General features: G+C 37.3%; 49 protein-coding genes, 7 pseudogenes and 1 other annotated feature (1 of these 57 cut by a window edge). Of the genes and pseudogenes, 52 read left to right on the top strand and 4 right to left on the bottom strand.

What is annotated here, in order from left to right:
* The 37 genes and pseudogenes from STRIC_RS07040 to STRIC_RS06875 all read left to right on the top strand — a co-directional run.
* Positions 1-315, top strand: a pseudogene (locus STRIC_RS07040) (IS30 family transposase); its annotated part reaches 498 nt to the left of the window's first position; the annotation flags it as partial.
* 275 nt (positions 316-590) lie between these two features.
* Complete coding sequence (gene pyrR / locus STRIC_RS07035) at positions 591-1,112, top strand: bifunctional pyr operon transcriptional regulator/uracil phosphoribosyltransferase PyrR (RefSeq protein ID WP_008088854.1); 522 nt, start codon at positions 591-593, stop codon at positions 1,110-1,112.
* A gap of 14 nt (positions 1,113-1,126) precedes the next feature.
* Positions 1,127-2,386 (top strand): uracil-xanthine permease family protein, encoded by a 1,260-nt coding sequence (locus tag STRIC_RS07030; RefSeq protein WP_008089462.1) that lies wholly within the window; start codon positions 1,127-1,129, stop codon positions 2,384-2,386.
* Positions 2,387-2,449: 63 nt separating this feature from the next.
* Positions 2,450-3,382 (top strand): aspartate carbamoyltransferase catalytic subunit, encoded by a 933-nt coding sequence (locus STRIC_RS07025; protein WP_008089123.1) that lies wholly within the window; start codon positions 2,450-2,452, stop codon positions 3,380-3,382.
* Between the two features lie 36 nt (positions 3,383-3,418).
* Complete coding sequence (locus tag STRIC_RS07020) at positions 3,419-4,510, top strand: carbamoyl phosphate synthase small subunit (protein WP_008089237.1); 1,092 nt, start codon at positions 3,419-3,421, stop codon at positions 4,508-4,510.
* A gap of 105 nt (positions 4,511-4,615) precedes the next feature.
* Positions 4,616-7,792, top strand: a complete 3,177-nt coding sequence (carB, locus tag STRIC_RS07015) for a carbamoyl-phosphate synthase large subunit (RefSeq protein ID WP_040832122.1) — start codon at positions 4,616-4,618, stop codon at positions 7,790-7,792.
* A 206-nt stretch (positions 7,793-7,998) separates the two neighbouring features.
* Positions 7,999-9,264 carry an efflux RND transporter periplasmic adaptor subunit gene (locus STRIC_RS07010; protein ID WP_008089208.1) on the top strand — a complete coding sequence of 422 codons (1,266 nt, stop codon included), beginning with the start codon at positions 7,999-8,001 and terminating at the stop codon, positions 9,262-9,264.
* The gene (locus tag STRIC_RS07005; protein ID WP_008089546.1) at positions 9,264-9,974 is read left to right on the top strand and encodes an ABC transporter ATP-binding protein; all 711 of its coding nucleotides are present in this window, start codon (positions 9,264-9,266) and stop codon (positions 9,972-9,974) included. The genes STRIC_RS07010 and STRIC_RS07005 overlap by 1 nt, the downstream gene beginning before the upstream one ends.
* 11 nt (positions 9,975-9,985) lie before the next feature.
* Positions 9,986-11,194, top strand: coding sequence for an ABC transporter permease (locus STRIC_RS07000; RefSeq protein WP_008089417.1), 1,209 nt, complete (start codon positions 9,986-9,988; stop codon positions 11,192-11,194).
* The gene (locus STRIC_RS06995) at positions 11,187-11,804 is read left to right on the top strand and encodes a TVP38/TMEM64 family protein (RefSeq protein ID WP_008088700.1); all 618 of its coding nucleotides are present in this window, start codon (positions 11,187-11,189) and stop codon (positions 11,802-11,804) included. Before STRIC_RS07000 ends, STRIC_RS06995 begins: the two co-directional genes overlap by 8 nt.
* 62 nt (positions 11,805-11,866) lie before the next feature.
* Positions 11,867-12,523, top strand: a complete 657-nt coding sequence (locus STRIC_RS12680; RefSeq protein WP_008089124.1) for a glycerophosphoryl diester phosphodiesterase membrane domain-containing protein — start codon at positions 11,867-11,869, stop codon at positions 12,521-12,523.
* Between the two features lie 29 nt (positions 12,524-12,552).
* Complete coding sequence (locus STRIC_RS12675; RefSeq protein ID WP_234944200.1) at positions 12,553-13,605, top strand: glycerophosphodiester phosphodiesterase; 1,053 nt, start codon at positions 12,553-12,555, stop codon at positions 13,603-13,605.
* 114 nt (positions 13,606-13,719) lie between these two features.
* Positions 13,720-13,992 (top strand): 30S ribosomal protein S16, encoded by a 273-nt coding sequence (rpsP, locus tag STRIC_RS06985; protein WP_008089077.1) that lies wholly within the window; start codon positions 13,720-13,722, stop codon positions 13,990-13,992.
* A gap of 9 nt (positions 13,993-14,001) precedes the next feature.
* A complete protein-coding gene (locus tag STRIC_RS06980; RefSeq protein ID WP_008089218.1) occupies positions 14,002-14,241 on the top strand; it encodes a KH domain-containing protein in 240 nt (79 codons plus the stop codon).
* Between the two features lie 185 nt (positions 14,242-14,426).
* Positions 14,427-15,935, top strand: a complete 1,509-nt coding sequence (locus STRIC_RS06975; protein ID WP_008089095.1) for an LPXTG cell wall anchor domain-containing protein — start codon at positions 14,427-14,429, stop codon at positions 15,933-15,935.
* Between the two features lie 234 nt (positions 15,936-16,169).
* Positions 16,170-16,688, top strand: coding sequence for a ribosome maturation factor RimM (gene rimM / locus STRIC_RS06970; RefSeq protein WP_008088925.1), 519 nt, complete (start codon positions 16,170-16,172; stop codon positions 16,686-16,688).
* On the top strand, positions 16,678-17,409 hold the full coding sequence (gene trmD, locus STRIC_RS06965; protein ID WP_008088890.1) for a tRNA (guanosine(37)-N1)-methyltransferase TrmD: 732 nt from the start codon (positions 16,678-16,680) through the stop codon (positions 17,407-17,409). The genes rimM and trmD overlap by 11 nt, the downstream gene beginning before the upstream one ends.
* Positions 17,409-18,404, top strand: coding sequence for an NAD(P)/FAD-dependent oxidoreductase (locus STRIC_RS06960; RefSeq protein WP_008088837.1), 996 nt, complete (start codon positions 17,409-17,411; stop codon positions 18,402-18,404). The genes trmD and STRIC_RS06960 overlap by 1 nt, the downstream gene beginning before the upstream one ends.
* A gap of 151 nt (positions 18,405-18,555) precedes the next feature.
* Entirely contained in the window at positions 18,556-19,614 is a 1,059-nt protein-coding gene (locus tag STRIC_RS06955; protein ID WP_008088708.1) for a PTS transporter subunit IIC, read from the top strand.
* Between the two features lie 12 nt (positions 19,615-19,626).
* A complete protein-coding gene (locus tag STRIC_RS06950) occupies positions 19,627-20,550 on the top strand; it encodes a 2-dehydropantoate 2-reductase (protein WP_008089152.1) in 924 nt (307 codons plus the stop codon).
* Between the two features lie 160 nt (positions 20,551-20,710).
* The gene (locus STRIC_RS06945; protein WP_268741222.1) at positions 20,711-21,427 is read left to right on the top strand and encodes a DeoR/GlpR family DNA-binding transcription regulator; all 717 of its coding nucleotides are present in this window, start codon (positions 20,711-20,713) and stop codon (positions 21,425-21,427) included.
* Complete coding sequence (locus tag STRIC_RS12965) at positions 21,424-21,561, top strand: hypothetical protein (RefSeq protein WP_008089193.1); 138 nt, start codon at positions 21,424-21,426, stop codon at positions 21,559-21,561. The genes STRIC_RS06945 and STRIC_RS12965 overlap by 4 nt, the downstream gene beginning before the upstream one ends.
* Positions 21,522-21,980, top strand: coding sequence for a PfkB family carbohydrate kinase (locus STRIC_RS12960; protein ID WP_327083083.1), 459 nt, complete (start codon positions 21,522-21,524; stop codon positions 21,978-21,980). Before STRIC_RS12965 ends, STRIC_RS12960 begins: the two co-directional genes overlap by 40 nt.
* Before the next feature lie 129 nt (positions 21,981-22,109).
* Positions 22,110-23,815, top strand: a pseudogene (locus STRIC_RS06935) (PTS fructose transporter subunit IIABC); the annotation flags it as partial.
* A 91-nt stretch (positions 23,816-23,906) separates the two neighbouring features.
* The gene (locus STRIC_RS06930; protein WP_008089470.1) at positions 23,907-24,509 is read left to right on the top strand and encodes a glycoside hydrolase family 73 protein; all 603 of its coding nucleotides are present in this window, start codon (positions 23,907-23,909) and stop codon (positions 24,507-24,509) included.
* A 151-nt stretch (positions 24,510-24,660) separates the two neighbouring features.
* Positions 24,661-25,374: a glycoside hydrolase family 73 protein gene (locus tag STRIC_RS06925; RefSeq protein WP_008089415.1), complete on the top strand. Its 714-nt coding sequence runs from the start codon at positions 24,661-24,663 to the stop codon at positions 25,372-25,374.
* Positions 25,375-25,419: 45 nt separating this feature from the next.
* On the top strand, positions 25,420-25,941 hold the full coding sequence (locus STRIC_RS06920) for a hypothetical protein (RefSeq protein ID WP_008089068.1): 522 nt from the start codon (positions 25,420-25,422) through the stop codon (positions 25,939-25,941).
* Positions 25,942-26,012: 71 nt separating this feature from the next.
* The gene (locus tag STRIC_RS06915; protein ID WP_008088982.1) at positions 26,013-26,393 is read left to right on the top strand and encodes a DUF1149 family protein; all 381 of its coding nucleotides are present in this window, start codon (positions 26,013-26,015) and stop codon (positions 26,391-26,393) included.
* Positions 26,393-27,244, top strand: coding sequence for a DegV family protein (locus STRIC_RS06910; RefSeq protein ID WP_008088906.1), 852 nt, complete (start codon positions 26,393-26,395; stop codon positions 27,242-27,244). The genes STRIC_RS06915 and STRIC_RS06910 overlap by 1 nt, the downstream gene beginning before the upstream one ends.
* A 90-nt stretch (positions 27,245-27,334) precedes the next feature.
* Complete coding sequence (locus tag STRIC_RS06905; protein WP_008088751.1) at positions 27,335-28,546, top strand: CCA tRNA nucleotidyltransferase; 1,212 nt, start codon at positions 27,335-27,337, stop codon at positions 28,544-28,546.
* Positions 28,539-30,407, top strand: coding sequence for an ABC-F family ATP-binding cassette domain-containing protein (locus tag STRIC_RS06900; RefSeq protein ID WP_008089235.1), 1,869 nt, complete (start codon positions 28,539-28,541; stop codon positions 30,405-30,407). Before STRIC_RS06905 ends, STRIC_RS06900 begins: the two co-directional genes overlap by 8 nt.
* Before the next feature lie 101 nt (positions 30,408-30,508).
* Positions 30,509-32,256: pseudogene (locus STRIC_RS06895) on the top strand (ABC transporter ATP-binding protein).
* A pseudogene (locus tag STRIC_RS13075) lies at positions 32,253-32,531 on the top strand (ABC transporter ATP-binding protein); the annotation flags it as partial. The pseudogenes STRIC_RS06895 and STRIC_RS13075, both read left to right, overlap by 4 nt.
* Positions 32,532-32,533: 2 nt before the next feature.
* A pseudogene (locus STRIC_RS06890) lies at positions 32,534-33,934 on the top strand (ABC transporter ATP-binding protein); the annotation flags it as partial.
* A gap of 141 nt (positions 33,935-34,075) precedes the next feature.
* Positions 34,076-35,422: an NADP-specific glutamate dehydrogenase gene (gdhA, locus tag STRIC_RS06885; RefSeq protein WP_008089560.1), complete on the top strand. Its 1,347-nt coding sequence runs from the start codon at positions 34,076-34,078 to the stop codon at positions 35,420-35,422.
* A gap of 56 nt (positions 35,423-35,478) precedes the next feature.
* Positions 35,479-35,883 carry a GNAT family N-acetyltransferase gene (locus STRIC_RS06880; protein ID WP_008089071.1) on the top strand — a complete coding sequence of 135 codons (405 nt, stop codon included), beginning with the start codon at positions 35,479-35,481 and terminating at the stop codon, positions 35,881-35,883.
* 4 nt (positions 35,884-35,887) lie between these two features.
* Positions 35,888-36,223: pseudogene (locus STRIC_RS06875) on the top strand (peptide deformylase); the annotation flags it as partial.
* 42 nt (positions 36,224-36,265) lie between these two features.
* Here STRIC_RS06875 and STRIC_RS06870 read toward each other — a convergent pair.
* Positions 36,266-38,288, bottom strand: a pseudogene (locus STRIC_RS06870) (surface-anchored 5'-nucleotidase).
* 447 nt (positions 38,289-38,735) lie between these two features.
* Here STRIC_RS06870 and STRIC_RS06865 point away from each other — a divergent pair.
* The 6 genes from STRIC_RS06865 (at position 38,736) to fni (ending at position 46,194) form a co-directional block, all read left to right on the top strand.
* The gene (locus tag STRIC_RS06865) at positions 38,736-40,457 is read left to right on the top strand and encodes an ABC transporter ATP-binding protein (RefSeq protein WP_008088678.1); all 1,722 of its coding nucleotides are present in this window, start codon (positions 38,736-38,738) and stop codon (positions 40,455-40,457) included.
* 1 nt (position 40,458) lies between these two features.
* A complete protein-coding gene (locus tag STRIC_RS06860; RefSeq protein WP_008089092.1) occupies positions 40,459-42,204 on the top strand; it encodes an ABC transporter ATP-binding protein in 1,746 nt (581 codons plus the stop codon).
* Positions 42,205-42,404: 200 nt separating this feature from the next.
* Positions 42,405-43,283, top strand: a complete 879-nt coding sequence (mvk, locus tag STRIC_RS06855; protein ID WP_008088747.1) for a mevalonate kinase — start codon at positions 42,405-42,407, stop codon at positions 43,281-43,283.
* Positions 43,265-44,209: a diphosphomevalonate decarboxylase gene (mvaD, locus tag STRIC_RS06850; protein WP_040832118.1), complete on the top strand. Its 945-nt coding sequence runs from the start codon at positions 43,265-43,267 to the stop codon at positions 44,207-44,209. Before mvk ends, mvaD begins: the two co-directional genes overlap by 19 nt.
* Positions 44,202-45,221 carry a phosphomevalonate kinase gene (locus tag STRIC_RS06845; protein ID WP_008089455.1) on the top strand — a complete coding sequence of 340 codons (1,020 nt, stop codon included), beginning with the start codon at positions 44,202-44,204 and terminating at the stop codon, positions 45,219-45,221. Before mvaD ends, STRIC_RS06845 begins: the two co-directional genes overlap by 8 nt.
* Positions 45,202-46,194, top strand: coding sequence for a type 2 isopentenyl-diphosphate Delta-isomerase (gene fni / locus STRIC_RS06840; RefSeq protein ID WP_008089564.1), 993 nt, complete (start codon positions 45,202-45,204; stop codon positions 46,192-46,194). The genes STRIC_RS06845 and fni overlap by 20 nt, the downstream gene beginning before the upstream one ends.
* Before the next feature lie 74 nt (positions 46,195-46,268).
* On the opposite strand, the gene STRIC_RS06835 is transcribed toward fni, so the two are convergent.
* Positions 46,269-47,549: a hydroxymethylglutaryl-CoA reductase, degradative gene (locus STRIC_RS06835; protein ID WP_008089216.1), complete on the bottom strand. Its 1,281-nt coding sequence runs from the start codon at positions 47,547-47,549 to the stop codon at positions 46,269-46,271.
* Positions 47,536-48,717, bottom strand: coding sequence for a hydroxymethylglutaryl-CoA synthase (locus STRIC_RS06830; RefSeq protein ID WP_008088942.1), 1,182 nt, complete (start codon positions 48,715-48,717; stop codon positions 47,536-47,538). Before STRIC_RS06830 ends, STRIC_RS06835 begins: the two co-directional genes overlap by 14 nt.
* 202 nt (positions 48,718-48,919) lie before the next feature.
* Here STRIC_RS06830 and STRIC_RS06825 point away from each other — a divergent pair, with 202 nt between their 5' ends.
* From STRIC_RS06825 to STRIC_RS06805, 5 genes are all read left to right on the top strand, one after another.
* Positions 48,920-49,759: a thymidylate synthase gene (locus STRIC_RS06825; protein ID WP_008088771.1), complete on the top strand. Its 840-nt coding sequence runs from the start codon at positions 48,920-48,922 to the stop codon at positions 49,757-49,759.
* Between the two features lie 80 nt (positions 49,760-49,839).
* Entirely contained in the window at positions 49,840-50,337 is a 498-nt protein-coding gene (locus tag STRIC_RS06820; RefSeq protein WP_008088788.1) for a dihydrofolate reductase, read from the top strand.
* A 220-nt stretch (positions 50,338-50,557) separates the two neighbouring features.
* Positions 50,558-51,784 carry an ATP-dependent Clp protease ATP-binding subunit ClpX gene (gene clpX / locus STRIC_RS06815; protein ID WP_008089266.1) on the top strand — a complete coding sequence of 409 codons (1,227 nt, stop codon included), beginning with the start codon at positions 50,558-50,560 and terminating at the stop codon, positions 51,782-51,784.
* Positions 51,785-51,793: 9 nt separating this feature from the next.
* The gene (gene yihA / locus STRIC_RS06810; RefSeq protein ID WP_008088926.1) at positions 51,794-52,393 is read left to right on the top strand and encodes a ribosome biogenesis GTP-binding protein YihA/YsxC; all 600 of its coding nucleotides are present in this window, start codon (positions 51,794-51,796) and stop codon (positions 52,391-52,393) included.
* 123 nt (positions 52,394-52,516) lie between these two features.
* On the top strand, positions 52,517-53,254 hold the full coding sequence (locus STRIC_RS06805) for a hypothetical protein (RefSeq protein ID WP_008089474.1): 738 nt from the start codon (positions 52,517-52,519) through the stop codon (positions 53,252-53,254).
* Between the two features lie 51 nt (positions 53,255-53,305).
* Here STRIC_RS06805 and STRIC_RS06800 read toward each other — a convergent pair whose 3' ends face one another.
* Positions 53,306-55,405 (bottom strand): AAA family ATPase, encoded by a 2,100-nt coding sequence (locus STRIC_RS06800; RefSeq protein ID WP_008088895.1) that lies wholly within the window; start codon positions 55,403-55,405, stop codon positions 53,306-53,308.
* 86 nt (positions 55,406-55,491) lie between these two features.
* Here STRIC_RS06800 and STRIC_RS12895 point away from each other — a divergent pair, with 86 nt between their 5' ends.
* The 4 genes from STRIC_RS12895 to STRIC_RS06785 all read left to right on the top strand — a co-directional run bounded on the left by STRIC_RS12895 (position 55,492) and on the right by STRIC_RS06785 (position 57,425).
* Complete coding sequence (locus STRIC_RS12895; RefSeq protein ID WP_008089019.1) at positions 55,492-55,614, top strand: hypothetical protein; 123 nt, start codon at positions 55,492-55,494, stop codon at positions 55,612-55,614.
* Positions 55,615-55,634: 20 nt separating this feature from the next.
* Positions 55,635-55,769 (top strand) — a sequence feature (ribosomal protein L10 leader region).
* Between the two features lie 28 nt (positions 55,770-55,797).
* Positions 55,798-56,301: a 50S ribosomal protein L10 gene (rplJ, locus tag STRIC_RS06795; protein ID WP_008088956.1), complete on the top strand. Its 504-nt coding sequence runs from the start codon at positions 55,798-55,800 to the stop codon at positions 56,299-56,301.
* Between the two features lie 67 nt (positions 56,302-56,368).
* Positions 56,369-56,734 carry a 50S ribosomal protein L7/L12 gene (gene rplL / locus STRIC_RS06790; protein ID WP_008089303.1) on the top strand — a complete coding sequence of 122 codons (366 nt, stop codon included), beginning with the start codon at positions 56,369-56,371 and terminating at the stop codon, positions 56,732-56,734.
* Between the two features lie 220 nt (positions 56,735-56,954).
* Positions 56,955-57,425, top strand: a complete 471-nt coding sequence (locus tag STRIC_RS06785) for a DUF1697 domain-containing protein (RefSeq protein ID WP_008088995.1) — start codon at positions 56,955-56,957, stop codon at positions 57,423-57,425.
* Positions 57,426-57,671: the final 246 nt, after the last annotated feature.

The following is a 57,671-nucleotide window of genomic DNA, read 5'->3' as shown; positions in this document are numbered from 1 at the left end:
ACCGTGCTGTCACGCATCTCATCAGTCAGTATCCTAATGCATCCATCACAGCGGATAATGGTTCTGAGTTTAGTTTACTCTCAAACTTAGAAGCTGTTGAAGTTTACTTTGCACATCCCTATTCTTCACATGAGAGAGGAACAAACGAGAAACTTCAATGGCCTCCTCAGAGAATATGTCCCTAAAGGAGTCTCACTTAATCCACTAACCTCTGAAGAACTTGACAATTATATTACTGCCATCAATGAGCGCCCAAGACGACTTCTTCAATATCAATCCTCAAAATTCCTGTTTGAGCTATCCCGAACAGCTTAACATCTGGAACTCTAGTTATCTATGAACTGGTTGCACTTGACTTGACAACTTGCGGAAAAATAGTTCATTAAAAAATTTTTTGAAAGACCTTGTTCTTTTATTTTTTTTTTGCTATACTATTGAAAATAAAATATTCCTTTAATCTAGTCCCGTGAGACTGGCAAGGAGAATGAACGGATCAAAAGTGCGCCATTAGGTTTTGTGGTGCCCATATTTTGTGAAATCTCCTTGCATTCAAGGAGATTTTTTATGTGAATTTTTGGAGGAGGTTTCAAATGAAATCGAAGGAAATTGTTGATCAAATGACCATGAAGCGTGCCATTACACGTATTACTTATGAAATTATTGAGCGTAACAAGGATTTGGATAATGTCGTTTTAGCAGGAATTAAAACACGAGGTGTTTACTTGGCTCGTCGTATTCAAGAACGGTTATTACAACTTGAAGGTCTGGACTTACCAATTGGTGAACTAGATATCAAACCGTTTAGAGATGACACAAAAAGTCAAGAAGATACAACAACTATGCCAGTTGATATCACTGGAAAAGATGTCATTTTAGTAGATGATGTTCTTTATACAGGCCGTACGATACGAGCAGCTATTGATAATCTGGTTAGTTTGGGCCGTCCAGGTCGTGTGAGCCTTGCTGTCCTAGTAGATAGAGGGCATCGTGAACTACCTATTCGAGCAGCTTATGTTGGCAAAAATATTCCAACTAGCAGTAGTAAAGAAATTGTTGTTGAAGTCGTTGAAGTTGACGGCCAAGACCGTGTTAGTATTGTGGATCCAAGCTAAGAAAGAGGTAAATTGTGAAAGACGTTATTTATGATGTAGAAGAAGTTCCAAAAGCCGGTGTTCTGATTGGCTTATCTTTCCAACATTTATTTGCCATGTTTGGAGCGACTGTTTTAGTCCCTATTCTTGTTGGCATTGATCCTTCTGTGGCCTTGCTTTCCAGTGGTTTAGGAACATTAGCGCACCTATCGGTTACTAAATTTAAAATTCCTGCTTATATGGGATCTAGTTTTGCCTATATTGCGGCCATTCAAATGCTGATGAAGACAGATGGTATTGGGGCAGTAGCACAAGGAGCAATTACAGGTGGTTTAGTTTATTTACTTGTGGCACTTGTGGTTAAAGCTATTGGTAATGACTGGATTGATAAGATTTTACCACCAATTGTGGTAGGACCGATTGTCATGGTCATTGGACTTAGCCTTGCTACTACAGCCGTTAGTGATGTCATGCTAAAAGATGGTAAGTATAATCTCCTCTATTTTATTATCGGGCTCTTAACCCTACTAGCAGTCATCTTCTTTAATATCTACGGAAAAGGAATTGTAGGTATTATCCCTATCTTGCTAGGACTTTTAGTAGGTTACCTCTTTGCCATTCTACTTGGTTTTATGACTGGACAAGAAATTGTCGATTTTACAGAAGTAGCTAAAGCACAGTGGCTTAGCCTACCATCAGTTGAGATTCCCTTCCTAACTTATGGGGTAAGGTTTTACCCAAGTGCTATTCTTACTATGGCTCCCATTGCTTTTGTCACAATGACTGAGCATTTCGGACATATTATGGTTTTAAATAGTTTGACTAAAAGAGATTACTTTAAAGATCCAGGCTTGGAAAAAACCTTAACCGGAGATGGTTTGGCTCAAATGATTGCTGGTTTTCTGGGAGCCCCACCGGTTACTTCCTATGGTGAAAACATCGGTGTTATGGCCTTAAACAAGATTTTCTCAGTCTATGTGATTGCTGGAGCCGCTGTGATTGCTGCTTTGCTAAGTTTTGTTGGAAAGGTTTCAGTATTGATTCAATCTATTCCGAGTCCAGTTATTGGAGGAATCTCTGTAGCCTTGTTTGGTGTCATTGCTTCTAGTGGTTTGAAGATTTTAATTGAGTCAAAAGTAGACATGGATAATAAGAAAAACCTCTTGATTGCAAGTGTTATCTTGGTATCAGGTATCGGTGGCTTAATGCTTCAAGTTAATGGCCTTCAAATCTCAGGAGTTGCCTTTTCAACCTTATTAGGTATTCTTTTGTATCAAATTCTTCCAGAAAAATAAAGTCTTTTAAGAAGTCTACTGATTTTGATATCTACATTAATTAGAATTAAAGAGGGGATAAATATGCCAGTTATTGATAATCGTGTTGCACTAAAAAATCTTGTGTCAATGGAAGAGTTAAGTAATGAAGAAGTATTAGGGCTCTTAAGTAGAGGCTCTGAATACAAGTCTGGTGAAGCTAGAATGGCTAACCAAAACTTGTATTTTGCGGCTAATTTATTCTTTGAAAATTCAACTAGAACCCACAAATCGTTTGAAGTGGCAGAAAAAAAGCTAGGGGTCAATGTCCTTGATTTTAATGCAGATACCAGTGCTGTTAATAAAGGAGAGACACTTTACGATACAGTACTAACCATGAGTGCTTTAGGTGCAGACATTTGTGTTATTCGTCATCCTCAAGATGAATATTACAAAGAATTGGTAGAAAGTCCTACCATTACGACAGCTATCGTCAATGGTGGAGATGGATCTGGTCAACACCCTAGTCAATGTTTACTCGATTTGCTGACAATTTATGAAGAGTTCGGACGTTTTGAAGGGTTAAAGATTGCGATCGCTGGTGATTTAAGCCATTCACGTGTTGCTAAATCTAATATGCAGATTCTAAAGAGATTAGGAGCGGAGCTTTACTTTTATGGTCCGCAACAATGGTACTCAAGTGAGTTTGATGCCTATGGCACTTATATTGATATCGATAAGATTATTGACCAACTAGATGTTTTGATGCTTCTTCGTGTGCAACATGAACGTCATGATGGCAGTCAAAGCTTTTCGAAAGAGGACTATCATCAGCAATTTGGGTTAACGAAAGCGCGTTATCAGTCTTTAAAATCATCTGCCATTATTATGCATCCAGCACCTGTCAACCGAGATGTGGAAATTGCAGATAGTTTAGTAGAAGCACCTAAAGCTAGAATTGTGGCACAGATGGCAAATGGGGTTTTTGTACGAATGGCTATCATCGAAGCTATTCTAAATGGTAGAAAAGTTCTCTAGTATTCCTCAAAAAATTAGAGTGGAGTAAGCAATTAAATGACAAAACGATTACTGATTTTAGAAGATGGAACGATTTTTGAAGGGAAGGCCTTTGGGGCTGATATTGATGTCACAGGTGAAATCGTCTTTAATACTGGGATGACTGGTTATCAAGAGTCAATAACAGACCAATCCTATAATGGTCAGATTCTGACTTTTACCTATCCCTTGATTGGCAATTATGGCATTAATAGAGACGATTATGAGTCCATTAGTCCAACTTGTAAGGGAGTGGTTGTTTCAGAGGTAAGCAGGTTAGCCAGTAATTGGCGTCAGCAAATGACCTTAGATGAGTTTCTAAAAGCAAAAGGAATTCCTGGCATAAGTGGTATTGATACGCGAGCATTGACCAAATTGATTCGAAAAGAAGGAACAATGAAAGCGACGATGGCTGATGACGGAGATAGTATAGAGCATTTAAAGGATCAATTAAGGGCAACCGTTTTAGCGACAAATAATATTGAACAGGTTTCCACTAAAGCGGCTTATCCTGCTCCAGGAACTGGAAAAAATATTGTGATAGTGGATTTTGGACTCAAACATTCTATTTTGAGAGAATTTTCAAAACGCCGATGCAATGTGACTGTAGTTCCTTTTGATATAAGTGCAGAAGACATTTTACAATTGAATCCAGACGGCTTGATGTTATCAAATGGGCCAGGAAATCCAGAAGATTTACCAGGTGCTTTAGCAATGATTCGAGGAGTTCAAGGAAAAATCCCTATATTTGGTATCTGTATGGGTCATCAGCTCTTTAGTCTAGCCAATGGTGCTAAGACCTTTAAAATGACTTTTGGACATCGTGGCTTTAACCACGCTGTTCGAGAGATTGCAACTGGTCGTATTGATTTTACCAGTCAAAATCATGGTTATGCCGTTGAAAGAGATACTTTACCCGAAAGTCTGATGATCACCCATGAAGAAATTAATGACAAAACAGTTGAAGGGGTAAGACATCGGGATTATCCAGCCTTTTCGGTTCAATTTCATCCAGATGCAGCACCTGGACCACATGATGCCAGTTATTTATTTGATGAATTTCTAGAGATGATTGATGCTTGGAAAATGGATCAGTCAAGTCAAAACTAATATTTAATGTTAAACAGAGAGTTGACAAATAGATGGAGAAAGGAAGGGATACAGCTTTCGCTTAGCGAAAAAGTGTTTCAGATGAACACTATGTATCGATAACATATGCCAAAACGCAAAGATATTCATAAAATTATGGTCATTGGCTCAGGACCAATAGTGATTGGTCAAGCAGCAGAATTTGATTATGCCGGTACACAAGCTTGCTTAGCCCTCAAAGAAGAAGGTTATGAGGTTATTTTAGTCAACTCTAATCCTGCCACTATTATGACCGATAAAGAAATCGCCGATAAGGTATACATTGAGCCTTTAACCCTCGAATTTGTTAGTCGAATTCTAAGAAAAGAAAGACCAGATGCCTTAGTTCCCACTCTAGGTGGTCAAACAGGATTAAACATGGCTATGGAGCTTTCCAAAAAAGGGATTCTTGATGAATTGTCAGTTGAACTTTTGGGGACCAAACTATCAGCTATTGATCAAGCAGAGGACCGTGATTTATTTAAGAAATTAATGGAAGAGCTTGACCAACCCATTCCAGAGTCAGAGATTGTCAATACTGTCGAAGAAGCTCTTGATTTTGCTAATAGCATTGGCTTTCCTGTTATTGTACGACCAGCCTTCACTTTAGGTGGTAGTGGTGGTGGACTCTGTCAGAATGCTAGAGAATTACAAAATGTTACCGAAAATGGACTTAAGCTATCACCTGTTAGCCAGTGCTTGATTGAACGCTCCATCGCAGGCTTTAAAGAAATTGAATATGAAGTCATGCGAGATTCAGCAGATAATGCATTGGTCGTGTGTAATATGGAAAATTTTGATCCAGTTGGTATTCATACAGGAGATTCTATTGTTTTTGCCCCTACGCAAACCTTATCAGATATTGAAAATCAACTCTTGCGTGATGCCAGTTTAAAAATTATTCGTGCTCTTAAAATTGAAGGTGGTTGTAATGTTCAGCTAGCTCTAGATCCAAACAGTTTTCGTTATTATGTTATTGAAGTTAACCCACGAGTCTCAAGATCTTCAGCCTTAGCATCAAAAGCAACTGGTTATCCTATCGCTAAGCTAGCTGCTAAAATAGCGGTTGGTTTAACTCTTGATGAGGTGGTTAATCCTGTGACAGGTAGCACCTATGCGATGTTTGAGCCTGCTTTGGATTATGTGGTTACAAAAATGCCACGTTTTCCTTTTGATAAGTTTGAACAAGGTGATCGTCGTTTAGGAACTCAGATGAAAGCCACAGGTGAAGTGATGGCTATTGGGCGAAACATTGAAGAATCTCTCCTAAAAGCTTGTCGCTCGCTTGAAATTGGCATTACTCATAACGAAATGCCTGAGTTGTCTGCCGTCAGTGATGATATCTTAGTGGATAAGTTAATTAAGGCCCAAGATGACCGTCTCTTTTACCTATCAGAAGCTATTCGCCGAGGTTATCAGATTGAAGACTTAGCTGCTTTGACAAAAATAGATCTCTATTTCTTAGATAAATTATTACATATTCTTGAATTAGAAGAAGCACTGAAAGAAGCGCCTGTAGATGTACAGCTCTTAAAAGAAGCTAAGCGTTATGGCTTTTCAGATGCTAAAATTGCTTCGCTTTGGCAGCTTGATCCCAAAAACGTGAGACAATTACGATTAGAACAAAACATCTTGCCGGTCTACAAAATGGTAGATACCTGTGCCGCTGAGTTTGAGTCTAGCACCCCTTACTTCTATGCTACTTATGAATGGGAAAATGAGTCAGAAAGATCTACAAAGGAATCGATTATTGTGATCGGATCTGGCCCTATTCGAATTGGTCAAGGGGTGGAGTTTGACTATGCAACGGTGCATTCTGTTAAGGCCATTCAAGATGCTGGCTATGAAGCCATTATTATGAACTCTAATCCTGAAACTGTCTCAACTGATTTTTCCATTTCAGATAAACTTTATTTTGAGCCTTTGACATTTGAAGATGTCATGAACGTTATTGATTTGGAGAAACCCAAAGGTGTTTTACTTCAATTTGGAGGTCAAACAGCTATTAACCTTGCAGCCGACTTGCAAGCAGCAGGAGTCAGAATTTTAGGAACACAATTGGAAGATTTAGATCGGGCAGAAGACCGACATCTATTTGAACAAGCCTTGAAAGACTTGGCTATTCCACAGCCACCAGGCCAAACAGCCACCAATGAAGAAGAAGCCTTACTAGCAGCAAGACGTATAGGATTTCCAGTCCTAGTTAGGCCTTCTTATGTACTAGGTGGTCGCGCTATGGAGATTGTTGAGAATGAAGAAGACCTTAGAGCTTATATGCAGACAGCCGTCAAAGCTAGCCCAGAACATCCCGTTTTGGTAGATTCTTATATTATCGGAAAAGAATGTGAAGTAGATGCCATTTGTGATGGGGAATCTGTTTTGATTCCAGGTATTATGGAACACATTGAGAGATCTGGTGTGCACTCAGGAGATTCAATGGCTGTTTACCCACCTCAATCCTTATCACCAAAAATAAAGGAAATGATTGTAGACTATACTCAGAGGTTAGCAATTGGTCTTAATTGCATCGGTATGATGAATATTCAATTTGTGGTAAAAGATGAAGAGGTCTTTGTCATTGAAGTCAATCCACGTTCTAGTCGTACAGTTCCTTTTTTGTCCAAAGTGACCGATATTCCAATGGCTCAAGTGGCAACAAAAGCTATTTTAGGTCAGAAGTTAGAAAGTATGGGGTATCAAAAAGGGCTTTATCAAGAAAGTCAGTTGGTACACATCAAAGCGCCAGTCTTTTCCTTTACAAAATTAGCACAAGTAGATAGTTTACTGGGACCTGAAATGAAATCAACAGGAGAGGTTATGGGATCTGATACAAGTCTGGAAAAAGCTCTGTATAAAGCCTTTGAAGCTAGTTATTCTCATTTATCAGAGTATGGTAATATTGTTTTTACAATAGCAGATGACAATAAGGAAGAAGCTCTCCTTCTTGCCAAGCGTTTTAGAGCAATGGGCTATCAGATTTTAGCTACTCAAGGAACAGCCTCTTATTTTGAAGAAAATGGTTTAGTTAGTCAACTTGTCGGTAAAATCGGTGACTCAGCCAATGATATACCATCTTTAGTAAGAAATGGCAGAGTTCAAGCAATTGTGAATACAGTTGGTAATAAACGAACAGCTGATAAAGACGGTCAACTTATCAGAAGCTCTGCAATCGAGCAAGGAATTCCTTTATTTACAGCTTTAGATACTGCGGCAGCAATGTTAATTGTTTTAGAAAGCAGAAGTTTCTTGACACAAGCCTTATAAAATTGTTGAAACCATTTTTAAGTTTTCTTGAAGATGGTTTTTTCATTACAAAAGTGTAAGTTAAGAATAAAGACAAATTGGTATAATTAAAGTAGATGCTATAAGATAAGGAAATGTTAAAGGCAAAATGACAGAAACGCCTTGACAAGCACAAACAATAATCATATACTTGTCTTATAAAAATAGTACAAAACAGGAGGGCAGAGATGTCTATTAAAGGAATGGAAAATATGTCAAAGAAAACCAAAGGCATTTTAATTGGTGCAGGTGTACTTGCTTTAGTTGCTATAGGAGTTATTTTATGGAAACAACAACAGGATACTCTAGCTGTTAAGACCATAAAAGAACCCTATTCATCAGTTAATGTGACAGAAGGTACAATTGCATCTTCAACCTTACTATCTGGTACAGTAAAGGCTCTTTCAGAAGAATACATTTATTTTGATTCATCCAAAGGAAGTGATGCTAAAGTAACTGTTAAAGTCAGTGATCAAGTAACGCAAGGACAACAGTTGGTTCAATACAATACAACAACTGCACAAGCTGGCTATGATGCCGCGGTTAGAAACTTAAACAAAATTGGACGTCAAATTAATCATTTGAAAACATATGGCGTTCCTGCAGCGAGCACTCAAACAAGCCAAGATGAAGAGACAGGTGAGGTAACAACAAAAACAATTCAACCCTCAGCTCAAGAAAATGCTAGTTACATTCAGCAATTACAAGATTTAAATGATCTCTATGCAGACGCTCAAGGGGAAGTCAATAAAGCTCAAGTTGCCCTAAATGAAACTGTTATTGTAAGTGGCGTATCTGGTACAGTGGTTGAAGCCAATAATGATATTGATCCTTCTGCCAAGAATAGTCAAACCCTGGTACACGTAGCAACAGAAGGACAACTTCAAGTTAAAGGAACATTGACAGAATATGACTTGGCTAATATCAAAGTTGGTCAACCTGTTAAAATTAAATCTAAAGTCTATACCGATCAAGAGTGGACGGGTAAAATTTCCTATATTTCTAATTACCCTTCAGACCCTAATGGTGGTGGAGCAGCGCAAGCTTCAACTGCGGGAGCATCAGATGGAACAGGTGCTACCTATGATTACAAGATCGATATTACTAGTCCATTAAACGATTTGAAACAAGGGTTTACGGTATCTGTAGAAGTGATTAATGAAGCAAAACATGTTTTGATCCCCGTGTCAGCTGTTGTTAAAAAAGGTAAAAAACACTTTGTTTGGCTTTATGATGATGCGACTGCTAAAGTGAAAAAAGTTGAGGTCACACTTGGTAATGCAGATGCGCAAAGACAAGAAATTAATACAGGACTTAAAGTAGGAGATATTGTCATTTCTAATCCAGATAAAAGGATTAAAGATGGTAAAAAACTTGAAGATGTCATCTCAACAGATAGCCATGCATCAAAAGATTCTAAAGAAAAGAGCAAAGAATCCGAGGTGAGTAAGTAGTGACAGATGAAAAAAAAGAACTCATACAATTAAAAAATATTGTCAAAAGTTATCAGAATGGTGACCAAAAACTTCAAGTTCTTAAAGGAATTGATTTAACAGTCTATGAAGGAGAATTTTTAGCCATTATGGGTCCGTCTGGCTCTGGAAAATCAACTCTAATGAATATTATTGGTTTGTTAGATAGGCCAACCTCAGGAGATTACAATCTAAATGGGACTGAGGTTAAGGCACTTAATGACCGCAAACTCGCTCAAGTGCGTAATGAAGAAATTGGCTTTGTCTTTCAACAATTTTTCCTATTAGCCAAATTAAATGCCCTTCAAAATGTTGAGCTACCTTTAATTTATGCAGGAGTTGGTATTACTAAGCGTAAAGAAAAAGCAAAACAATATTTGGAAAAAGTTGAGCTAGGCATGCGGATGAAGCATCTTCCATCAGAGCTATCAGGAGGACAAAAACAAAGAGTTGCAATCGCAAGAGCTCTTGTTAATAACCCTTCTATCATCTTAGCGGATGAGCCTACAGGTGCTTTAGATACTAAAACGGGAGAACAAATTTTAAAACTGCTGACAGATCTCAATAAAGAAGGCAAAACCATTATTATGGTTACACATGAACCCGAAATTGCTGATTATGCCACCCGAAAAATTATTATTCGTGATGGGGAAATCACAATGGACACAACAGAAAGTATTAGGATTGACTAGGAGGATATAGAATGGAAAATTGGAGATTCGCTCTTAGCTCAATCTGGGGGCACAAATTGCGCTCAATTCTAACCATGTTAGGGATTATTATCGGTGTTTCTGCCGTAGTTATTATCATGGGTCTTGGTAGTGCCATGACCAAAAGTATTACAGATTCTTTTACGAGTGATCAAAAAGAAATACAACTTTATTTTGAACCAAATGTTCAAGAAGAATTTTATACTCCAGACCAAGATAAGGTCGTTAAAGAAGATTGGCTCAAACAAATCGTTCACAGTATTGATGGTATTGATTCTTATTATTTTACTAATAACACCTCTTCAACCATTTCTTTTGAAAAAAAGAAAAAAGACAATGCTTCCATCAAAGGTGTAAGCTCTGATTATTTTAAGATTAAAAAATATGATATTCTAGCTGGGAGAAGCTTTGATACTAAAGATTATAGTAATTTCTCACGTATCATACTCTTAGATACTGTTTTATCAGATGAACTTTTTGGAAAAGGAAACTATCAAAAAGCTTTAAACAAAGTAGTCAGCTTAGGCAATAAGGATTATCTTGTTATCGGTGTCTATAAAGCAGAAGGTCTTAGCCCTATTTTTGGAATAGGTCTTGGAGGAGAGGCTACTATGACAAATACTCAGATAGCATCTGAGTTCCATGCTAAAGAGATTGATTCCATGTTTATCCATGTCAAGGACGCCAAGGAGAGTCTAAGGCTAGGTAAAGAAGCGGGCAAGATGTTGACTAAATTATCTCAAGTCAAAGATGGGAAATATGTTGCACCGGATAATGCCAAAATTATTGATAATATTAATAAAAGTTTTGGGATAATGACAACTGTTATTGGAGCCATTGCAGGGATTTCATTGTTGGTTGGTGGTATTGGTGTTATGAATATCATGTTGGTATCAGTAACAGAACGGACACGTGAAATAGGCCTAAGAAAAGCTTTAGGTGCCACACGTTTGAAAATTTTATCTCAGTTTCTAATTGAATCTGTCGTGTTAACTATTATTGGTGGTTTATTAGGTCTGTTGTTAGCTCAAGTAAGTGTTGGCTTACTAGGTAATGCTATGCAGGTTAAAGGAGCTTCTGTCTCTTTAGATATTGCACTGATAGCTGTTGCTTTCTCAGCTTCTATTGGTATTATCTTTGGATTATTACCAGCAAACAAAGCAAGTAAACTAGATCCGATTGAGGCCTTACGTTATGAATAGTTTTGAATTATCGCATTCACAATTAAAGAAAATTTTTCAAGTTTTGGGTGCTTTGTCCATACTCTTTTCGATTGCTTTAGTGGTATTTCTTTTCAGACAATTAGATATTCTAAATAACCCCAACGCTTTAGCCAACCTCATTAAAAAGCATCTTCTGATTGGAGCCATAGGCTTCTTTATCCTTCAGATTATTCAAGTTGTCATCCCTATTATTCCTGGAGGGGTGACGACTGTTGTAGGATTTTTAGCCTTTGGTCCTATTCTTGGATTCTTCTTAAATGTATCTGGAATTTGTATTGGATCTTGTCTTTTATTTCAATTGGTTAGAAGGTATGGTAAGCCATTTATTCTCCTTTTTTTATCAAAGAAGCAAGTTAATTTCTATGAAAAGAAATTAGCCAGTAAAACCTTTGAAACCTTTTTTATCCTGAATATGATTTCGCCTTTGGCACCTGCGGATGCCTTGATTATGGTGACAGGATTGAGCAAAATGACTTACCACAAATTTTTAATTATTATTTTACTTTGCAGACCAATTTCCATTATTACTTTTAGCTATTTTTGGATTTATGGTGGGGAGTTTATCAAAAATCTTTTGATAGCTTCTTAATTCCTAGCTGAGCTTGCTCAACTGGGAATTTTTCATAATATTGAGGAAAGGAGTAAATTGACATGTCTTTTTTATCTGAATTACTGTCGATTATGAAAAAAATCAAAATGGAATGGTTGATAAAAGCCAGTGTTTTTCAGTTGCTCTTTGTCACTATTGCAAATTTGGCTCTATCGGAGTTATTTTATCTGATTTTAGATGTATCTGGACAGTATCATTTAGATAAAGATAACATCATAACTTTTGTTAAGAATCCGCTTGCTTTATTTTTATTTTTGCTCTACTTTTTAGTATTAGTCGCTTTTATTCACCTTGAGTTTTTTATTTTATATCGTATTATTGCTGAAAAACGACTATCTCAGAGGAATTTTAAAAAAACAATAACTTATTACATACAGCATCTTAGAAAATATGTTATGGGTTGGCAACCATTAGTAATCCTAACCTATATTGTACTGACTATTCCAATTTTAAAGCTAGGTTTATCTTCTGTTATTACGGAAAAACTTTATGTACCGGATTTTATTATGTCGGAACTTTCTAAGAGTGAGACAACTAAATACCTTCTTTTTCTGTTACTTGGAAGCATGTTTTATCTGAATTTACGATTTGTCTATTTTTTACCTCTTTTATCCTTGAAAAAAATATCAGCACAAGCAGCTCTGATAGAAAGTTGGAAAAAACACGTCGACGAACGCTGGGGCTGCTGTCGAGGTTAGCCGGATTAGCAATTTTTGTCATAACGATAATGGCAACCTTAATTATGGTAATTCTGGCAGTCATTTTCTTCTTTTATGTAGATGGAAATCGCTTGACCATTCAAGTCATTTCACTAACTTTGGTTTGGGAAATCATCTTTTTTAGTACCATTTTTTTAAAATTAGCAGTTGCTATTCTTCTAAAAAATGACCTCATGCCAAATTGGGAACCCAAGAAAAGAATAAGACGAAAAAGAAGCTTTATTTCCCTCATACTTTTGTTATTATTAACTTTAGGATTTGCACTTGGATCACTGGGTAAACTTACTTTTTTAGAGCCTTCAGAAAATCAACAAGTAATTGCTCATAGGGGGCTTGTTTCGGCAGGAGTAGAAAACTCTATCGAAGCACTTGAAGGTGCTAACAGAGCTAAGAGTGATGCGGTAGAATTAGATTTAATGTTAACAAAAGACAATCAATTTGTAGTCTCTCATGATAATTCCTTAAAACGCTTGGCTGGTATCACCAATGATGTGAGACATATGACTTTAGCTCAATTAGAGTCAACACCTATTCATCAAGGCAAATTTAAAAGTCATTTTGTTTCATTTGAGACTTTTTATAAGAAAGCAAAGGAACTCAAAATGCCTTTGCTAATTGAATTGAAACCTACAGGAAGTGAACCTAAAAATTATGTTGATCTTTTTCTTGAGACCTATCGTCGGTTAGGAGTCGGAACAGAAAATAAGGTCATATCACTAAATCTGAAAGTTATGGAAGAGATTGAAAGAAAAGCTCCTTCTATTAAAACTGGTTATGTAATCCCTATTCAAATTGGCTTTTTGGGAGAAGAGAAGATTGATTTTTATGTTATTGAAGATTTTTCATATCGTTCACGCCTATCCTCTCAAGCGCTATTAAAGAAAAAAGAACTCTTTGTGTGGACAATCAATCAGGGGGACCGTATGGAATTTTATTTGCAAAAACCAATCCAAGGAATGATTACAGATTACCCTCAAGAAGTAAAGGCATTAAGTCATGAGCTAAAAAGAGAAAACTCCTTTTTTGATCGTTTGATTCGAATTATTTTCACCTCATTTTAAATGTGTCAAGAAAAAAACTTGACAGCAAATAAAAACTAGGTTATACTAAATTATATAAGAAGTGGCTGTGCCATTTTCTTACTTATTATCAAAAAGAAAAGAGACATTATAACAATGGCAGTTAAAATTCGTTTGACTCGTATGGGTTCTAAGAAAAAACCTTTCTACCGTATTAACGTTGCAGACTCACGTGCACCACGTGATGGTCGTTTTATCGAAACAGTTGGAACATACAACCCACTTGTAGCTGAAAACCAAGTAGCACTTAAAGAAGACCGTATCCTTGATTGGTTGTCAAAAGGTGCACAACCTTCAGATACTGTTCGTACCATCTTCTCAAAAGCTGGTGTTATGGCTAAGTTCCACGATCAAAAATTTTCTAAATAATTAAAGCCTATGGATACCATTGAAAATCTTATTATCGCTATTGTGAAACCTTTGATTTCACAACCCGATAAACTTACCATAAAAATTGAAGATACTCCTGACTTTATGGAGTATCATCTTGACTTGGATGCTCAGGACATCGGTCGTGTTATCGGCAAAAAAGGTCGTACTATTACAGCGATAAGATCGATTGTCTACTCGGTTCCAACCTTAGGAAAAAAAGTTCGTTTAGTAATTGATGAGAAATAATTCATTGTTTCACTAGACTAAAAGTTTGTTAGTATTACTAGCAAGCTTTTTTCTTTTAGTAAGTTCCTTTAAACTACTTTACTGGTTAAGTAAATGATGGTACTATGTTAATGACCTGAGACGGTTAATTATTTTTCACCCACATACTTAACTAGTTAAGTATGTGGGTGAAAAAAGGAGAAAAAATGAAAAAAGATTTTAAACTTTCTACTGGCTTACTTACAGTAGTGACTTTATCAAGTGTGGTTTTGGCTTCAGAAGCAACAATGTCAACAGTTCAAGCCCATACTCCAACAACAGCTGTGACAGTAGCTCAAGCAAATGGGAATTTTCAATTCATTGCTACAGTTGTTGATGCTAAAGGAAACAACTTAGCCGGTAAAATTGTTGTTGTCAGTGATGTGACTGATGGTGCTAGCAAAGTGCTTCAAACACTTACAACTGATGCCAAAGGTCAAGCTATCTTTTCTGCTCTTCCAACTAATCGTAATATTAGTGTTTCAGTGGATGGTGTAGTTAAAGGCTATACCTTGCGTACAAGTGAAGCTAACACAACAAAAGTAGCTAGTTTTACAGCAGAAGGTGTTGGTCAAGGAACACCTACTTACAGTACATCTCCTTTAGATGTTTTTGTTCGTAATCAAGATGCAGAAGCTATCGCAGGCAAATCTGTGACTTTAAAAGATGCACAAGGTAATGACATTGAAACTATTGTAAGCAATGCGGAAGGTTTGGCACGTTTTAGTCAAAAATTGATGGATGGCACCTTCTATCAGATCTATGTTGATGGTAAAAAATTAGCAGAAAATATGCCAGGACATTATTCTACTGTTTATTTAGATCAATCAAGCTCAGAACATAAACATGATGACAAAAAGGATTCTTCTACAAAATCAGATCCTTCAACTGGTCAAAAGAGTGAAGAAGGCTTCACTTTTGTAGCAACTGTTATGAATAAAGAGGGTAAAGCTCTTGAAGGTAAAGAAGTTGCTTTATTTGATATCACAGACGGAAAGGCACTTGCTTTGACTTCTGTTAAAACGAACGCAAGTGGACAAGCTATCTTCAAAAAATTACCATTATCTCGTAATATCAGTGTCAAAGTAGACGGAGAAGATAAAGGCTACACACTTAGAACCAGTGAAAATGGTGCTGAAAAAGCAGTTGCTTTCTATGCTAAAGGAGAAGGTCAAAAAGCAGTACCAACAACAAAAACACCTTTAACTGTGACAGTTAGAGATGCAGATGGCCAAGGTCTTCCAAATCAAAAAGTGACTTTGAAAAATGAACTTGGTCAAGTAATGGCAGAAATGATGACTGATAAAGATGGTAAAGTTACGGTTACTGATAAATTGATGGATGGTATGTTCTACAGTCTATTAGTCAATGATGTGAAAATGCGTGACTTGACACCAGGAAATGATGTTAGTGTTTACTTGAAGGCTGATCAAATTAAGAAAGCAACTGACAAAGATGCTTCTGATATGACAAAATCAGATAAAAATTCTACTAAGTCAGCTGACAAAACAAGTGATAAGGTAGACAATGCCAAAAAATCACTAGATCCAGTAAAACAAGACAGTAAAACACTTCCTAAAGCAGGTGATAAAGCTGTTACTATTTTAAGTTTAGTTGGAGTAGTAATGCTTGGCTTAGCAAGTCTTCTTTTGATTGCTAAGAAAAAAATGAACTAATAGACTAGTTCAAATTTAAAAGTTGAGAAATCTCTATTTAGAGGGCAGAGCCCTCTAAATAGAGATTTTTTGGTTCTGAAGGGATTGAAGAGGAATCTTGGGACTTGCAAGTGCAAAATAGGGAATAACATGTTATAATAGGAATGAATTGATTTGAAAATGATTCTTTTTAAAAGGATAAGTCAAGAGATATATCTGAGACAAAAGCAATCATTTTAGTGAGTAGGAGTTACTATGAAGTATTTTAACGTTGGGAAAATTGTCAATACCCAGGGTTTACAAGGTGAGATGCGTGTTCTATCTGTCAGCGATTTTTCTGAAGAACGCTTTAAAAAAGGAGCTAAACTAGCCTTATTTGATGATAAGGACTCTTTTGTGACAGAGATTGAGATTGCTAGTCACAGAAAGCAAAAGAATTTTGACATTGTCAAATTCAAGGGCATGTATCATATTAATGACATTGAAAAATTCAAAAGTTACCAACTCAAGGTTTCTGAAGACCATCAAGGCGATTTGGAAGAGGGAGAATTTTACTACCATCAAATCATAGGTTTGGAAGTCTTTGAGAAAGATCAGTTGATTGGTGTCATTAAGGAAATTTTGCAACCAGGAGCTAATGACGTTTGGGTCGTTAAACGTAAAGGCAAACGTGATTTGTTGTTGCCTTATATTCCTCCAGTTATTTTAGCTGTTGATATTGAAAACAAACGGGTTGATGTTGATATCATGGAAGGATTGGATGATGAAGATTGATATTTTGACGCTTTTTCCTGAAATGTTTGCCCCATTGGAACATTCCATAGTTGGTAAAGCAGTGGAAAAAGGACTTTTAGATATCCGTTACCATAATTTTAGAGAAAATGCAGAAAAGTCCCGTCATGTTGATGATGAGCCTTATGGGGGAGGGCAAGGCATGTTGCTACGCGCACAGCCTATTTTTGACACCCTTGATAAGCTAGACTCAAAAAAACCAAGGGTCATTCTTCTTGATCCTGCAGGAAAAGCTTTTACCCAAGCTGTTGCTGAAGAATTAGCTCTTGAGGAAGAGTTAATTTTTATTTGTGGACATTATGAAGGTTATGATGAGCGCATTAAGAGTCGTGTCACAGATGAATTGTCCTTAGGTGACTTTGTCTTAACGGGTGGAGAATTAGCTGCCATGACCATTGTTGATGCAACAGTACGCTTAATTCCAAGTGTTATTGGTAAAGAGAGTAGCCATCAAGATGACTCTTTTTCATCAGGACTTTTAGAGTACCCTCAATACACCCGTCCCTATGATTTTCGTGGCATGACTGTACCAGATGTTTTAATGAGTGGACATCATGAAAATATTCGTTTATGGCGCTTGAAAGAAAGTTTGAAGAAAACCTATTTGAGACGGCCAGATTTATTGGAGCATTATGTTTTTTCAGAGGAAGAGAAGCTCATATTTCAGTCTATTAAAGAAGAATTGACAGAAGGAGGACAATAGTGTCAGAAAAACAATATGATATTACCATTGTTGGCGGAGGTCCGGTGGGACTTTTTTCTGCATTTTATGCTGGACTTCGAGGAATGAGGGTCAAGATTATTGAGAGTCTATCTGAATTGGGTGGTCAGCCAGCCATTCTTTATCCAGAAAAAGTGATTTATGATATCCCAGCCTACCCTTCCTTGACAGGTGCGGAACTAACGGATCAACTTTTGGAACAAATTAAGCGTTTTGAGGATCGCATTACGATTTGTTTAAAAGAAGAGGTGCTTGGGTTTGAAAAAAGAGAGCAAGACTTCCTTATCCAGACAAATAAAAGCAGTCACTACAGTAAATCCATTATTATTGCTTGTGGTAATGGCGCCTTTGCTCCAAGAACCTTAGGCTTGGAAAATGAAGAAATATTTGCTGACAATAATATTTTTTATAATGTGCATCAGTTAGATCAGTTTGCAGGTAAAAAAGTTGTGATTTGTGGTGGTGGTGACTCAGCGGTGGATTGGGCTTTAGCCTTGTATGGTTTAGCAGAAAGCGTGACTTTGGTCCATCGTCGTGATGCCTTTAGAGCCCATGAACACAGTGTCGAATTATTGAAAGCATCTGGAGTTGAAATTTTGACGCCTTATGTACCTTTACAGTTAAAAGGTGAAGATGGCTTTGCCAAACAATTAATCGTACAAAAAGTGAAGTCAGATGAGACCATTAGTCTTGACTTAGATAGCTTAATTGTTAGCTTTGGTTTTTCTAGTTCCAACAAAAACTTAAAAAATTGGCAATTGGATTATAAGCGCTCTAGCTTAAATGTCTCTCATCTTTTTGAGACGAGTCAAAAAGGAATATTTGCAATTGGAGATGCAGCTCAATATGAAGGTAAGGTAGATTTAATTGCTACTGGTTTTGGAGAGGTACCAATGGCAGTGAATCAAGCCATTCAGTACATGTATCCAGAGCGTGATAATCGAGTAGTGCATTCCACTTCCTTGATTGAGGATTAAGGTAGTCTATAAAATATTATTATGGAACTATTACAAATTACTATAGGTCATTTTGAAAGACTTAAAGACAAGATATCATCTTTGTGATAGAATAAACAATGTAAAAATGTGAGTTTTTTCACGATAAATATAGATGAATCGAGGTCACAAGATGACAACTACACCTAAAGAAACATTCAGTTCTTTTATGAATAAAGTTTTAACTGGTACAGCAATTGCAATTGTTGTAGCACTAATTCCAAATGCTATTTTAGCCACTTTTTTAAAGCCCCTCTTACCAAATGCCACAGCAGCTGAATTTTTACATGTGGTACAAGTTTTTCAATTTTTCACGCCAATCATGGCAGGTTTCTTAATTGGACAACAATTTAAATTCAATCCCATGCAACAACTAGCAGTCGGTGGTGCTGCATATATTGGTTCAGGTGCTTGGAAATTTAATCCAGAAATTGTGACTGCCGTTGGTAAAGGTGGCTTCCAGTTAGTTGGTATTGGTGATCTCATTAATATGATGATTACAGCTAGCCTTGCTGTATTAGCGGTTAAATGGTTTGGCAATAAATTTGGATCACTACCAATCATTTTGTTACCAATAATCATTGGTACAGGTGTTGGTTATATTGGTTGGAAATTATTACCATATGTTTCTTATGTCACAACATTGATTGGACAAGGGATTAATTCCTTTACCACATTACAGCCCGTTTTGATGTCTATTTTGATTGCCATTGCTTTTGCTTTGTTGATTGTTAGTCCCATTTCAACGGTTGCTATCGGTTTAGCTGTTGGTTTAAATGGACTTGCCGCAGGGGCTGCTTCAATGGGAATTGCCTCTACAGCAGCCGTTCTTGTTTGGGCAACTTTAAAAGTGAATAAGTCTGGTGTTCCAATTGCTATTGCACTTGGGGCGATGAAAATGATGATGCCAAACTTCCTAAAACATCCTATTATGGCTATTCCGATGGTAGTGACAGCTGCCATCAGTTCTCTAGCTGTTCCCCTCTTTAATTTAGTCGGAACACCTGCTTCATCTGGTTTTGGTTTGGTGGGAGCTGTAGGTCCGATTGCTTCATTAGCAGGTGGAAGTTCTTTGCTTATTATTGTATTAGCTTGGCTTGTTATCCCATTTGGAATTGCTTTTGTCGCACATAAAGTCTGTCAAGATGTCTTGAAACTCTATAAAAATGATATCTTTGTATTCGAAGGATAAGAAGGAGAAAGTATGTTAGTTTATATTGCTGGCTCAGGAGCCATGGGTTGCCGCTTTGGTTACCAAATTTCTAAAACAAATAATGATGTGATTTTATTAGATAATTGGGAAAATCATATCAATGCTATTAAAGAAAATGGATTGACAATTACCGGTGATGTTGAAGAGACCGTTAAGTTGCCAATCATGAAACCAACACAGGCAAGTCAGGAAGCTGATTTGATTATCTTGTTTACTAAGGCAATGCAATTGCCACAAATGCTTCAAGATATTAAGGCTATTATTGGAAAAGAAACCAAAGTACTTTGCTTGTTAAATGGTCTTGGTCATGAAGATGTTATCCGTCAATATATTCCTGAACATAATATCATCATGGGTGTTACTGTTTGGACAGCAGGCTTAAAAGGCCCAGGACATGCTCATTTGCAAGGTGTTGGTGCCCTAAATCTACAAAGCATGGATAAAGACAATCAAGAAGCAGGACATCAAGTGGCAGAATTGCTTAACCAAGCAAACCTCAATGCAACCTATGATGATAATGTTTTACCAAATATTTGGAGAAAAGCCTGTGTGAATGGAACAATGAATTCACTTTGTGCTTTGTTAGATTGTACTATAGGTGAATTATTTGCCAGTGAAGATGGTCTTAAGATGGTTCATGAGATTATTCATGAATTTGTAAGTGTTGGCCAGGCTGAAGGAGTTGAGCTGAACGAAGAAGAGATCACTTCTTATGTGATGGACACTTCTGTCAAAGCTGCTCATCATTACCCATCAATGCATCAAGACTTGGTACAAAATCACCGTAAGACTGAAATTGATTTCTTGAATGGAGCAGTCAATAACAAAGGTCAAAAGCAAGGGATTAATACACCATATTGTCGATTAATCACGCAATTGATTCACACTAAAGAAGATGTTTTAAAAATCAAATAAACATTAAGCTAGAAATCTTTTGGTTTCTAGCTTTTTTATTACCGAATTTGAATGTTTTTGGAAGAAAGTGCTTGACTATGAAAGGAAAAATAGTATAATGTAGGTGTAAACGATTTCAGAAAGAGGTGATATTATTCTAAAATCGAAGCGTAAGCAATTAATCATGGAGAAAATAGCTCAAGACAATTATGTGACATTGGAAGATTTAGTCCGTTTGCTTGATTCCTCAGATTCAACTATCCGAAGGGATTTAGGAGAATTAGAACAGGAAGGAAAATTACACCGTGTCCATGGTGGGGCAGAGCTAATCCATTCTTTACAGGAAGAATTATCCAATCAAGAAAAATCAATCAAAAACAGTCAAATCAAACATGCTATTGCCCAAAGAGCAGCAGAATTCGTTTTTGATAATGATGTGATTTTTTTGGATGCTGGCACAACGACAGAATTTTTAATTCCTTTTTTACAAAATAAGAAGGTCACTGTCGTGACAAACTCTATCCATCATGCTACTCGATTGGTAGATGCAGGTACTAAAACCATTATTATTGGTGGCTATGTTAAGCAAACAACAGATGCTAGCATCGGAAATGTGGCGCTTGAACAAATTAAGCAACTCAATTTTGATAAAGCTTTTTTAGGAATGAATGGTATTGATGAGGATTTTCTCACAACACCCGATATGGAAGAAGCTGTTATCAAAAAGGCCGTTGTTGCTAATGCCACAACGAGCTATGTCTTAGCTGATGCAACCAAATTAGGACAGATTTCTTTTGTAAAAGTAGCTGCTCTTGAAGCGGTAACCATTATTACAGAAAGTGTTGTTAATCCATTACTGAAAAAAATGAAAGAAAAAACGAAGGTGATCGACATATGATTTATACCGTGACCCTCAACCCTTCAATTGATTTTATTGTTAGAATCGATCAATTAGCTATTGGTTCAGTGAATCGAATGGCCAGTGATGATAAATTTGCAGGGGGAAAGGGATTAATGTCAGCCGAATTTTAAAGAGGCTTGATATAGAAACAGTAGCAACCGGTTTTCTTGGTGGTTTTACTGGAAAATTTATCGAAGATTCTTTAACAAGTGAAGGGATAAGGTCTCGATTTGTTTCTGTTAATCAAGATACACGCATTAATGTTAAGGTAAAATCTCAGCAAGAAACTGAAATTAATGGTCAAGGTCCAGAGATTTCTAAGCAAGAACTCAATGAGCTCAAGGCAATCTTAAATCAATTGACTAATGAAGATACTGTTGTCTTTGCAGGTTCAGCACCATCTTCTTTGGGCAATCAGGTCTATAAAGATTTAATTCCTTTTGTTAGAGAAAAAGGAGCAGAAGTTGTTTGTGACTTTGAAGGCCAAAATTTATTGGATTCCTTAGCTTATCAGCCTTTGTTAGTCAAACCAAATAATCATGAGTTATAGGCTATCTTTGGACAGCCTATAAAGACTCTTGAAGATGTCGAAACTTATGCCAGACGCCTATTAGAGATGGGAGCCCAGCAAGCCATCATTTCAATGGCAGGCGATGGCGCACTCTTAGTCACTAAAGAAGCGACTTATTTTGCTAAATCACAAAAAGGCATTGATTATAAAGCATTAGACGGACAACCAACAGATTTATTCTTCATGATTGCGGCACCTCAAGGAGCTAATGATACTCATTTAGCTGCTTTGGCGGAGTTATCACAGTACCTATTGAAAGATGGTTTTGCAGATAGCTTACGTAAAGCTAAAACCCCAGAAGATGTGTTAGCTGTCTTTGATGCTTTTGAAGAAGAAAAAGAAGAAATCGCAACCCCTATTTTGGACAATCAAGACTTTATCGTTGCTGTTACAGCTTGTCCTACGGGTATTGCACATACCTACATGGCTGAAGAAGCTTTGAAAAAACAAGCCGCTCAAATGGGTGTGGGTATCAAGGTTGAGACAAACGGTGCTTCTGGTGTTGGCAATAAACTAACAGCTGAAGATATTGCTAAAGCAAAAGGGGTAATTGTAGCAGCAGATAAAGCTGTTGAGATGGACCGTTTTGACGGCAAACAATTGTTGTCACGCCCAGTTACTGATGGCATTAAAAAAAGTGAAGAATTGATTACAACTATTTTAGAAGGTAAAGCTTCAACTTACCATGCTAAGCAGTCTAATACCGTTAATGCATCTCAAGAAAAAAATGGACTTGGCGGAGCTTTCTACAAACATCTAATGAGTGGTGTTTCGCAAATGTTGCCATTTGTTATTGGTGGCGGGATTATGATTGCCATAGCTTTCTTGCTTGATAATATGCTTGGAGTGCCTAAAGATCAGTTAGGAAATCTAGGTTCTTACCATGAGCTTGCTGCTATTTTTATGAAAATTGGTGGTGCAGCCTTCTCATTCATGTTGCCTGTATTAGCAGGATATATTGCTTATTCGATTGCTGAAAAACCAGGTCTAGTAGCTGGTTTTGTAGCGGGTGCCATTGCTTCAAGCGGTCTTGCTTTTGGTAAAGTGCCATTTGCGGCTGGCGGAGAAAAAACACTTATGCTTGCAGGAGTTCCTTCAGGATTCCTTGGTGCACTTGTAGGTGGTTTCTTAGCGGGTGGTGTCATCCTAGCTCTTCGAAAATTACTAGCTCACTAGAAGGGGTCAAGTCTATATTACTTTATCCATTACTTGGTGTCTTAGTTACTGGTTTCTTGATGCTCTTTGTCAACATTCCAATGGCTGCAATTAACACAGCTCTTAACGACTTTTTACAAGGCCTTTCTGGAAGCTCAGCTGTCCTTATGGGATTATTAGTCGGTGGTATGATGGCTGTTGATATGGGTGGTCCTGTTAACAAAGCAGCCTATGTCTTTGGTACAGGGACTTTAGCAGCAACAGTAGCTAATGGCGGGTCAGTAGTTATGGCAGCCGTTATGGCAGGTGGTATGGTTCCACCATTAGCAGTATTTGTGGCTACATTGATCTTCAAAGATAAGTTTACAAAAGAAGAACGTGAATCTGGTCTAACGAATATTGTTATGGGCTTATCTTTCATTACTGAGGGTGCCATTCCATTTGGTGCCGCTGACCCTGCGCGTGCTATTCCAAGCTTCATTGCTGGCTCAGCTTTGACAGGTGCGCTTGTTGGACTTGCAGGTATCAAATTAATGGCTCCTCACGGTGGTATCTTTGTTATCGCTTTAACAAGCAATCCATTACTTTATCTCGTATTTATTACTATTGGAGCTATTGTATCAGGTCTTCTATTTGGAGCACTTCGTAAAAAAGCTTAAAAAGAATGTTTTAAAGGTCTAAACTAGAATCTGCTAAGGTTCTAGTTTTTTTGATATACTATAAGCAATTACTAAAAAAGGAGTCCTATTTTTGAAAAAAAGGAGAAAACCTAGTAAAAGGCTTAGTAAAGGATGGCAAAATCTAGTTTTTGGACTACTATTAGTGAATCTTATCTTTTCTTTTTGTAGCCTTCATAAAGCTAAAGTGGCATTTAGTCCCTATGCCCAAACCCCTAGGCATCTTTTTGTTTCAAGGGTCAGTCATGCGGCTCAAACAGTTGCTCAACGACATGATCTCTATCCTTCTGTTATGCTAGCACAAGCTATTTTAGAATCAAATAATGGCCAATCTCAGTTGAGTCAAAAACCATATTATAATTTTTTTGGAATCAAAGGTAATTATAAGGGGCATTCGGTTATCTTACCTACTTTAGAAGATGACGGACAGGGTAATCTTTATCAAATTGATGATGCTTTTCGCTCTTACGGCAATTTAAGTGCTTGTTTTGAAGATTATGCTCGTTTATTAAGTGATCCTCTTTATCAAAATACCCATAAAAAGAAGGCAGATACTTATCAAGAAGTAACAACAAACCTAACGGGTACTTATGCCACAGATACAGCTTATGCCGCAAAATTAAATCAGGTTATTGAGACTTATCAGTTGTATTATTTTGATTATCCTATCAAGTAGTTATCCACAGATTGCTTTAAAATTGGGAGAAATATTTCGATTTGAAGACAAAAGTTATCAATCCGATTAAATAACCTGTGGATAAGTTTTATTTATCTGCTCCTATGATATAATAAAGCATATGAAAATGAAAAAGAAGGATAGTTTATAAATGACAAAGAAGAAAGGTAAGCTTTTATTAATCGGTCTTTTTGTTTTTGTGGCGGCTCTAGGCGCTTACAGCTCAATCAGACAAGCTAACCATACGAAAAGAGTTTCAGCTCAAACGGTTTCTGGATCAGCAACACAGACCTTTATCAACAATATCGGTGCTACTGCAAGTACTATCGCACAAGAGCGTGACCTATATGCTTCAGTTATGATAGCTCAAGCTATTTTAGAGTCAAGTAATGGTCAATCTGGTCTCAGTCAAGCTCCCTACTATAACTTTTTTGGAATTAAGGGGGCATATAATGGCTCATCTGTAACAATGTCAACATGGGAAGATGATGGTAGTGGTAATACCTATGTTCTTGATCAAGCTTTTAGAGCTTATCCAAGTATTTATGATTCTCTTAATGATTATGCCAACTTGTTGAGTTCAGATTTATATGCAGGGGCTAGAAAATCAAATACCCTTTCTTACCAAGATGCTACAGCTGCTTTAACAGGTTTGTATGCAACAGATACTAGCTACAATGCTAAGTTAAACAATATTATTGAAACTTATGGTTTGACGGCTTATGATACGGTTAATGCTTATTCACCAGCATTGACAGATGGTGTTAGCTCTTACGTGTGGAATCCACACCGTCGCAATTATACCAATGCAGAGACACTTGCAGTCGATGATGCTTGGGCCTTACGACTTCAATCTAATCAATAAAACTAAAATCATCCAATTGGATGATTTTTTTGTTATAATGAAACAATGAAAACAATTCAAGAAGTTTATGAAAATCATGCTGAAATGCCTTTTATTTTAGCTAAATATGAAACAGAACTCATTCGAAAACCGATTGCCAAAAAACAAATGGTGCGCACTAAAGAAGGGCTCTTGCCAGGACATATTATTATGCTTTGGCGTATCCATTTTGGAACCTATACCACTGCCAATCCTCATCACAAATATTTTTATACTACCTATGGGATTGATGCTCAAAAAGAACTAGACTGGTTGATTCAAGAATCTTATGTGCAGGTAGAATCTGCATTTGATTCTTTAAGGCATTTACCAGCCTCGGACTTAAAAGGTTTCTTGACTCAAAAAGGAGTTAAAGGCTTATCTAAAATGAAACGCCAGGATTTGGATGAAGCAGTAGCCCAATATTATAACGAACAAGAATTGTCACAATGTTTTGATTTAAGGGGTTATGCTTTGTTAGAAAAAGGTCAACAAGCCCTTGCTGCAAATTCACCCATTGTCGAGAGTCATCCTCAGAAAAAATACTAGTTTAAGTATACTTTAATAATACTCAAATCTATGCTATAATGAGACATATCGATTTCAAGGAGAAGCAAGACATGAAACTAGTACGTGAAAAAGAATTTGTGAATCAATACCATTACGATGCGAGAAACTTAGAATGGGAAAAAGAAAATGGAACACCAGAAACGAATTTTGAAGTGACTTTTCAATTGATCAACAAAGATGAAGAACAAAAAGAAACCGCAATTGTATCGGTTTTGCAGTTTGTTATTGTTAAAGAAGAGTTTGTGATTAGCGGTGTTATTTCACAAATGGTTCGCATCATGGATCGTTTGGTAGATAAGCCAAGTGAATTTACTCAAGAAGAAGTAGAATCTTTAGCAGCACCTTTATTAGATATGGTCAAACGATTGACTTACGAAGTAACAGAGATTGCCTTGGATTGTCCAGGTATTAATTTGGAGTTTAAAAATTAATGAAATTAGCAGTAATAACTGATAGCACAGCACCCCTTTCGGAAGAGCTAAGACAACATCCAGACGTTTTTAGTTTAGATATTCCAGTAATCATTGGAGAGCAAACCTATTTCGAAGGCCAAAATTTAAGTCTTGAAGAATTTTACCAAAAGATGGCTGCCTCTCAAGAATTACCAAAGACAAGTCAACCAAGTTTGTCTGAATTAGATGAGCTTTTGACCTTATTGTCATCAAAAGACTACACGCATGTTATTGCTTTATTCCTAGCTGGTGGTATTTCAGGTTTTTGGCAAAATATCCAATTTTTAGTGGATGAACATCCTGATTTAACCATTGCCTTTCCTGATAGCAAAATCACCTCAGCACCTCTGGCTAGTATGGTCAAGAATGTTGTGGAGTGGTCGCAACAATCCCTTGAGTTTCAAGATATTTTGTCTAAACTGAAACGTCAAATTGATGGTACAACAGCTTTTATTATGGTTGATGATTTAAATCATTTGGTGAAAGGCGGACGACTCTCTAATGGCTCTGCTTTATTAGGTAATTTATTGAGTATCAAGCCTATCTTACATTTTGATCAAGAAGGTAAGATTGTCGTTTACGAGAAGGTTCGGACAGAAAAGAAAGCTATGAAACGCTTAGTTGATATCTTAAAGGATATGACTCAAGATGGTCACTATGAGATATCTATTATCCATTCAAAAGCACAAGAAAAAGCAGATACCTTAAGTCAATTGCTTAAAGATAATGGCTATCTTTTTCCAATTGAAGAAGTTCATTTTGGTTCTGTGATTGCGACCCATCTGGGTGAAGGAGCAGTTGCTTTTGGTGTGACACCTATCATTTTGTGATGGGATTGAGAAAGTCTTTGCATCAAAGGACGAGAGACTCTTTTGGGCAGAGGGTGAGTGTTTAACCAAAACAGTTACAGGTAAGATAAAATGAAATTAATAACAATGCCTTCTGAATTTCAGAAGGCTTTACCAATAGTAAAAAAAATTAAAGAAGCTGGTTTTGAAGCTTATTTCGTGGGAGGAAGTGTCAGAGATAGTCTCTTAGGACGTCCCATCCATGATGTCGATATTGCAACAAGCTCCTATCCTGAAGAAACCAAGCATATTTTTGCCCGAACAGTAGATGTAGGGATTGAACATGGAACAGTTCTTGTTTTAGAAAACGGTAATGAGTACGAAATCACCACTTTTCGGACAGAGGATGTTTATGTTGATTACCGACGTCCAAGTCAAGTTTCTTTTGTGCGCTCTTTAGAAGAAGATTTGAAACGGCGTGATTTTACTGTCAATGCGCTAGCTTTGGATGAATCAGGCCAGGTGATTGATAAGTTTACTGGCTTAGATGACTTAAAAAATCATTTGTTACGTGCTGTTGGTAAAGCCCAAGAACGTTTTGAAGAAGATGCCTTACGCATTATGAGAGGTTTTCGCTTCGCAGCAAGTCTTAATTTTGATATTGAATCTCAGACCTTTCAAGCTATGAAGAGTCATGCCCCTCTTTTAGCTAAAATTTCAATTGAGCGCTCTTTCATAGAATTTGATAAATTGCTCATGGCACCCAACTGGCGAAAAGGTTTATCAGCTATGTTAAATTGTCAGGCCAATACTTACTTACCTGGACTTAAAGATCAATCAGTTGCTTTAATGGAAATGATGACTTCACTCAGGGAAAACTATGTTTTTGAAGATCATCATCAAGCTTGGGCTTATCTTATCTTAAGTCTGTCTATCGAAAATCCACGCGCTTTTTTAAGGTCATGGAAAACTTCTAATGATTTTCAACGTCGTGTAGACCAATTGGTTAGTCTTTATCATAGTCGTGATCAAAGAGATTTGACAGAGGTAGATATTTACCGCCATGGTAAAGAACTGGCCTATTTAGTTGAGCAGCTACGTCAAGCGCAAGGCTTAGATTTTGATTTTGACAGGACAGAGACGCTTTATGATAATTTGAGTATACACGATAAGCATGATATTGTGGTTAATGGATCTTTTCTCATCCAAGCGTTTGGTATGAAGCCAGGTCCGCATCTTGGAAAACTCTTGGAGCTGATTGAATTAGCTATTGTTGAGGGACGTTTGAAAAATGAGCTTGCCTCTATTGAAAGCTTTGTTAGAGAGGTAGAAGTAGATGGGTAATTTTATTGTTGATCACTTAAGTAAATCTGTTGGGGATAAGAAGGTTTTTGAGCAGATTTCATTTATTATTCATGATTTTGATCGTATTGGTATTATTGGTGTCAATGGGACAGGAAAAACAACTCTTTTGGATGTCTTATCAGGCAAATTGGGTTATGATGGCGACCTCTCACCTTTCTTAAAGGCAAATGATTACAGCATTGCCTATTTAACTCAGGATCCCGAATTTGATGATGAGCAGACTGTTTTAGATACGATTCTTTCATCTGATTTAAAGGAAATGCAGTTGATTCGCCAGTATGAATTACTGATGGCGGATTATGCTGAGAGCCAGCAAAGTCAATTAGAAAAACTAATGGCAGAGATGGATCAATTGGATGTTTGGTCTATTGAAAGTGATGTCAAAACAGTCCTAAACCAGCTAGGAATTAGTGATCTTTCTGCAAAGGTAGGGCAATTATCTGGTGGGATGCGACGTCGCGTTCAGCTAGCGCAAGTGCTTTTAGGCTCTGCCGATTTATTGCTTTTGGATGAGCCAACCAACCATTTAGATATCGAAACCATTGCTTGGCTAACCAATTATTTGAAAACCAGTAAGAAAACAGTTCTCTTCATTACCCATGATCGTTATTTTTTAGACCAAGTAGCGACACGTATTTTTGAGTTAGATAAGGGTGGTTTAACTGAATATCAAGGCAATTACCAAGACTATGTTCGTTTAAGGGCAGAACAAGATGAGCGTGATGCAGCTAATCTTCATAAAAAGAAGCAGCTTTACAAACAAGAGCTAGCTTGGATGCGAACCCAGCCGCAAGCGCGGGCGACAAAACAGCAAGCTAGAATTAATCGTTTTGAAGCATTAAAAGATCAGGTTCATCAAGAAACAAACCAAGAGGAATTAGCTATCTCTTTTGAGACAAGCCGAATTGGTAAAAAGGTTATTCATTTCCAAGACCTGTCATTTGCTTATGATAAAAGAGAATTGATTAAGAACTTTAACCTCATCATCCAAAATAGTGATCGTATTGGTATTGTTGGTGATAATGGTGTCGGAAAATCAACTCTCTTGAACTTGATTAATGGAGATTTGAGTCCCACATCAGGTCACTTAGATATTGGTGAAACGGTACGGGTGGCTTATTTTTCTCAGCAGATTAAAGGTATGGATGACTCTAAACGTGTCATTACTTATTTGCAAGAAGTTGCTGACGAAGTAAAAACCAGCGTAGGAACAAGCAGTATTAGTGAGCTCTTAGAACAATTTTTATTCCCTCGCTCTAGTCATGGAACTCTTATTGGAAAATTATCTGGAGGAGAGAAAAAACGGCTTTATTTATTAAAGCTTTTGATTGAAAAGCCCAATGTTTTGCTCCTTGATGAGCCCACCAATGACTTAGATATTGCCACTTTGACGGTACTAGAAAACTTTTTAAACCATTTTTCTGGGCCCGTTATTACAGTCAGTCATGACCGCTACTTCTTAGATAAAGTGGCCACAAAGATATTAGCGTTTGAAGAGGGTGATATTAAAGTCTTCTATGGAAATTATAGTGATTATTTAGATGATAAAAGCCTACTTAAAGAAATAAAAGCTTCTGAAAAAGTAAAAGAAGCTGTAAAACCACAGCCACAAGAGACGGCTAAAAAGCGTATGTCCTATCTGGAAAAAAAGGAATGGGCTAGCATTGAAGATGATATAGCTAAGATAGAAGAAGAAATCGAAGCTATTCAAGAAAAAATGCTTGAAGTAGCCAGCGATTATGGTCAGCTAGCTCAACTTCAGAGAGATTTGGACCAATTGAATGATAGCTTACTAAAAAAATATGATCGATTTGATTATTTAAGCGGATTAGAAGAATAAGCAATAGTATGTCAATTTCATTTCTTTATGGTAAACTAGTAATAACTTAAAAAGAGTGCATTAGGCACTTTTTTTGTATTACTAAAAAAGGAGGCTAAAAGATGCATTTGATTTGGTCTTATCTCAAAATCAAACCTAAGTGGCTGATCTTTGATATTATTGGAGGCTTGTTATTTGTTTTAGTCAATCTAGGCTTACCAACGGTTTTAGCCCGTATGATTGATCAAGGTATAATGACAAATGACCGAAAAGCTCTATATTATTGGGCAGCTATTATGTTTGTTATCATTATACTAGGGGTCATTGGAAGGGTTATTTTAAGTTATGCTTCAGGGCAATTGACTACCAACATGATTAAAGAGCTGAGAAATGACATGTATTGTCGCTTGCAGGATTACTCTCATCAAGAATATGAAAAAATTGGAGTCGCTTCCTTAGTGACGCGCATGACAAGTGATGCTTTTGTCTTGATGCAATTTGCTGAAATGTCTCTTCGGATTGGTGTTGTCACACCCTTAATGATGATTTTTTCGGTTGTCATGATTTTTTTAACTAGTCCTTCTTTAGCCTGGATCGTTGCCGTTTCTATGCCATTTCTAGTCATGGTGGTGTTTTATGTAGCTATTAAAACAAGGCCTCTCTCAGAAGAGCAACAAGAACGTTTGGATCACATTAATCAATTGGTTCGTGAAAATTTGACGGGTCTAAGAGTTATTCGAGCTTTCTCACGCGAAGACTTTCAAGAAGACCGCTTCCAGCAACAAAACGATGACTATGCTGATATTTCAAAACGATTATTTACACTAACTGGCCTAACGGAACCCTTATTTGTCCAAATTATCATTGCCATGATCGTGGCTATTGTTTGGTTTGCTCTTGATCCACTTGCCAAGGGGCAATTTCAGATTGGGGATATGGTTGCCTTTATCGAATACAGTTTCCATGCTCTCTTTTCTTTTTTAATGTTTGCCAATCTTTTTACCATGTATCCAAAGATGTCTGTCTCTAGTAAACGGATTCAAGAAGTTATGGAAATGCCTCTGTCTATTTCAAAAAATGAAGAAGGAATTACAGAAACCAAAACACGAGGTTATTTGGAATTTGACAACGTCACTTTTGCTTATCCAGGTGAAACTGAAAGCCCGGTCTTGCACAACATTTCTTTTAAAACCAAGCCAGGTGAAACCATTGCCTTTATTAGATCGACTGGGTCTGGCAAATCCTCATTGGTAAATCTCATTCCACGGTTTTATGATGTCACTTTTGGAAGGATTTTAGTGGACGGTGTAGATGTTCGAGATTATCAATTGAAAGCTTTGCGTTCTAAGATTGGCTTTATACCTCAAAAAGCCCTTTTGTTTACAGGTACTATTGAGGCTAATTTAAAATATGGGAAAAGTAATGCTAGCTTAAATGAACTTGATCAAGCGACTGAAGTGTCCAGGCTAAAGAGTTTATCCGTAGTCGTGAGCAAGGTTATCAGACGCATTTGGCAGAAGCCGGTAGCAATCTTTCTGGTGGACAAAAGCAACGGCTATCTATTGCGCGTGCAGTGGTGAAAAAACCAGATATTTATATTTTTGACGATTCTTTTTCTGCACTCGACTATAAAACAGATGCTATTTTACGACGTCGCTTGAAAGAAGTAACCGAAGAAGCGACTGTTCTTATTGTGGCACAAAGAGTGGGAACTATTAGAGATGCCGATCAGATTATTGTCTTGGACCAAGGTGAGATAGTTGGTCGAGGCAATCATGATCAGTTGATGCTTACTAATCCGATTTATCGAGAGATTGCCAATTCACAGTTGAATAAAGACAGTTTAAGAGATGAGGAGGTGACAACATGAGAGAACAACAGGTGTTTAGAAGGGTTTGGTCATACCTCAAAGTTTATCGCCTCTGGGTTTTTCTAGCCATTTTTCTAAAGATGGTAAGTGCCACGATGAGTGTTTTGGAACCCTTTATTTTAGGTCTTGTCATCACAGAGCTTTCTGCTAATTTAATGGACATGGCAAAAGGCATTGAGGGAGCTGCCATAAACAGTTCCCATATAGCATTTTTATTATTTGTTTATATGGTTAGAGCCCTCTTTTTTGAGCTTGGGGCTTACGGTTCTAATTACTTTTTGATAATCACCAATTTGGAGACATGTTAGGTCGTTTCACCTCGGATGTTGAAACGGTCTCAAATGCCTTGCAACAATCCTTTTTACAGATTGTTAATTCCTTTTTAACCCTTATTTTGGTTAGTGGAATGGTGATTTACCTCAATGCGCTTTTGGCATCTGTTTTGATTCTTGCCATTCCTCTAATTTACCTATCGTCTCGATATGTTTTGAAGAAATCACAGCCATACTTTAAAGAGCAAGCCAAGGTTTTAGGTGATATGAATGGTTTTGTGCAAGAGCATTTGACGGGATTTAATGTGCTGAAACTCTATGGTCGAGAAGAAGCATCTCAAGCCCAATTTCATCAGATTACAGATAAACTTCAAGAAGTAGGCTTTAAAGCCAGCTTTTTATCAGGAATCATGATGCCTGTCCTGCATTTTATCTCTGACTCTGTTTATATGATTGTGGCCCTGTTAGCTGGTCTGCAAGTTATGGCTGGACTCCTTACCATTGGTAATATGCAAGCTTTTGTTCAATACATATGGCAAATTAGTAAACCCATTCAGACCATTACGCAATTGGCGGGCCTGTTACAAAGTGCCAAATCTTCTTTAGAACGTATTTTTGCAGTTTTAGATGAGGCAGATGAAGTTAGTCAAAAAGAGCAGAGTTTACAAAATGACTTAACAGGGCAGGTTTCCTTTAATCACGTTGATTTCAACTATCATGAGGATCGCCCATTGATCAAAGATTTTAATCTTGATGTGAAACCAGGTCAAATGATCGCCATTGTTGGACCAACAGGTGCAGGAAAAACAACATTGATTAATCTGCTGATGCGTTTCTACGATGTTACTAAAGGCTCTATTACTGTAGATGGTATTGATATCAGGGATCTCTCGCGACAAGATTATCGCCGTCAATTTGGGATGGTCTTGCAAGATGCTTGGCTTTTTGAAGGTAGCATTAAAGATAACTTACGATTTGGAAATCTAGCAGCAAGTGATGAAGCTATCGTAGAAGCTGCAAAAGCAGCCAATGTTGATTATTTTATTCGAACGCTTCCAGGTGGTTACCAAATGATTATGAATCAAGAATCAAGTAATATTTCCTTGGGGCAAAAGCAACTATTAACGATAGCACGTGCCTTGTTAGCAAATCCTAAAATCCTTATTTTGGATGAGGCGACCTCATCTGTAGATACCCGTTTGGAACTGTTGATTCAAAAAGCCATGAAACGATTGATGACAGGAAGAACTAGCTTTGTCATTGCTCATCGACTATCTACCATTCAAGATGCGGATAAGATTTTAGTCTTAAAAGATGGACAAATTATAGAACAAGGGAACCATCAGGAACTATTAGCAGACAAAAGTTTTTACTTTGAGCTTTACAATAGTCAATTCAGATCATAAGACCTTTAAAACTCTCCATTTAGGAGAGTTTTAATATTATTCTTATTTCTTTAGAAAAAAGCATAGTAAAAACTTGACATGAATATTCAGAAAATTTATAATATTTATTATGATTGACATACATATTCAGGAGGAAGACAAATGACAGCAAGAGACTATGTGATGACTGTCCTAGAAAAAGTGAAACAAGAAAATCCTTATGAAGAAGAATTTCTTCAAGCAGTTGAAGAGGTTTTTGACAGCCTAGTTCCTGTTTTTGATAAATACCCTAAATACATGGAAGAAAACATTTTAGGACGTTTGGTCGAACCAGAACGAGTGATTTCCTTTCGTGTGCCTTGGGTAGATGATAAGGGGCAGGTTCAAGTAAACAGAGGTTACCGTGTCCAGTTTTCATCTGCACTTGGGCCATATAAAGGTGGCTTACGATTCCATCCTTCTGTTAACCAATCAATTGTTAAATTTTTAGGATTTGAACAAATTTTTAAGAATGCTTTGACTGGTCAATCCATTGGTGGTGGTAAAGGTGGATCTAACTTTAATCCCAAAGGGAAGTCTGATGGTGAAGTCATGCGCTTTGCTCAAAGTTTCATGACTGAGTTGCAAAAACATATCGGACCAAACTTGGATGTTCCAGCAGGAGATATCGGGGTTGGAGGACGCGAAATTGGCTATCTTTTTGGTCAATACAAACGCTTAAATGGATTTGAAAATGGTGTTTTAACGGGTAAAGGCTTAACATATGGTGGATCATTAGCCCGTAAAGAAGCTACTGGCTTTGGAGTGGTTTATTTTGCTCAACAGCTCTTAGCTGCAAATGGAGAAAGTCTTAAAGGTAAGACTGCCATTGTATCTGGTTCGGGCAATGTGGCTATCTATGCTGCTCAAAAATTGCAGGAATTAGGAGCTACTGTTTTAGCTCTTTCAGATTCTTCAGGCTATGTTTATGATCAAAAGGGAATTGATCTGGATTTAGTAAAAGAGATTAAAGAAGTTCAACGAGCTCGTATCCATACTTACCTTGAAAAACATGAAGATGCTAAATTTGTTCCAGCCGATCAAAGTCGAATTTGGCAGACCAAGGCTGATTTGGCATTTCCATGTGCAACTCAAAATGAGCTTAATACTGAAGATGCTAAAACTTTAATGGCTAATGGTGTAAAAGCTGTCATCGAAGGAGCTAATAGGCCTTCAACACTTGATGCGGTACATGCTTTTCATGAAGGAAAAGTGCTTTTTGGGCCGGCTAAAGCGGCTAATGCTGGAGGAGTAGCTGTGTCAGCTTTAGAAATGGCTCAAAACAGTTCAAGGGTGGCATGGTCTTTTGAAGAAGTCGATCAAAAGCTTTATCAGATTATGGCTGATATTTATGATAAATCAGCAAGTACAGCAAAAGAAGTTGGACAAGAAGGAAATTTAGTGGTAGGCGCTAATATTTCAGGATTTTTGAAAGTGGCTGAGGCCATGTCTGAACAAGGTGTTGTTTAAGAACGAAAAGGCCCACTAATTGGTGGGCTTTTTGGTATAATGGGGTGAGGTGACTCATGGAATTTAAACTATTTGGCTCTGAAGAATTGGATGCTGTTAAAGCACTCTATAAAGAAATGTTTTGGACCTCCTATCTTTCTGATGGTATGTCGCTAGAGAGAGCTTTTGATAAGAGTTTGTATTGTTTAGGGGCTTTTGATAGGGGACAGTTAGTTGCTTTTGTTCGTTGTCTAGGAGACGGAGAACATTTGGTTTTTATTCAAGATTTGATCGTTGCAAAAAGTTATCATCGCCAGGGTATAGGAGGTCACTTATTGCAAGCTGTTTTCGATCATTTTCAACAGGTTCGTAGAATCCAATTAGTCACTGATCTCAATGACCAAAGAAGCAATGCTTTTTATCAGCATTTTAATATGAAAAGCTTAGACCAAGGGGAAATGATAGCTTATTTTAGGGAGTGAAAGAATGATTAAGCCAATAATAAAGGATATTCTAATGTTGCAAGTAAAGTCCCATCCAGCCAAGAAAGAGGATATTTGGATTGGAAAAGATTTACAAGATACCTTAGCTTTTCATCGTGATAAGTGTTTAGGTATGGCAGCCAACATGATTGGTGAAAGTAAGCGTGTTATTATTGTTAGTATGGGATTTGTAGACCTTGTGATGTTTAATCCGAGATTAGTCTCAAAAGAAGAGCCTTTTGAAACAGAAGAATCTTTTTTATCATTGACGGGTAGTCGCAAAACAAAACGCTATGACAAGATAAAAGTGACTTATCTTGATATGAACTGGAAAGAAAAATAAACCTAAAAGGCTAGCAGAGAAACTGCTGGCCTTTTAGGTTTATTTTTCTTTCTTTTTAAGAAGACTGAAGCTTCCTAATGTAAGGACTCCCATAAGCATCATTACCATAGAAGAGCTTTCTTGGCTTCCAGTATTTGGAAGGGTTTGTTTGTCTTTAGCAGACTTAGTAGTAAGTGGCATTACTTTAGCTGTTTTATCATTAGCTACAAGTGTTTCAGAAGGTGTTACCATATCTGAAACGAGTTCTGTTGAAATGATTTTACCGTCACGATCTCTATAGACACGATTGATAATATCATGTTTTCCAGCTTGATCTGTTTTTGTTGAACCTTCAAGGCTTGAAGTAACATAAGTTTTCACACTAGAGATACCAGCAGAAACTGGTTTTCCAGCAGCTTCTAAATCTTTAATGTATTCAATAAAGACTTCAGTGTCAGGATTGATAGCTCCTAATAATTTAGCATTTTTGAAGACTGAGAAGCCATCACCACCACCATACAAGAAGTCATTAACAACAAGGCTATAGTTAGCTGCTAAATCAAGCTCTTCACCGTTATCTTTATAGACTTTAACGACTTTGAATGGTACGGCTGGGTCATTAGAACCGCTATCTGTGTAAGTATATTTCAAGCCAGACATTTGAAGGAAGTACTTTTGACCGTCTCCATATTGTTGATTTAAAACATCATAAATTTGTTGGCCAGTCATCTCAATAATTTGAAGGATGTTACCAAATGGTTGGACAGCTTGGGCAGCTTCCCCATGTGATATCTTGGTTATCTTTAACAATCAAATCAGCACGGATACCACCATTATTTGTCATGGCAAAATCAACATTTGGGAATGTTTTTTTAGCGATTGTTAATTGTGCTGTTGTGACTAAGTTTTCAACTGGTGATTCTTTATCTTGGTTTTCAGCTCGAGTAATTGTTGAAGCGGTAGAAGCTGTTCCAATTTTCTTTTCAGTAACTGTTTTAACAATTTCATTGGCTTTATCAACGATAGCTTTGATATCTTGGCTACCTGTTTTAACACCTGGTGCTACTGCAATAATTTCAGCATCTGGTACTGCTACGAAATCTTGAGTATCAGTGTCAAGTTTTCCACGAACGTCAGCGTATGCTTTTCCTTGAGAGACAGCTTGAACCACACGTGTTTTACCTAATGTACCATTAGTGTATTGGTGATTATGTCCTGCAAAGACCACGTCAACGCTATTGTCTGGGAAAAGTTTGTTTACTTTTTCAAGAACAGTTGCCATTTCATCATTGACAACGCCGTCTTTACTTGTTGCTGGAATGTGAGCTAGAACCACAATAGCATTGACGTTTTGACCTTGCAATTCTTTGGCATATTTAGCAATGGTTTCAGCTGCATCGATAAATTCGTATTTTTCGTAGTTTTGTTTTAAAACAAGATTTGGAATTTCCGTTGTAACAACCCCAATGAAACCAACTTTCACGGATTTGTCATTGATTGGAACTTCTTTAATAGCATATGGTTTCCAATTATAAGGAATTTCTTTTATTTCTTTGTCAATAACGTTCCCAATAACAATGGTTTGGTTAGAGGCTTGATGGTCATATTGTTTTGTGATGTCATTGATTTTTGAATCAGCAGCAGGTGCTTGACCTGTCATAATACGGTTGAACTCTGCTAAACCTTCATCAAACTCATGGTTACCAAGTGTTCCATATTCAAAATCCATTTTATTGAAAACTTGAACAGTTGGTTCGTCTTGTAATAATCCTGAGTTGGCAGGACTTGCTCCGACCATATCACCCGCTTGGACACGGATACTTGTACCTTCTGGACTTGCTTGCTTAAAGTCAGCTTGAGCATCATCAAGATAGGCATCTAATTGAGCAGCAGTACCAGCATTGGCTACTTTACCAACTGGTTGTGGCATGTATGCTGATCCAGTCGTGTCTAAGGCACTGTGGAAATCGTTGACGCCAAGTAATTGAACATCAACCTGATCGGCCTGAACACCAGCGACTAGCATAGAAAATCCAGCAAAGACACTTAAGACACTGCTTTTTAAAACAAGATGCTTTTTCATAAAATCTCCTAATAAGTTAAAGTAATTGTTACATTCTCAGTTTACTACTATTTAGGAGGGAATTCAATAAATATTAGCTAAAAAATGAAATATTTTCAATCATAAAAGCTCTTTTGAAAATGTAACCGTTTAAAACACAAACATTAGAAATAATACTTTTAAGAATGAAATGAAATTATTTTTAAAAAAGGGTTTACAAGCAATAGAAACTAGGGTAGGATGATAGACAGATTAAAAGAAAGGAGAATTTAATAATGAACAACTTACTTGGATTAAACCCTGTTTGTCTTCATCATCTCCTTTCTAACCGAAAAAGTTAGTTTCTTTTAGTGTGACTAATAGAAATAGAGCCCGCGGTAGGAAGGATATCTTACAGCGGGCTTTTTGTGTACAAAAATTAACCTTATCTTCATTAATTTGGTTAAACTATTAAAAAAGGAGGATATCATGTTATCCTTAATCAGTCACTATATCAAAGAAAAGAAATGGGTTTACCTTCTGATAGCTCTTTCGCTACTAGTATACGATGCTTCTTTAGTCATTCCTACAAAAGTGGTTCAGATTATTGTGGATCAAATGGCTAATAGCCGATTGACTAAGCAATCCTTGATATTTTATTTAGCCATTTTAGTAGGTGCCACGATGCTTTCTTACATTGCCGGCTACTTATGGCATTTAAAGCTTTTTCAAGAAGCTGTAGGTTTTAAATGTGATTTGCAGCAGAGAGCCTTTCGAAAACTGGTTTTTATGAGAACACCATTTTATGAAAAATTTCGATCAGGGGATATGATGACACACTTTTCTACGGATGTGGAAGGTTTGATGGACTTAATTGGTTATGGCTTGATGATTGTCTTATATGCTGGCGGAATGATTGCCTTTATCATTCCGACCATGTTTGTGATTTCATGGAAAATGACCTTATTAGGAATGTTACCAGTTATGGCCATGATGGGAATAACTTACTACATCAGTAAACGTCAAGATCTTCTGATTGAAGAGGCTCGTGAAGCCATTGCTAATCTTAGCGATGAAGTTTTAGAAACAGTAGAAGGAATTCGTGTCATGCGAGCTTATAGTCAAAAAGACTATTTAGCCAGTCATTTCCAAGAAAAAACAAAACGCTTGGCAGACAGATGGAATAAAATTGCTAGCTATCGGGGCCTTTACTTTCCTATTTCCAATGTCATGATCATGATAAGCACCGTCTTCATTTTGCTTTCGGGATTTCACTTTATTGAACAGGGGCAGGTCTCTTTGGGACAAGTTATTGCTTTGCAATTGTATTTGGTTTCTTTGGTAGAACCTTTTAGCATGCTATCTGATTTTATACTGGTTTATCAAACGGGGAAAACCTCATTTCATAAACTCAATGAATTAATTGAAACCGGTGATGATTTAGAAGTGAATGGTTCACAAGATTTAGACAGTTTTGAGCAAATCGTATTAAAGAACTATTATTTTAGTTATGCCAATAGCCATAAAGCAAGTTTGTCAGCCATTAACCTTCAGATTACAAAAGGTCAAACCTTGGGGATTGTTGGTAAAACAGGTGCTGGTAAAACCACTTTGGTTCGACAATTACTAAGACAATACCCTGTTGGAGAAGGGGACTTTCTTATTAACGGTCAGAATATTTTGTGCTATGATCGGCACAGTTTAGAAAGTCGTGTGGGCTATGTTCCTCAAGAACACACCTTGTTTTCACGAACCGTTTTGGAAAACATTGCCATGGGTAAGTCAGGAGCTAGCTTAGCAGAAGTTTCTGATGCCATTGAAACGGCTTGTTTTTCTTCTGATATTGCACAGATGTCAAAAGGTTTGGAACCGGAAATAGGAGAACGTGGTCTGTCCATCTCAGGAGGTCAGAAACAACGGATTTCAATAGCCAGAGCCTTTTTATCGCAACCAGATTTGTTAATTTTAGATGATTCCTTATCTGCCGTTGATGCTAAGACAGAAAGAGCTATTATTGAACATATTCAAGAGAAACGTCAAGGCAAGACCACTTTAATTGTTAGCCATCGTCTTTCAGCTGTCCAACACGCTGACTGGATTATTGTTCTGGATCAAGGCCGTATTATTGAAGAAGGTGACCCTATTCAACTCCTTAATCAAAAAGGTTGGTATTACCAACAATACCAACGTCAACAAGCACAGGAGGATTAAAATGACCTTATTTATAACATTAATTAAAGAGATAAAAGTGGTTCGATTTGCTTTTATCAGCGGTATCATACTTTTATTGTTGGCAACAGCTACAGGGCAAGTGACACCTTTGTTTTTACAAAATATGATTGACCACTATCTAACACCTCTAGCTAATGGAAAAACAGTTTCTTTTCAAGCCTTAGAAGGCCTAGCCATGCTTTTTTTAGGCATGATCTTACTAACCTCTCTTTTGCGCTATGCTTCCTATCGTATTCTGGTTTATTCTTCCAATCAAATTGTGACTAATTTAAGAAATCGAGCATTTGATGTGATGCAAGGTCTTCCAATTGCTTACTTTGATCATCAACCTGCGGGAAAAATCGCCACACGCATTGTCAATGACACAGAGACATTACGGAATCAATTCTATGATAATCTCTTGTCACAAATTATCATTTCGGTAACTCAAATCATCTTCATTTATGGAGTTATGATTTACCTTGATTTTAAATCAGGCCTTCTCTTATTACTAGTGTTACCCGTTTTTTATGGCTTACAATTGATCTACAAGCGCATGACAGATCAGCCTATGAAGGATTTTTATCAAGCCAGAAGTGTGATCAATACACAAGTCAATGAAACCATGAATGGTGCTTCAATCATCCAACTTTATCATCAAGAAGATAAGGTACTAAACGCTTTTGAACAAGAAATTCAGGTGATGAAAGAGGCTGATAATCGGATTATATTTGCCGACTCAGTAGCTTCTTGGACATTGACAGATTTGTTCAAGTATATGGTTATTGCTGGTGTTTTGGCTTTTATTGGTTTTCAATTTATTGAAGGACATAGTGCTGTAACAGTTGGTCGGTTATTTGTCTATATTAACTATCTGATACGCCTATTTGACCTATCAGGAATGCTGGTTAGGCAGTTACCAAATATTCAACGCTCAAGAGCGACTGGCAATCGCCTCATGCGTCTCTTAAATGAAAAAGTGGAAGAAGAAAGCCATCAAGCCATTCACATTAGTGAAGGAGCCGTGGTTTTTGATAAGGTTTCTTTCGCTTATGAAGAGGGGCATATGGTACTTTCAGATATTGAGATTGAGGCTAAAAAAGGACAAACCATAGCATTAGTAGGGCATACTGGATCAGGCAAATCATCTATTATGAATTTATTATATCGTTTCTATGGTCCACAAGTTGGGGAGATTAGAATAGACGGTCAATCTATCAGAGAGTTTTCAAGAGAAAGCTTACGTTCGCAAATGGGGATTGTCCTTCAAGACCCATATCTCTTTACGGGAACAATTGCCTCAAATATCAGAATGGGAAATCAAGCATTTACTGATCAAGAAGTCTTAGAGGCTCTTGAAAAAGTAGGAGCAGGGCCCATGATTGCTCGTTTAGAAAACGGTATTAATGAGCCTGTCTTTGAAAAAGGTGCTTCTTATTCTAGTGGTGAACGACAATTGATCGCTTTTGCTAGAACGCTTATCGCCAATCCTAAAATTTTGATTTTAGATGAGGCGACGTCTCATATTGATACAGAGACAGAAGATGTTATCCAAAAAGCAATGGAAGTTTTAAAAGCGGGTCGAACAACCTTTATCATTGCTCATAGACTTTCTACCATTCAGACAGCTGATCTTATCTTGGTACTTGATAAAGGAAAGATTGTCGAAAAGGGGAATCATCAAGAATTGATAGCACAGTCAGGACTCTATGCACAATTATCAAAACTACAAGAAAAAGTATCCTAAAAAAATTGAGAAAAGGGCTAGTGGCTTAAAACTGATACTAGTCTTTTTTAGTGAAAAGAAATCCAATAAAGGCTCTTATTTCAAAGTTTCTTTAAGTGGGCTTAAGAAAGTTAAAAAATAGTAGATAATCGTAATTTGTAAGGAATTAGTGTAAAATAGTAAGGTAAAAGATTAAATGATATGGTGTGACAATTGAGGATATGAATCAAAAATTTGGCCTTGGAAAGGCACATAGTAAAATCATTTTAATGGGGGAGCATTCTGTTGTCTATGGCTATCCTGCTATCGCCCTCCCTTTAAAAGATATTGAGGTTATTTGTAAGGTCTATCCTGCAAAAGACAAATTAACCTTTGATTTTTATGACACATTATCAACGGCTATTTATGCAGCCTTGGAACATCTAGGGAACCTTGATGAAGCCATTAGTTATGACATTATGTCAGAGGTTCCACAAAAGCGAGGAATGGGCTCATCGGCAGCAGTGTCGATAGCTGCCATTAGGGCAGTTTTTTCTTACTTTAAAACCCTTTTAGATGATGAATTGTTAGAAATATTGGTTAATAAAGCAGAAATTATTGCCCATACCAACCCAAGTGGTTTGGATGCGAAGACTTGCTTAAGTGAGCATGCTATTAAGTTTATCCGAAATATTGGTTTTGAAACGATTGAGATGGACTTGGAAGCTTTTTTAGTCATTGCTGATACAGGAATCCAAGGGCATACGCGAGAAGCTGTCAATAAGGTGGCTCAATATGAAGAAAGAAATCTGCCTCATCTCTCCCAATTGGGTTTTTTAGCAGAAACTGTTGAAAGAGCCATTAAAGTAAAAGATATTGAGCTTATCGGTCAATCGATGACGAGAGCACACGAGGCCTTGCAAGCTATTGGTGTTAGTGTGGAAAAAGCTGATCACTTGGTGGCATCTGCTTTAGAAGCAGGAGCATTAGGGGCTAAAATGACAGGTGGTGGTTTAGGAGGCTGTATGATAGCATTAGCTAATACATCCGCTCAAGCTCAGACCATTAGTGAAAAATTAAGAGAAGAAGGGGCCGTTAACACGTGGATCCAAATGTTGTAACTGTGACATCCTATGCAAATATTGCAATTATTAAATACTGGGGGAAAGAAAATCAAGAAAAAATGATTCCCTCAACCTCTAGTATTTCCTTGACTTTAGAGAATATGTACACCACAACCAGTGTTTCTTTTTTGCCTCAAGAGGCCAAGAGTGACCAATTCTATATCAATGGAAAATTACAAGATGATAAAGAGCACGCGAAAATAACAGCTATCATCAATCAATTTCGTCAAGAGGGGCAGGCTTTTGTTAAAGTCGACACCAACAATAACATGCCGACAGCAGCAGGACTTTCTTCGAGTTCTAGCGGGCTTTCAGCTTTAGTAAAAGCATGTAATCAGCTCTTTAAGTCAGGTTTAGATATTGAAGCTCTTGCTCAAAAAGCAAAGTTTGCTTCGGGCTCATCTTCGCGTTCTTTTTTTGGTCCTGTAACAGCTTGGGATAAAGATAGTGGCGCTATTTATAAGGTAGAAACTGATTTGAAACTAGCCATGATTATATTGGTTTTAGATGATACCAAAAAACCTGTTTCAAGTCGTGACGGAATGAAGCTATGTCGTGAAACATCAAGGAATTTTGACGACTGGATCAGACAATCAGAGCAAGATTATCAGCAGATGTTGACTTATCTTAAAGCTAATGATTTTGAGAAATTTGGTGAGCTAACAGAGGCTAATGCCTTAGCCATGCATGCGACGACCTTGACAGCCAATCCTTCTTTTTCTTATTTGACAGAAGCTTCTTACCTCGCCATGGAGCGAGTGAAAGCCTTGCGTCAAGAAGGTTTCTCATGTTATTTCACTATGGATGCGGGCCCAAATGTTAAGGTATTGTGTCTTGAAAAGGATCTCGAAACATTAGCAGAGATTCTAGGAGCCGACTATTCTATCATTGTGTCAAAAACAAAGGAACTGCCTGATGACTAATTACCGTGTGCAAACAGGTGGAAAGCTCTATCTTACAGGCGAATATGCTATTTTAAGTCCAGGTCAAAAAGCTTTAATCCACTATATTCCCATCTTGATGACAGCGACTATTGCGCCTTCTCAGACGATTGAGTTGACTTCTGACCTTTTTGATTATAGTGTAGGGATGACACCAGATGACAATTATGCTTTGATCCAAGACGCTATCAGCAACTTTTCTACTTACATTGGTAAAACACCACTAACCTTAAGTCCATTCTTCTTAACAATTAGCGGTAAGCTAGAAGAAGAAGGTAAAAAATTTGGCATTGGTTCTAGTGGCAGTGTTACACTCTTGGTTCTAAAAGCTTTAGCGGCATTTCATGAGCTTGATTTAAGCCCGGATTTACTTTTTAAACTAGCTACTTATACCCTATTAAAGAGAGGGGATAATGGCTCAATGGGTGATTTGGCTTGTATCGCTTATGAGCAGTTGGTGCTTTACCAATCCTTTGATCGCCAAAAAGTAAAGTCACAAATAGATCATTATAGCCTTCAAGACCTTTTGAAAGAGGATTGGGGCTATAAGATAGAAGCTCTCTCTCCTCGATTAACAGCTGATTTTTTAGTTGGCTGGACAAGAGTGCCCTCGATTTCCAAACTCATGATTGAGAAGGTTAAGAATCGCATTAGTTCCGATTTTTTAGCGGCTAGTCAGTCTTGTACGCAAGCAGCTGTGGCTGCCCTGAAATCGGGTGATCAGGCAGACTTTAAACAAGCAATTCAAGAATCGGGACAATTATTGAGTCAGTTGGATTCTGCCATTTATCATCCCAAATTAAAGTCCCTTGTCGAAGCGACACAAGATTTAGAAGCTGTTGCTAAATCCTCTGGTTCAGGTGGTGGCGATTGTGGCATTGCCTTTGTCTTTGAAAAAGATGATGTCAACAGACTAATAGGTCGCTGGCAAGAAGAGGAGATCAGTTTACTTTACCAAGAAAGTTGGAGGAAAAATGACCAATCGAAAAGATGACCATATTAACTTTGCTTTAGCTTATCAGTCTCCTTATAATTCCTTTGATGACATGGAATTAATCCATTGCTCTTTACCGAGTTTTGATGTGGATGACATTGATTTATCAACTCACTTTGCTGGTAGAGATTACGATTTTCCTTTTTACATCAATGCCATGACGGGTGGAAGCCAAAAAGCTCAAGCCATTAATGAAAAATTAGCTAAAGTAGCAGAAGCTACTGGAATATTAATGGTCACAGGCTCTTATAGTGCTGCTCTAAAAAATCCTGAAGATCAGTCTTATCACCTAAAAGAGCAGTGTCCAGATTTACAATTAGCCACCAATATCGGTCTTGATAAGCCCCTTACTTTAGGCTTACAAACCGTCCAAGAAATGAAGCCTTTGTTCTTGCAGGTTCATATCAATGTGATGCAAGAATTGCTGATGCCTGAAGGTGAGCGTGTCTTTCACACTTGGAAACCTCATTTAGAAGCTTATGCTAAGGAGATTCCTGTGCCGATTGTCTTAAAAGAAGTTGGTTTTGGAATGGATACCAAAACCATAGCATTTGCTCACCAATTAGGGATACAAACCTTTGACATCTCTGGTAGAGGGGGTACCTCTTTTGCTTATATCGAAAATCAAAGAGGTGGCAATCGCTCTTACCTTGATGATTGGGGACAATCAACGGTTCAGTGCTTGTTAAATGCTAGACACTTGGTGGATCAAGTGGAAATCTTAGCTTCAGGAGGAATCAGGCATCCTCTAGATATGGTTAAGTGCTTTGTCTTAGGTGCAAGAGCCGTTGGTTTGTCACGGACCATTCTTGAGCTTGTCGAAAAGCACTCCTTAGAAGAGGTTATAACTATTATCAATTCCTGGAAGTCGGATTTAAAATTATTGATGTGTGCCCTGGATTGTCAAACAATAGCTGACCTCCGTCAAGTAGACTATCTGCTATATGGCAAATTATATCAAGCCTCACACTAAGTTAAAAACCCTATCTGAAACTAATCTCACTGAGATTTAGAATCTGATAGGGTTTTTTGAGAGTTAATTTATTGTTATTTGTCTTGACGAAGAGACTTGAGCAGATTCTCTGCTTTTTCGAGATTCATAGGTTTATGATTCAGCAATAGTTTAACCAAATCTTTGACTTCTTTCTCACTAGCTCCCGCTAAAAGCGCCAGTGATTTGGCTTGTAACTTCATATGTCCAGCTTGAATACCAGAGGAAGTCAGAGCCTTAAGAGCTGCAAAATTTTGAGCTAAGCCAAGTGAAACAATCACTTGAGCTAACTCTTTGGCAGAAGGATTGTTAAGGAAGCGATGAGCAACAGAAACAGTAGGGTTGAGACCAATAGAGCCTCCTTTTGTTGCGATAGGCATAGGCAAACTGAGCTGACCAACTAGCTCTTGGTTGGCCTCGTCAAAGGTCCACTGACTTAAGCCTTTATATTGGCCATCTTTAGCCGCATAGGCATGCGCTCCAGCTTCAATAGCTCGCCAATCATTACCAGTAGCCATAACCACTGCATCAATACCATTGAAAATCCCTTTATTATGAGTAGCTGCTCGGTAAGGATCTACCTGAGCTAATTGACTGGCTAAGACCATTTTTTTAGCGAGTAAAAGGGCTTGTTCTTTTTCTGGGTTGAGATAACGTATGGGGATACGACAAGTTGTTTGAACCAAGGATTCTGTAGCATAGTTGGATAAAATAGCCATAAGACTTAGCCCTTGACTCAGAGATTCTAAGTCAGGAACCAGACTTTCCATCATGGTATTGACCATATTAGCTCCCATGGCTTCTTGCGTATCAATAGCTAGATAGACAATTAAAAAGTCGTCTTTTTCTTCGACATGAAGAGTTCTAGCGCCGCCCCCTCGCTTCATAATGGAAGGGTAGGCTTCATTAGCTTGTGATAAGAGACTTTCTTGATGTGATAGGATAGCTTGTTTAGCCTTTTCCATCGCTTTAATATCATAAAGAGCTACTTGCCCAATCATTTGTCGATTAAGTACTTTTGCGGAAAAGCCACCACAACGGCCAATTAATTTGGCTGCAAAAGAGGCTGCTGCTACAACAGAAGGTTCTTCGGTGACCATAGGAACATGATAGGATTTGCCATTCACTAAAAAATCAGGAGCCAAACTAAAAGGCAAAGCCAATCTGCCTAATACATTTTCTGTCATCTGATTAGCTGTGCTAAGAGGCAAGAGCTTATCTTGCTGAAGAGTAGTAAAGTCATCTTGACCTAAAAGTTCTTGCTCTTCAATGAGTTGGAGTCGTTCTTCAAGACTTTTTTTATAAAATCCTGTCCAATTTAGATTATCTTTTGTCATTGTTTTGATAAATTCGTTGATTGTTTTTGATTTCTACTAAGGCAAATTTGCCAGTCAGATAGCGATTAAATAAGGCATCCCCATTGTCATCAAGTGAAGCTTCTTCATAAAACAAACGTTCGTATTGATCAACAGTGAGAAGTTGGCGTTGGTCCAATTGCTTTTGGCGATCTTTTTTAAGCATCTGTTGGTAACCAGGCACTAAGTTTCCTGAAAAAATCTCGCTGACAGCTCCAGACCCATAGCTAAAGAAGCCAATTTTATCGCCAGCTTTTAAATTAGCACTGTTTTCTAAAAGAGAGAGGAAGCTGAGGTAAAGAGAACCAGTATAGATATTCCCAATTTGACGGTTATAACTAATGGAGGCTTCAAAAGCCTCTAAAAGCTTATCCCTTTGTTGGAGAGGTAGGGCTTCGGTGTCCTCAATGAGCTTTGTTAAGCCCTTTAGGGATAATTTTGGAAACGGAATGTGAAAGCAAAAAGCATCAAAGTGATTAAGGTCTGTTTTTTCTCTATCCTGATAAACTTTCCAAGTGGTTTCTAAGGAATCTAAATACTGCTTGGTTGAATAAAGGCCATCGACAAAAGGAGTATCAGTATAATTAGGCCGCCAAAAATCCATAATATCCCGTGTTTGAGAAAGATTGTCGTTGTTTAAAGCCAATATACGAGGATTTTCTGTGATTAACATGGTGATACTGCCCGCTCCTTGAGTGGGCTCTCCACTTGAAGCAATACCATATTTGGCAATATCGCTGGCAATTACTAAGACCCGTGATTTAGGATGGAGGGCAACGTGTAATCGGGCGTAATCAAGAGCAGCAGTACCGCTATAGCAAGCTTCCTTCATTTCAATAGAGCGAGCAAAAGGCTGAATTCCCATTAAGTGGTGAACATAAATGCTTGCTGCTTTGGATTGATCAATACTGGATTCTGTTGCCAGAATAACCATGTCAATCTCTTGTTTATCTTCTTCTGTTAAAATGTCATCTGCTGCTGAAGCAGCCAAAGTCACAATGTCTTCAGTAATAGGACTAATGCTCAAAGAGTCTAGTAGGAGTCCTTTTTTGAATTTGGCTGGATCTGTCTGGCGTGCGTCAGCTAAATCTTCCATTTTTAAGACATACTGACTAGTTGCAAAGCCAATTTTATCAATTCCAATTATCATAATTGTCCTTCTTATTTATTCTAATTTCTAGCTTCATCCATTTTATCATATTTTACAAAAAAATTAGTCGATTTAATCTAAATCAAGCCAGAGACTTTTTGACCACATTGGTGCTAATAAAAGACAAAATGGTTTTTATTCTGGTATTTTCATCAAAAATTAGATAAAATAGTAAGAAGTATGCTCTTAGGAAGGTTTTGACATGACAAAAGCAGATCGCGTATTTAAAGCTAATATTAAGAAAATAATAGATGAGGGTGTCTTTAGCGAACAAGCAAGACCAAAATACAAAGATGGGAAAACAGCTAATTCCAAATATATCACGGGTTCTTTTGCTGAATACGACTTATCAAAAGGGGAATTTCCTATCACAACTTTACGCCCTATTCCAATCAAATCCGCGATTAAGGAGCTGTTTTGGATTTATCAAGACCAAAGTAATAGCCTTGACCTTTTAGAAAATAAGTATCAGGTTCATTATTGGAATGAATGGGAAGTCGGTCAAACAAGAACAATTGGCGAACGTTATGGAGCCATTGTGAAAAAGCACAAGATTATTGAAAAACTATTAAAGCAATTGGCGGATAATCCATGGAATCGTCGTAATGTCATTTCCTTATGGGACTATGAAGCCTTTGAAGAGACAGAAGGGCTTTTGCCGTGTGCTTTTCAAACCATGTTCGATGTTAGACGAGTAGATGGCGAGCTTTATTTAGATGCGACATTAACTCAACGCTCTAATGATATGTTGGTAGCACATCATATTAATGCTATGCAATATGTTGCCTTGCAGATGATGATTGCTAAACACTTTGGTTGGAAAGTTGGTAAATTCTTCTACTTTGTCAATAATCTTCATATCTATGATAATCAGTTTCCCCAAGCCAATGAATTGCTCAAGCGAGAAGCCTCTGATTGTCAGCCAAAACTAGTTTTAAATGTACCTGATGGTACTAATTTCTTTGATATCAAGCCAGAAGATTTTGAGTTGCTTGAGTATCAACCAGTCAAACCACAATTAAAGTTTGACCTTGCTATATAGGGCTTGAGACGGATTTTTTTGTGAGCATTTTAATCGAAAATTTGATAAAATAAAGAAAGTTCAAATTGAAGGAAATAGAGATGACAAAGGAAATAATAGCCATTTGGGCAGAAGATCAGTCAGGCCTTATTGGTGTAGATGGTAAATTACCTTGGTACTTGCCAAAAGAACTCCAACACTTTAAAGAAACCACCTTAAATCAAGCCATTTTGATGGGACGAGTTACCTTTGAAGGGATGCAGCGCCGTCTCTTGCCCAATCGTCAAACCCTTGTCATGACACGAGACGAGACTTATCCTGTACCAGGAGTTGTAACTGTAACTAGTTTAGAGCAGGTCTTAGAGTGGTATCATGCTCAAGAAAAATCTCTTTATGTTATTGGTGGTAGCCAAGTTCTAGAAAGTTTTGATGGTCATTTTGATCGTATTATTAAAACAGTTGTTCACCATCGTTTTCAAGGAGATACTTATCGTCCTCAATTAGAGCTTAGTCACTTTGTTAAGGAAAAAGAAATCTTTTATCCTAAAGATGATAAAAATCCTTATGATTTTACAGTGACTATACTAGGACATGATTAAAGCAGGGAGATGATAAGTGATGCAGCGTAGTATTTTTGGGGTATTTACGGCTTTTTTGTGTGCGATTTGTATTCTATGTGCAATCCCCGCCTTCAAAAAAAATCGCTATGGATTAGGAGTTGTTTTCTTACTAAATGCCTTTACTAATCTAGTCAATACCATTCATGCCTTTTATGGCACATTATTTTAAAAAGATCGATAAGAGAAAGTTAGAGGAATCATGGCAGGAAATCGTACTAACGATATCAAGGTACATTGCTCATTTTGTGGCAAGAGCCAAGATGAAGTCAAAAAAATTATAGCAGGCAATAACGTTTTTATTTGTGACGAATGTGTTGCCTTATCACAAGAGATTATTAAAGAAGAACTAGCAGAAGAAGTCCTAGCTGACTTAGCTGAAGTGCCAAAACCAAAAGAGTTATTAGCTATTTTAAACCAATATGTGGTTGGTCAAGAGCGCGCTAAACGTGCGCTTTCAGTAGCTGTTTACAACCATTATAAGCGTGTTTCGTTTACTGAGAGTCGAGATGAAGATGTTGATTTACAAAAATCAAACATTTTGATGATTGGACCAACAGGATCAGGAAAGACGTTCTTAGCTCAAACCTTAGCCAAAAGTTTAAATGTTCCTTTTGCAATTGCAGATGCTACTTCTTTAACCGAAGCAGGTTATGTGGGAGAAGACGTTGAAAATATTCTTCTTAAATTGATTCAAGCAGCAGATTATAATGTTGAGCGTGCTGAGCGTGGGATTATCTATGTTGATGAGATCGATAAGATTGCTAAAAAAGGCGAAAATGTTTCGATTACACGGGATGTTTCAGGAGAAGGTGTCCAGCAAGCCTTGCTAAAAATTATTGAAGGGACCGTTGCTAGTGTCCCTCCTCAAGGTGGTCGTAAACACCCTAATCAAGAAATGATTCAAATTGATACCAAGAACATCTTGTTTATTGTTGGTGGTGCCTTTGATGGCATTGAAGATATTGTTAAGCAAAGATTGGGTGAAAAAGTTATTGGTTTTGGTCAAAATAGTCGTAAGATTGATGACAGTGCCTCTTATATGCAGGAAATTATCTCTGAAGACATTCAAAAATTTGGACTTATCCCTGAATTTATTGGTCGCTTGCCTGTTGTAGCGGCATTGGAGCAACTGACAACAGATGATTTGATTAATATTTTAACAGAGCCTAAGAATGCCTTAGTGAAACAGTATCAAGCCTTACTGTCATATGATGGTGTAGAACTTACATTTGATAAAGAAGCGCTTGAGGCAATTGCAACTAAAGCCATTGCTCGTAAGACAGGTGCTAGGGGTCTAAGATCAATTATCGAAGAAACCATGCTAGATATCATGTTTGAAGTACCAAGCCAAGAAGAGATTACCAAAGTTCGTATTACAAAAGAAGCTGTTGAAGGCTTAGGTAAACCCATTTTAGAAACAGCATAAGGAGACGCTATGTCTGAAGAACAGTTTTTAAACACACATAACGCCTCGATTTTACTTAGTGCCGCTAATAAATCGCATTACCCTCAAGATGACTTGCCAGAAATTGCACTGGCAGGTCGTTCTAATGTAGGAAAATCAAGTTTTATCAATACTTTATTAGGCCGTAAAAATTTGGCGCGTACCTCTAGCAAGCCTGGTAAAACACAGTTGCTAAATTTTTTTAACATTGATGATAAATTACGATTTGTCGATGTTCCTGGTTATGGTTATGCTAAAGTGTCCAAAACGGAACGAGCAAGATGGGGAAAAATGATTGAAGAATACATGACTTCACGAGATAATCTTCGTGCAGTTGTTAGTCTTGTAGACCTTCGTCACGAGCCATCTAAAGAAGATATTCAAATGTATGAATTTCTGAAGTATTATGAGATTCCCGTCATTGTTGTAGCAACTAAAGCTGATAAAATTCCACGAGGGAAGTGGGACAAGCATGAATCAATGATTAAAAAGAAATTGAACTTTGATAAAACAGATTCCTTTATTCTCTTTTCTTCGGTTGATCGTATTGGTATTGATGAGTCTTGGGACACTATTTTAGACCAATTATAATGATATTCACCATTATTTTTTGAAACATTCTCTTGAGAGAGTGTTTTTTAACCACAATAGAATATAGAATTTTCTTGACTGGTTAATTACAAAATGCTACTATCTAATATTAAGGAGATGATGATGAAACTAGTAGCAAAAGGCCAGGGCAAAAAAAGTGAAAGAAGCTTTTCAAACTTATGTAATGCCTCTGTTATTTTATGTCTGTTACTTGCTATGCTTGTAACCTTATTTCTGTTTAGATATAACAATAGCTCCATTGATGGGGTATGGAGATCCACAACTATTGATGAGAAATTAGGTGACGAATTTGCAAAAAAAATAGCGGGACTTAACGGAAATTTTTCTATTGATGAGAAATTGCTTAAGACACCTGAAATGCTCTTAGAGATCAAGGGGAATAAGGTTACTCTAAGCTTTCGTACCCAAATTGATAAAATGGCATTCATCAATCATATTTTGGAGTATCAGAAAAAAGAACTACTCAAAACGCTAAATCCTAATGAGACATCTTCTGACCAATTGAGTCTTGATGAGCAAAAAGTTGTAGAAGAAAGTCTTCCCAGTTTTAGTGAGCTAGAACAACTTTTAGATCAAGCATTGAGCAAGGTAGCTACTAATATTGGTGGTCAATATGATGGAAAATCTGGACGCTTATCAGCAGTAGTGCTAAAAGGAAGGGTTAACCGTATCTTACGTACCATTGATATTAAAGAATTACCTAAATATAGTTCTTACCTTTCCAAAGAAACCATCGAAGGAATCGGTTATTTCGACTATATTAAATATGGAAGAAGACTTGAATTGTTAGGTGAAGAAAAATTAACCTTTTACATTACGAATCAAAAAGAGCCTGTCTAATCTGGTGTATCCAGAAAAAGACAGGCTCTTTTTAGTTATCTAAGGTTAGGTTTATTTCTTTTCGTCAATGCTAATTTGACCGTTTGTTAAATCGGCAACTAGGTTTTTGACCTGAGGATGATCAAGATAGTAATCTGTAATGCGGTCGCGAATCTCCTGTTCGATGACTCGTCTTAGAGGACGTACACCCATTGCGTGATCATAACCTAATTCAATTAGTTCAGCTTTAGCAGCATCTGTAACCTCAAGTTGAATACCTTTTTTAGCAATGGTTTGATTGACTTCGCTTAGCATGAGATTGACAATTTCTTCTAAATCGTCTTTTTTAAGATGATTGAATTCGATGACACCATTGAAGCGGTTTAAAAATTCAGGTCGGAAATAGGGAGCAATTCTATCCATGATTTTTTGGTTATCTTCACCATGGCTTTCTTGGAAACCAAAGCCGGCATTAGAAGTAGCGATGATTACCGTATTTTTAAAATTAATAGTATTGCCTTGACCATCTGTTAAACGACCGTCGTCAAGTACTTGCAAAAGAAGAGTAATAACTTGTGGATCAGCTTTTTCAATCTCATCTAGTAAGACAATGGCATAAGGGTTACGACGTACACGCTCGGTGAGGGTGTTTTTATTATCGTCATAGCCAACGTAACCAGCCGTCGTACCAATTAATTTTGAAACCGCAGTACGATCGCTATATTCAGACATATCTAAACGAATAATAGCATCTTTAGAACCAAAGAGGTCTAAAGCAAGTTGTTTCGCTAACTCTGTTTTACCTACACCTGTAGGACCAACAAATAAGAAGGATCCGATTGGTCGATGACCATCATCAAAGCCTGCACGGTTACGACGAATGGCGCGTGCCACAGCTTCAACAGCACCATCTTGACCAATCACATGACCTTTAAGTCGATTGTTAATTTCTTTTAATCTTTCTAGGTCGCTGCTTCCCATATTTGAAACAGGCACACCAGTTAAACGCTCAACAGACTCAGCAATGTCATTAATGGTAGCTGTTACTTTTTGTTCTTGATCATGATTGTCTAACTGTTTTTGAAGCTCTTCTATACGGCTTTTAGCAGCAAGGGCTTTTTCAAAGTCTTCTGTTTCGACAGCTTTTTCTTGCTTCATCTTTTCTTGCTCAATGCTTGTTTCTAACGTCTTTAAATCCGTAACAGGATGTTGAGCAGCCAAATGAGCAGCAGTCATATCTACCAGGTCAATGGCCTTGTCTGGCAAACTACGCTGTGGAATATATTGAACAGAATAATCAATCGCTGCTTTTAAGACATTGTCAGGCAAGATGACCTTATGATGTTTTTCATAAAGATTTCGTATACCCATTAAAATATGGAAGGTATCTTCAGCAGAGGGAGCATTAACCTTAACTTCATTAAATCGTCGTGCTAAAGCAGCATTTTTTAAAATCGTATTACGATACTCGTCTTGAGTTGTAGCACCAATAACCGTTATTTCGCCTCTTGAGAGAGCTGGTTTTAGGATATCAGCCAAGCCTTTTGAGCCAGAATCACCACCAGTGGAACCAGCTCCTAGCATTTGATGAATTTCATCAAAAAATAAGATAATATTACCAGCTTCTTTAACTTCTGAAATAAGTCCTTGGATATTTTCTTCAAAAGCGCCACGGTATTGTGTTCCGGCTTCTAAGTTAGAAATATCGATGGAGATAATTTCTTTGTTTTTGATGGCAGCTGGGACATCTCCACTAACAATAGCCTGAGCAAGACCCTCTACAACAGCAGTTTTCCCAACACCAGCATCTCCTACTAAAACAGGATTATTTTTAGTCCGTCTGGCTAAAATTTCAGCTGTAGCTTGAATTTCCTTATTACGACCAATTACTGGGTCAAGTTTACCTTGACGAGCCTCTTGCGTTAAATTGGTTCCTAACTTACTTAAGATACCATCTTTTTGTAATGAACTTGTTTTTTGACCTTGTTCTTGCAAAGTACTCGTGTTTAATGTCCCTGTTTGGCGGTATTGCTGAAACTCTTCAGGGGTCATTTCTCGTCCATTCACTAAGTAGCGTCGATTTTCAGTACGATAGCCGCCCATGTTTCCCATGAGTTGATTAAAAATATCATCCATGTTTCCAAAAGGTTCTTTTCCGTAATAGTTTGTCATAGTATATACCTCGTTTATGCTTAGAATAAGCAATCCTTTTATAGGATGCTTTTTAGAAGGTTAACTAAGGCAACTAAAGTGAAGCGATGACTGATGGCATTCTTGCTAATCAACCTTCTAAGACTATTATAGAACAAAGGTTAGTAAAGGTCAAACAAAAAGCAGTGGATCACATTGTTTTTTTAAAAAAAGTATTGACAGATGACTGACAAAAAGATATACTGATTAAGGTTTTGAAAAAAACTGACCTAAGACAGTAGGGGAGCATTGCTCATAATATTCCTACCGAGGCACAAAACGTCATTAAAGAAATAACGTATTGTACTTTCGTGTCTAGGTTTAGGTGCGTTTTTTTTTGTACCTAACCAAAAAATAATTACGGAGGTAAACTAATGAGTGAAGCAATTATTGCTAAAAAAGCTGAACAGGTTGATTTAGTTGCTGAAAAGATGAAAGCAGCAGCAAGTATTGTTGTTGTTGATTCACGTGGACTTACAGTTGATCAAGATACTGTTCTTCGCCGTTCACTTCGTGAAAGTGGTGTTGAATTTAAAGTTATAAAAAATTCAATTTTGTCTCGTGCAGCTGAAAAAGCAGGTCTTGATGAAATGAAAGAACTTTTCGTAGGACCATCTGCAGTGGCATTTTCAAATGAAGATGTTATTGCTCCAGCAAAAATCATCAACGATTTTGCTAAAACTGCTGACGCACTTGAAATCAAAGGTGGAGCTATTGAAGGCGCTGTTTCTTCTAAAGAAGAAATCCAAGCACTTGCTACATTGCCAAACCGCGAAGGAATGCTATCTATGCTTCTTTCTGTACTTCAAGCACCAGTTCGCAACGTTGCATACGCTGTCAAAGCTGTTGCAGAAAGCAAAGAAGAAGGCGCTGCATAATCCCTTTGAAAGTAGCCGTTTAAGGTTATCATTACTAATTTAAATCATATATTTGGAGGAAATCACAATGGCATTGAACATTGAAAACATTATTGCTGAAATTAAAGAAGCTTCAATCCTTGAGCTTAACGATCTTGTAAAAGCTATCGAAGAAGAATTTGGTGTAACTGCAGCTGCTCCTGTAGCTGCTGCAGCTGCTGGTGGTACTGAAGAAGCTACTAAAGATTCATTCGACGTTGAATTGACATCTGCTGGCGACAAAAAAGTTGGCGTTATCAAAGCAGTTCGTGAAATCACTGGTCTTGGACTTAAAGAAGCTAAAGGTCTTGTTGACGGAGCACCTGCTAACGTTAAAGAAGGCGTTTCTGCAGCAGAAGCTGAAGAACTTAAAGCTAAACTTGAAGAAGCTGGAGCAACAATCACTCTTAAATAATCATTTACTGATTGTTTAAAGGTGAAAGCCTAGTTTTAAAGTCTTTTCCTTAAAGTTAAGGCGATTAAAAATGGGATAATTCATTTGAATTTTCCCTACAAACACCCTCACAATTTTGTGGGGGTGTTTTTGTGGTTTTAATTTTTAGAAATGATAAGTTCAACCTTGATTATTTGCTATAATGGATTTAGAATAGTTTGTAATTCGAAGGTCTAGAAAAATGGATAGATATATTGCATTACTTAGAGGAATTAACATTAATGGAAAAAATAAGATTCCAATGTCGGAATTAAAAGAAGCATTCCATTCACTAAATTATTTTGATATTAAAACCTATTTGAATACTGGAAATGTTGTTTTTCCAAGTAGGGAAACGGATATAAATACCCTAATTAGCCAAATTGAGATGATGATAAAAACTAATTTTGGACTTACTATTCCAGTATTTCCTATATCAGTTAAAGATTTAGAAGCTATACTGGAGTGTGCGCCTCCTTGGTGGGGAACTGCTGACAAAGCTATTTATGATAATATCATCTTTATCATCCCGCCTGCAACGTTTCGTGAGGTTTTTGAAGTTTTAGGGCAACCTAAAATTGAGTTAGAGAAAATACAAAACGAAAAAAATGATATTTTTGGTCTTTTAATCGTGAAAAGTATCAAAAGACCAAGTGGTGGTCACGAACCATAAATAGCTCAGTTGCAAATAGCCTAACCATACGATCAGCCAATACGGTTAGAAAACTAATTAGGGTGTCGTAGTTTTTAGAATAGTTCAAGAATGGTTTGATTGTATCAAAAGTTTTAGTATTTTTGTTGTACTGCGGGAATGACGCTTTAGAATGATTAAGTAATTGTATGATATATGAAAATCGGAAGATACTCTTAGATGAATGAAATGCTATTGTTGTCAACAAAAAATGGCAATCAAATTCAG

It is taken from the genome of Streptococcus ictaluri 707-05, assembly GCF_000188015.2.
In the GTDB taxonomy this organism is placed as follows: Bacteria; Bacillota; Bacilli; order Lactobacillales; family Streptococcaceae; genus Streptococcus; species Streptococcus ictaluri.
Note: the sequence above shows the minus strand (reverse complement) of the source record. Positions and strands in the feature narration are given on the sequence as shown.

Bases quoted from the DNA above. Each gene is read 5' to 3' on its own strand.
- pyrR (WP_008088854.1), top strand. From the start codon at position 591: ATGAAATCGAAGGAAATTGTTGATCAAATGACCATGAAGCGTGCCATT.
- STRIC_RS07025 (WP_008089123.1), top strand. From the start codon at position 2,450: ATGCCAGTTATTGATAATCGTGTTGCACTAAAAAATCTTGTGTCAATG.
- STRIC_RS07020 (WP_008089237.1), top strand. From the start codon at position 3,419: ATGACAAAACGATTACTGATTTTAGAAGATGGAACGATTTTTGAAGGG.
- carB (WP_040832122.1), top strand. From the start codon at position 4,616: ATGCCAAAACGCAAAGATATTCATAAAATTATGGTCATTGGCTCAGGA.
- STRIC_RS07010 (WP_008089208.1), top strand. From the start codon at position 7,999: ATGTCTATTAAAGGAATGGAAAATATGTCAAAGAAAACCAAAGGCATT.
- STRIC_RS07000 (WP_008089417.1), top strand. From the start codon at position 9,986: ATGGAAAATTGGAGATTCGCTCTTAGCTCAATCTGGGGGCACAAATTG.
- STRIC_RS06995 (WP_008088700.1), top strand. From the start codon at position 11,187: ATGAATAGTTTTGAATTATCGCATTCACAATTAAAGAAAATTTTTCAA.
- STRIC_RS12680 (WP_008089124.1), top strand. From the start codon at position 11,867: ATGTCTTTTTTATCTGAATTACTGTCGATTATGAAAAAAATCAAAATG.
- STRIC_RS12675 (WP_234944200.1), top strand. From the start codon at position 12,553: ATGGCAACCTTAATTATGGTAATTCTGGCAGTCATTTTCTTCTTTTAT.
- rpsP (WP_008089077.1), top strand. From the start codon at position 13,720: ATGGCAGTTAAAATTCGTTTGACTCGTATGGGTTCTAAGAAAAAACCT.
- STRIC_RS06980 (WP_008089218.1), top strand. From the start codon at position 14,002: ATGGATACCATTGAAAATCTTATTATCGCTATTGTGAAACCTTTGATT.
- STRIC_RS06975 (WP_008089095.1), top strand. From the start codon at position 14,427: ATGAAAAAAGATTTTAAACTTTCTACTGGCTTACTTACAGTAGTGACT.
- rimM (WP_008088925.1), top strand. From the start codon at position 16,170: ATGAAGTATTTTAACGTTGGGAAAATTGTCAATACCCAGGGTTTACAA.
- trmD (WP_008088890.1), top strand. From the start codon at position 16,678: ATGAAGATTGATATTTTGACGCTTTTTCCTGAAATGTTTGCCCCATTG.
- STRIC_RS06955 (WP_008088708.1), top strand. From the start codon at position 18,556: ATGACAACTACACCTAAAGAAACATTCAGTTCTTTTATGAATAAAGTT.
- STRIC_RS06950 (WP_008089152.1), top strand. From the start codon at position 19,627: ATGTTAGTTTATATTGCTGGCTCAGGAGCCATGGGTTGCCGCTTTGGT.
- STRIC_RS12965 (WP_008089193.1), top strand. From the start codon at position 21,424: ATGATTTATACCGTGACCCTCAACCCTTCAATTGATTTTATTGTTAGA.
- STRIC_RS06925 (WP_008089415.1), top strand. From the start codon at position 24,661: ATGACAAAGAAGAAAGGTAAGCTTTTATTAATCGGTCTTTTTGTTTTT.
- STRIC_RS06920 (WP_008089068.1), top strand. From the start codon at position 25,420: ATGAAAACAATTCAAGAAGTTTATGAAAATCATGCTGAAATGCCTTTT.
- STRIC_RS06915 (WP_008088982.1), top strand. From the start codon at position 26,013: ATGAAACTAGTACGTGAAAAAGAATTTGTGAATCAATACCATTACGAT.
- STRIC_RS06910 (WP_008088906.1), top strand. From the start codon at position 26,393: ATGAAATTAGCAGTAATAACTGATAGCACAGCACCCCTTTCGGAAGAG.
- STRIC_RS06905 (WP_008088751.1), top strand. From the start codon at position 27,335: ATGAAATTAATAACAATGCCTTCTGAATTTCAGAAGGCTTTACCAATA.
- STRIC_RS06900 (WP_008089235.1), top strand. From the start codon at position 28,539: ATGGGTAATTTTATTGTTGATCACTTAAGTAAATCTGTTGGGGATAAG.
- gdhA (WP_008089560.1), top strand. From the start codon at position 34,076: ATGACAGCAAGAGACTATGTGATGACTGTCCTAGAAAAAGTGAAACAA.
- STRIC_RS06880 (WP_008089071.1), top strand. From the start codon at position 35,479: ATGGAATTTAAACTATTTGGCTCTGAAGAATTGGATGCTGTTAAAGCA.
- STRIC_RS06865 (WP_008088678.1), top strand. From the start codon at position 38,736: ATGTTATCCTTAATCAGTCACTATATCAAAGAAAAGAAATGGGTTTAC.
- STRIC_RS06860 (WP_008089092.1), top strand. From the start codon at position 40,459: ATGACCTTATTTATAACATTAATTAAAGAGATAAAAGTGGTTCGATTT.
- mvk (WP_008088747.1), top strand. From the start codon at position 42,405: ATGAATCAAAAATTTGGCCTTGGAAAGGCACATAGTAAAATCATTTTA.
- STRIC_RS06845 (WP_008089455.1), top strand. From the start codon at position 44,202: ATGACTAATTACCGTGTGCAAACAGGTGGAAAGCTCTATCTTACAGGC.
- fni (WP_008089564.1), top strand. From the start codon at position 45,202: ATGACCAATCGAAAAGATGACCATATTAACTTTGCTTTAGCTTATCAG.
- STRIC_RS06835 (WP_008089216.1), bottom strand. From the start codon at position 47,549: ATGACAAAAGATAATCTAAATTGGACAGGATTTTATAAAAAAAGTCTT.
- STRIC_RS06830 (WP_008088942.1), bottom strand. From the start codon at position 48,717: ATGATAATTGGAATTGATAAAATTGGCTTTGCAACTAGTCAGTATGTC.
- STRIC_RS06825 (WP_008088771.1), top strand. From the start codon at position 48,920: ATGACAAAAGCAGATCGCGTATTTAAAGCTAATATTAAGAAAATAATA.
- STRIC_RS06820 (WP_008088788.1), top strand. From the start codon at position 49,840: ATGACAAAGGAAATAATAGCCATTTGGGCAGAAGATCAGTCAGGCCTT.
- clpX (WP_008089266.1), top strand. From the start codon at position 50,558: ATGGCAGGAAATCGTACTAACGATATCAAGGTACATTGCTCATTTTGT.
- yihA (WP_008088926.1), top strand. From the start codon at position 51,794: ATGTCTGAAGAACAGTTTTTAAACACACATAACGCCTCGATTTTACTT.
- STRIC_RS06805 (WP_008089474.1), top strand. From the start codon at position 52,517: ATGAAACTAGTAGCAAAAGGCCAGGGCAAAAAAAGTGAAAGAAGCTTT.
- STRIC_RS06800 (WP_008088895.1), bottom strand. From the start codon at position 55,405: ATGACAAACTATTACGGAAAAGAACCTTTTGGAAACATGGATGATATT.
- STRIC_RS12895 (WP_008089019.1), top strand. From the start codon at position 55,492: ATGACTGATGGCATTCTTGCTAATCAACCTTCTAAGACTATTATAGAA.
- rplJ (WP_008088956.1), top strand. From the start codon at position 55,798: ATGAGTGAAGCAATTATTGCTAAAAAAGCTGAACAGGTTGATTTAGTT.
- rplL (WP_008089303.1), top strand. From the start codon at position 56,369: ATGGCATTGAACATTGAAAACATTATTGCTGAAATTAAAGAAGCTTCA.
- STRIC_RS06785 (WP_008088995.1), top strand. From the start codon at position 56,955: ATGGATAGATATATTGCATTACTTAGAGGAATTAACATTAATGGAAAA.